The sequence below is a fragment of the Actinokineospora sp. NPDC051303 genome (assembly GCF_055586285.1).
On sequence record NZ_JBVJIN010000011.1, the window covers coordinates 55,471 to 111,075 of the forward strand.

57 protein-coding genes (2 of these 57 cut by a window edge) are annotated in these 55,605 nt (G+C 71.2%); 22 read left to right on the forward strand and 35 right to left on the reverse strand.

All coding sequences use genetic code 11. From position 1 onward, the window contains the following. Nucleotides 1-117, forward strand: the 3' end of a protein-coding gene (locus ACZ6SD_RS11290; protein ID WP_465316797.1) for a class I SAM-dependent methyltransferase. It extends 570 nt beyond the left edge of the window; the window shows 117 of its 687 coding nt (coding positions 571-687); its start codon lies beyond the left edge, outside the window; the stop codon is at nt 115-117. A gap of 288 nt (nt 118-405) precedes the next feature. Here ACZ6SD_RS11290 and ACZ6SD_RS11295 read toward each other — a convergent pair whose 3' ends face one another. The 5 genes from ACZ6SD_RS11295 to proC all read right to left on the reverse strand — a co-directional run bounded on the left by ACZ6SD_RS11295 (nt 406) and on the right by proC (nt 4,037). Continuing rightward, nucleotides 406-1,377, reverse strand: coding sequence for a lysophospholipid acyltransferase family protein (locus ACZ6SD_RS11295; protein ID WP_465316798.1), 972 nt, complete (start codon nt 1,375-1,377; stop codon nt 406-408). 27 nt (nt 1,378-1,404) lie between these two features. Then, on the reverse strand, nt 1,405-2,430 hold the full coding sequence (locus tag ACZ6SD_RS11300; protein WP_465316799.1) for an NAD-dependent epimerase/dehydratase family protein: 1,026 nt from the start codon (nt 2,428-2,430) through the stop codon (nt 1,405-1,407). A 188-nt stretch (nt 2,431-2,618) separates the two neighbouring features. Next, nucleotides 2,619-2,720 carry a 30S ribosomal protein bS22 gene (locus tag ACZ6SD_RS11305; protein WP_018684825.1) on the reverse strand — a complete coding sequence of 34 codons (102 nt, stop codon included), beginning with the start codon at nt 2,718-2,720 and terminating at the stop codon, nt 2,619-2,621. A gap of 140 nt (nt 2,721-2,860) precedes the next feature. After that, the gene (locus ACZ6SD_RS11310; RefSeq protein WP_465316800.1) at nt 2,861-3,079 is read right to left on the reverse strand and encodes a helix-turn-helix domain-containing protein; all 219 of its coding nucleotides are present in this window, start codon (nt 3,077-3,079) and stop codon (nt 2,861-2,863) included. A 127-nt stretch (nt 3,080-3,206) separates the two neighbouring features. Further along, complete coding sequence (gene proC / locus ACZ6SD_RS11315) at nt 3,207-4,037, reverse strand: pyrroline-5-carboxylate reductase (RefSeq protein ID WP_465316801.1); 831 nt, start codon at nt 4,035-4,037, stop codon at nt 3,207-3,209. Nucleotides 4,038-4,119: 82 nt separating this feature from the next. On the opposite strand from proC, the gene ACZ6SD_RS11320 reads away from it, so the two are divergent. Next, nucleotides 4,120-6,687 (forward strand): P-loop NTPase fold protein, encoded by a 2,568-nt coding sequence (locus ACZ6SD_RS11320; protein ID WP_465316802.1) that lies wholly within the window; start codon nt 4,120-4,122, stop codon nt 6,685-6,687. A 3-nt stretch (nt 6,688-6,690) separates the two neighbouring features. Here ACZ6SD_RS11320 and ACZ6SD_RS11325 read toward each other — a convergent pair whose 3' ends face one another. The 14 genes from ACZ6SD_RS11325 to ACZ6SD_RS11390 form a co-directional block, all read right to left on the reverse strand. After that, the gene (locus tag ACZ6SD_RS11325; RefSeq protein WP_465316803.1) at nt 6,691-6,921 is read right to left on the reverse strand and encodes a hypothetical protein; all 231 of its coding nucleotides are present in this window, start codon (nt 6,919-6,921) and stop codon (nt 6,691-6,693) included. After that, a complete protein-coding gene (locus ACZ6SD_RS11330; protein ID WP_465316804.1) occupies nt 6,918-7,775 on the reverse strand; it encodes a thioesterase family protein in 858 nt (285 codons plus the stop codon). Before ACZ6SD_RS11330 ends, ACZ6SD_RS11325 begins: the two co-directional genes overlap by 4 nt. 61 nt (nt 7,776-7,836) lie before the next feature. After that, nucleotides 7,837-8,763 carry a proline dehydrogenase family protein gene (locus ACZ6SD_RS11335; RefSeq protein WP_465316805.1) on the reverse strand — a complete coding sequence of 309 codons (927 nt, stop codon included), beginning with the start codon at nt 8,761-8,763 and terminating at the stop codon, nt 7,837-7,839. 52 nt (nt 8,764-8,815) lie between these two features. Next, nucleotides 8,816-9,619: a sugar phosphate isomerase/epimerase family protein gene (locus ACZ6SD_RS11340; RefSeq protein WP_465316806.1), complete on the reverse strand. Its 804-nt coding sequence runs from the start codon at nt 9,617-9,619 to the stop codon at nt 8,816-8,818. Next, nucleotides 9,616-11,166, reverse strand: a complete 1,551-nt coding sequence (locus ACZ6SD_RS11345) for a hypothetical protein (RefSeq protein ID WP_465316807.1) — start codon at nt 11,164-11,166, stop codon at nt 9,616-9,618. Before ACZ6SD_RS11345 ends, ACZ6SD_RS11340 begins: the two co-directional genes overlap by 4 nt. 102 nt (nt 11,167-11,268) lie before the next feature. Then, nucleotides 11,269-12,222 carry a Ppx/GppA family phosphatase gene (locus ACZ6SD_RS11350; protein WP_465316808.1) on the reverse strand — a complete coding sequence of 318 codons (954 nt, stop codon included), beginning with the start codon at nt 12,220-12,222 and terminating at the stop codon, nt 11,269-11,271. 24 nt (nt 12,223-12,246) lie between these two features. Beyond that, a complete protein-coding gene (locus ACZ6SD_RS11355; RefSeq protein ID WP_285501317.1) occupies nt 12,247-12,936 on the reverse strand; it encodes a response regulator transcription factor in 690 nt (229 codons plus the stop codon). Then, nucleotides 12,933-14,153, reverse strand: a complete 1,221-nt coding sequence (locus ACZ6SD_RS11360; protein WP_465316809.1) for a sensor histidine kinase — start codon at nt 14,151-14,153, stop codon at nt 12,933-12,935. Before ACZ6SD_RS11360 ends, ACZ6SD_RS11355 begins: the two co-directional genes overlap by 4 nt. A 473-nt stretch (nt 14,154-14,626) precedes the next feature. Beyond that, the gene (locus ACZ6SD_RS11365) at nt 14,627-15,373 is read right to left on the reverse strand and encodes a phosphoglyceromutase (protein WP_465316810.1); all 747 of its coding nucleotides are present in this window, start codon (nt 15,371-15,373) and stop codon (nt 14,627-14,629) included. 503 nt (nt 15,374-15,876) lie between these two features. Then, nucleotides 15,877-16,791, reverse strand: a complete 915-nt coding sequence (locus ACZ6SD_RS11370) for a DUF4349 domain-containing protein (protein WP_465316811.1) — start codon at nt 16,789-16,791, stop codon at nt 15,877-15,879. A gap of 72 nt (nt 16,792-16,863) precedes the next feature. Then, the gene (locus ACZ6SD_RS11375; protein WP_465316812.1) at nt 16,864-17,391 is read right to left on the reverse strand and encodes a type III secretion system chaperone family protein; all 528 of its coding nucleotides are present in this window, start codon (nt 17,389-17,391) and stop codon (nt 16,864-16,866) included. Continuing rightward, the gene (gene mshA / locus ACZ6SD_RS11380) at nt 17,388-18,683 is read right to left on the reverse strand and encodes a D-inositol-3-phosphate glycosyltransferase (protein ID WP_465316813.1); all 1,296 of its coding nucleotides are present in this window, start codon (nt 18,681-18,683) and stop codon (nt 17,388-17,390) included. Before mshA ends, ACZ6SD_RS11375 begins: the two co-directional genes overlap by 4 nt. A gap of 2 nt (nt 18,684-18,685) precedes the next feature. Beyond that, nucleotides 18,686-19,507, reverse strand: coding sequence for an alpha/beta fold hydrolase (locus ACZ6SD_RS11385; protein WP_465316905.1), 822 nt, complete (start codon nt 19,505-19,507; stop codon nt 18,686-18,688). Then, the gene (locus ACZ6SD_RS11390) at nt 19,504-20,691 is read right to left on the reverse strand and encodes a L,D-transpeptidase (protein ID WP_465316814.1); all 1,188 of its coding nucleotides are present in this window, start codon (nt 20,689-20,691) and stop codon (nt 19,504-19,506) included. The genes ACZ6SD_RS11385 and ACZ6SD_RS11390 overlap by 4 nt, the downstream gene beginning before the upstream one ends. Before the next feature lie 144 nt (nt 20,692-20,835). Here ACZ6SD_RS11390 and ACZ6SD_RS11395 point away from each other — a divergent pair, with 144 nt between their 5' ends. Next, complete coding sequence (locus ACZ6SD_RS11395; RefSeq protein WP_465316815.1) at nt 20,836-21,582, forward strand: SDR family NAD(P)-dependent oxidoreductase; 747 nt, start codon at nt 20,836-20,838, stop codon at nt 21,580-21,582. Here the strand turns inward: ACZ6SD_RS11395 and ACZ6SD_RS11400 are convergent. Continuing rightward, nucleotides 21,563-22,657: a UDP-N-acetylmuramate dehydrogenase gene (locus ACZ6SD_RS11400; protein WP_465316816.1), complete on the reverse strand. Its 1,095-nt coding sequence runs from the start codon at nt 22,655-22,657 to the stop codon at nt 21,563-21,565. The genes ACZ6SD_RS11395 and ACZ6SD_RS11400 overlap by 20 nt on opposite strands. Nucleotides 22,658-22,682: 25 nt before the next feature. Here ACZ6SD_RS11400 and ACZ6SD_RS11405 point away from each other — a divergent pair, with 25 nt between their 5' ends. From ACZ6SD_RS11405 to ACZ6SD_RS11425, 5 genes are all read left to right on the forward strand, one after another. Continuing rightward, on the forward strand, nt 22,683-23,186 hold the full coding sequence (locus ACZ6SD_RS11405) for a DUF2505 domain-containing protein (protein WP_465316817.1): 504 nt from the start codon (nt 22,683-22,685) through the stop codon (nt 23,184-23,186). Nucleotides 23,187-23,612: 426 nt separating this feature from the next. Further along, entirely contained in the window at nt 23,613-24,425 is an 813-nt protein-coding gene (locus ACZ6SD_RS11410) for a class I SAM-dependent methyltransferase (protein ID WP_465316818.1), read from the forward strand. A gap of 80 nt (nt 24,426-24,505) precedes the next feature. Next, the gene (locus tag ACZ6SD_RS11415; protein ID WP_465316819.1) at nt 24,506-25,267 is read left to right on the forward strand and encodes a MerR family transcriptional regulator; all 762 of its coding nucleotides are present in this window, start codon (nt 24,506-24,508) and stop codon (nt 25,265-25,267) included. A gap of 1,594 nt (nt 25,268-26,861) precedes the next feature. Next, nucleotides 26,862-27,737, forward strand: a complete 876-nt coding sequence (purU, locus tag ACZ6SD_RS11420; protein WP_465316820.1) for a formyltetrahydrofolate deformylase — start codon at nt 26,862-26,864, stop codon at nt 27,735-27,737. 201 nt (nt 27,738-27,938) lie between these two features. Beyond that, nucleotides 27,939-28,799, forward strand: coding sequence for a GNAT family N-acetyltransferase (locus tag ACZ6SD_RS11425; RefSeq protein WP_465316821.1), 861 nt, complete (start codon nt 27,939-27,941; stop codon nt 28,797-28,799). Here ACZ6SD_RS11425 and ACZ6SD_RS11430 read toward each other — a convergent pair. Then, complete coding sequence (locus ACZ6SD_RS11430; RefSeq protein WP_465316822.1) at nt 28,796-29,809, reverse strand: NADP-dependent oxidoreductase; 1,014 nt, start codon at nt 29,807-29,809, stop codon at nt 28,796-28,798. The genes ACZ6SD_RS11425 and ACZ6SD_RS11430 overlap by 4 nt on opposite strands. Nucleotides 29,810-29,977: 168 nt before the next feature. Between ACZ6SD_RS11430 and ACZ6SD_RS11435 the strand changes: the two genes are divergently transcribed. Beyond that, nucleotides 29,978-31,177, forward strand: a complete 1,200-nt coding sequence (locus tag ACZ6SD_RS11435; protein WP_465316823.1) for an acyl-CoA dehydrogenase family protein — start codon at nt 29,978-29,980, stop codon at nt 31,175-31,177. Between the two features lie 2 nt (nt 31,178-31,179). On the opposite strand, the gene ACZ6SD_RS11440 is transcribed toward ACZ6SD_RS11435, so the two are convergent. Next, on the reverse strand, nt 31,180-31,620 hold the full coding sequence (locus ACZ6SD_RS11440) for an SRPBCC family protein (RefSeq protein WP_465316824.1): 441 nt from the start codon (nt 31,618-31,620) through the stop codon (nt 31,180-31,182). A 43-nt stretch (nt 31,621-31,663) separates the two neighbouring features. On the opposite strand from ACZ6SD_RS11440, the gene ACZ6SD_RS11445 reads away from it, so the two are divergent. Continuing rightward, nucleotides 31,664-32,791 (forward strand): LOG family protein, encoded by a 1,128-nt coding sequence (locus ACZ6SD_RS11445; RefSeq protein ID WP_465316825.1) that lies wholly within the window; start codon nt 31,664-31,666, stop codon nt 32,789-32,791. A 45-nt stretch (nt 32,792-32,836) separates the two neighbouring features. On the opposite strand, the gene ACZ6SD_RS11450 is transcribed toward ACZ6SD_RS11445, so the two are convergent. The 7 genes from ACZ6SD_RS11450 to ACZ6SD_RS11480 all read right to left on the reverse strand — a co-directional run bounded on the left by ACZ6SD_RS11450 (nt 32,837) and on the right by ACZ6SD_RS11480 (nt 36,854). Further along, a complete protein-coding gene (locus ACZ6SD_RS11450; protein ID WP_465316826.1) occupies nt 32,837-33,529 on the reverse strand; it encodes a response regulator in 693 nt (230 codons plus the stop codon). An 87-nt stretch (nt 33,530-33,616) separates the two neighbouring features. Further along, nucleotides 33,617-34,168 (reverse strand): YbaK/EbsC family protein, encoded by a 552-nt coding sequence (locus ACZ6SD_RS11455; RefSeq protein WP_465316827.1) that lies wholly within the window; start codon nt 34,166-34,168, stop codon nt 33,617-33,619. A 57-nt stretch (nt 34,169-34,225) separates the two neighbouring features. Next, nucleotides 34,226-34,519, reverse strand: a complete 294-nt coding sequence (locus tag ACZ6SD_RS11460) for a DUF2516 family protein (protein ID WP_465316828.1) — start codon at nt 34,517-34,519, stop codon at nt 34,226-34,228. An 85-nt stretch (nt 34,520-34,604) separates the two neighbouring features. After that, entirely contained in the window at nt 34,605-35,282 is a 678-nt protein-coding gene (locus tag ACZ6SD_RS11465; RefSeq protein WP_465316829.1) for a hypothetical protein, read from the reverse strand. Further along, a complete protein-coding gene (locus tag ACZ6SD_RS11470) occupies nt 35,260-35,739 on the reverse strand; it encodes a helix-turn-helix domain-containing protein (protein WP_465316830.1) in 480 nt (159 codons plus the stop codon). Before ACZ6SD_RS11470 ends, ACZ6SD_RS11465 begins: the two co-directional genes overlap by 23 nt. 89 nt (nt 35,740-35,828) lie before the next feature. Next, entirely contained in the window at nt 35,829-36,440 is a 612-nt protein-coding gene (locus ACZ6SD_RS11475; protein ID WP_465316831.1) for a P-loop nucleotide/nucleoside kinase family protein, read from the reverse strand. Between the two features lie 12 nt (nt 36,441-36,452). Then, nucleotides 36,453-36,854 (reverse strand): TFIIB-type zinc ribbon-containing protein, encoded by a 402-nt coding sequence (locus ACZ6SD_RS11480; RefSeq protein WP_465316832.1) that lies wholly within the window; start codon nt 36,852-36,854, stop codon nt 36,453-36,455. A 178-nt stretch (nt 36,855-37,032) separates the two neighbouring features. Here ACZ6SD_RS11480 and ACZ6SD_RS11485 point away from each other — a divergent pair, with 178 nt between their 5' ends. From ACZ6SD_RS11485 to ACZ6SD_RS11510, 6 genes are all read left to right on the forward strand, one after another. Beyond that, entirely contained in the window at nt 37,033-37,800 is a 768-nt protein-coding gene (locus ACZ6SD_RS11485) for a 3-hydroxybutyrate dehydrogenase (RefSeq protein ID WP_465316833.1), read from the forward strand. 23 nt (nt 37,801-37,823) lie between these two features. Next, nucleotides 37,824-39,179, forward strand: coding sequence for an MFS transporter (locus ACZ6SD_RS11490; RefSeq protein WP_465316834.1), 1,356 nt, complete (start codon nt 37,824-37,826; stop codon nt 39,177-39,179). 53 nt (nt 39,180-39,232) lie between these two features. Further along, the gene (locus ACZ6SD_RS11495) at nt 39,233-41,092 is read left to right on the forward strand and encodes a helix-turn-helix domain-containing protein (RefSeq protein ID WP_465316835.1); all 1,860 of its coding nucleotides are present in this window, start codon (nt 39,233-39,235) and stop codon (nt 41,090-41,092) included. Nucleotides 41,093-41,310: 218 nt separating this feature from the next. After that, complete coding sequence (locus tag ACZ6SD_RS11500) at nt 41,311-42,021, forward strand: phytanoyl-CoA dioxygenase family protein (protein ID WP_465316836.1); 711 nt, start codon at nt 41,311-41,313, stop codon at nt 42,019-42,021. 103 nt (nt 42,022-42,124) lie between these two features. Further along, complete coding sequence (locus tag ACZ6SD_RS11505; RefSeq protein ID WP_465316837.1) at nt 42,125-42,793, forward strand: DUF433 domain-containing protein; 669 nt, start codon at nt 42,125-42,127, stop codon at nt 42,791-42,793. Further along, nucleotides 42,747-43,205 carry a PIN-like domain-containing protein gene (locus tag ACZ6SD_RS11510; RefSeq protein WP_465316838.1) on the forward strand — a complete coding sequence of 153 codons (459 nt, stop codon included), beginning with the start codon at nt 42,747-42,749 and terminating at the stop codon, nt 43,203-43,205. Before ACZ6SD_RS11505 ends, ACZ6SD_RS11510 begins: the two co-directional genes overlap by 47 nt. 228 nt (nt 43,206-43,433) lie before the next feature. Here ACZ6SD_RS11510 and ACZ6SD_RS11515 read toward each other — a convergent pair whose 3' ends face one another. The 4 genes from ACZ6SD_RS11515 to ACZ6SD_RS11530 form a co-directional block, all read right to left on the reverse strand. Further along, nucleotides 43,434-45,719, reverse strand: a complete 2,286-nt coding sequence (locus ACZ6SD_RS11515) for an FtsX-like permease family protein (protein ID WP_465316839.1) — start codon at nt 45,717-45,719, stop codon at nt 43,434-43,436. Then, on the reverse strand, nt 45,716-46,396 hold the full coding sequence (locus tag ACZ6SD_RS11520; protein ID WP_465316840.1) for an ABC transporter ATP-binding protein: 681 nt from the start codon (nt 46,394-46,396) through the stop codon (nt 45,716-45,718). The genes ACZ6SD_RS11515 and ACZ6SD_RS11520 overlap by 4 nt, the downstream gene beginning before the upstream one ends. Then, nucleotides 46,393-46,917 carry a PadR family transcriptional regulator gene (locus tag ACZ6SD_RS11525; RefSeq protein ID WP_465316841.1) on the reverse strand — a complete coding sequence of 175 codons (525 nt, stop codon included), beginning with the start codon at nt 46,915-46,917 and terminating at the stop codon, nt 46,393-46,395. The genes ACZ6SD_RS11520 and ACZ6SD_RS11525 overlap by 4 nt, the downstream gene beginning before the upstream one ends. Nucleotides 46,918-46,979: 62 nt before the next feature. Beyond that, nucleotides 46,980-47,348 (reverse strand): VOC family protein, encoded by a 369-nt coding sequence (locus ACZ6SD_RS11530; RefSeq protein WP_465316842.1) that lies wholly within the window; start codon nt 47,346-47,348, stop codon nt 46,980-46,982. A gap of 86 nt (nt 47,349-47,434) precedes the next feature. On the opposite strand from ACZ6SD_RS11530, the gene ACZ6SD_RS11535 reads away from it, so the two are divergent. Next, complete coding sequence (locus ACZ6SD_RS11535; protein ID WP_465316843.1) at nt 47,435-47,920, forward strand: CGNR zinc finger domain-containing protein; 486 nt, start codon at nt 47,435-47,437, stop codon at nt 47,918-47,920. Here the strand turns inward: ACZ6SD_RS11535 and ACZ6SD_RS11540 are convergent. Then, nucleotides 47,910-49,118 (reverse strand): DUF445 domain-containing protein, encoded by a 1,209-nt coding sequence (locus ACZ6SD_RS11540; protein ID WP_465316906.1) that lies wholly within the window; start codon nt 49,116-49,118, stop codon nt 47,910-47,912. The genes ACZ6SD_RS11535 and ACZ6SD_RS11540 overlap by 11 nt on opposite strands. 146 nt (nt 49,119-49,264) lie before the next feature. On the opposite strand from ACZ6SD_RS11540, the gene ACZ6SD_RS11545 reads away from it, so the two are divergent. The 4 genes from ACZ6SD_RS11545 (at nt 49,265) to ACZ6SD_RS11560 (ending at nt 53,513) form a co-directional block, all read left to right on the forward strand. Further along, nucleotides 49,265-50,371, forward strand: coding sequence for a pyridoxal phosphate-dependent aminotransferase (locus ACZ6SD_RS11545; RefSeq protein ID WP_465316907.1), 1,107 nt, complete (start codon nt 49,265-49,267; stop codon nt 50,369-50,371). 84 nt (nt 50,372-50,455) lie between these two features. Then, a complete protein-coding gene (locus tag ACZ6SD_RS11550) occupies nt 50,456-51,028 on the forward strand; it encodes an RNA polymerase sigma factor (RefSeq protein ID WP_465316844.1) in 573 nt (190 codons plus the stop codon). After that, nucleotides 51,025-51,423 (forward strand): hypothetical protein, encoded by a 399-nt coding sequence (locus tag ACZ6SD_RS11555; protein WP_465316845.1) that lies wholly within the window; start codon nt 51,025-51,027, stop codon nt 51,421-51,423. The genes ACZ6SD_RS11550 and ACZ6SD_RS11555 overlap by 4 nt, the downstream gene beginning before the upstream one ends. Further along, complete coding sequence (locus tag ACZ6SD_RS11560; protein WP_465316846.1) at nt 51,411-53,513, forward strand: CHAT domain-containing protein; 2,103 nt, start codon at nt 51,411-51,413, stop codon at nt 53,511-53,513. The genes ACZ6SD_RS11555 and ACZ6SD_RS11560 overlap by 13 nt, the downstream gene beginning before the upstream one ends. 9 nt (nt 53,514-53,522) lie before the next feature. Here the strand turns inward: ACZ6SD_RS11560 and ACZ6SD_RS11565 are convergent, their stop codons facing one another. Further along, on the reverse strand, nt 53,523-54,593 hold the full coding sequence (locus ACZ6SD_RS11565) for a S8 family peptidase (RefSeq protein ID WP_465316847.1): 1,071 nt from the start codon (nt 54,591-54,593) through the stop codon (nt 53,523-53,525). A 242-nt stretch (nt 54,594-54,835) separates the two neighbouring features. Here ACZ6SD_RS11565 and ACZ6SD_RS11570 point away from each other — a divergent pair, with 242 nt between their 5' ends. Beyond that, a protein-coding gene (locus ACZ6SD_RS11570; RefSeq protein WP_465316848.1) for a hypothetical protein crosses the window boundary here: on the forward strand, nt 54,836-55,605 show its 5' portion. 139 nt of this gene lie beyond the right edge of the window; the window shows 770 of its 909 coding nt (coding positions 1-770); it begins with the start codon at nt 54,836-54,838; its stop codon lies off the right edge, out of view.

The window sequence follows — 55,605 nt, forward strand, 5'->3', positions numbered from 1 at the left end:
GACTGGCACAACCAACGCACCGTCGCAGAACTAATAGCCCAAGCAGGCTGGCGCGACGTAGAGTGGCTGAACCTCACCTTCGGCGTAGTAGCCCTACACCGAGCCACCAACCCCTGACCCACCACCACCCCACGCACCAGACGGGGTGGAACAGATGGGGTGGACCAGATAGGGGTGGAGCGAACAGGACCCCCACCGAAACGAAACCGACGCCCGCCCAGTGCTCGATGGGGTGGAGTGGTTTCTTTGGGGGTGAAGGAAGATCCCTAAACTCGCCGTGGTCGTGGGGCCGAAGGCTCCCCACCCGTCTTTCCCACGACGGGATCTTCCTTCGTAGGGGCCCCAAAGAAACCACTCCACCCCATCGAGCAGACCCCCGAAGCGAGAACCACGGAAGCCGAGAGATCACCCCAAAAACGGATTCCCCCGCTGATTCAACATCCGATACAGCGTCTGCTGAATCGTCTCCCGCACCTGGTCAGTCAGGTTGAACACCAGCATCGGATCTTCCTCAGCCGCAGGCCCAAACCCCTCCGTGCCAATCGGCTCCCCAAACCGAATATGCCACTTCGACGGAAGCGGAACCACCCCCAACGGCCCCAACAACGGAAACGTCGGCGTAATCGGAAAGTACGGCAGCCCCAACAACCGCGCCACCGCCTTCAAATCCCCGATCTTGGGATAAATCTCTTCCGCCCCCACAATCGAGCACGGAATAATCGGCACCCCAGTACGCAAAGCGGCGGACACAAACCCACCCCGACCAAACCGCTGCAACTTGTACCGGTCGGCGAACGGCTTCCCAACCCCCTTGAAACCTTCCGGCCACACCCCCACCAACTCCCCCGAGCGCAGCAGCCGCTCCGCGTCCGGATTGCAGGCCAGCGTCTGCCCGGACTTGCGCGCGAGCGCGCCGAGCAGCGGGACCTGGAACACCAGGTCGGCGCCCAGCATCCGCAGGTAGCGCTGGTCGGGGTGGTTGTCGTGGACGGCGACGGCGGTCATCAGCGCGTCGATCGGCAGGGTGCCGGAGTGGTTGCTGACGATCAGGGCCCCGCCGTCGACCGGCAGGTTTGCCACGCCGCTGACTTCGACGCGGAACCAGTTGCGGTAGAGCGCGCGCAGGGGTGGGAGCAGCAGGGTCTCGGTGAGGTCCTGGTCGAAGCCGAACTGGTCGACGGTGTAGTCGCCGGTGAATCTGCGGCGGGCGAAGGCGAGGGCGTCGGCGACGGCTCGGCGGAGGGTGGACGGCTCGGTCGGCGTGGGGGCGGGCCGCAGCGGGGTCGGTTCGACGGGTGGGCGGTCGGGGTGCGGCAGGGGTGGGAGCTGCCTGCGGCGCTCCGTCCGCTGGAGGGGGATGACTCTGGCTTCCCGCATACCTGCCGCCACCTTCTTACCGATACGTCACCGGGTGCCGAGCACGCGGTGTTCGAGGCCATCGAACAGTTCTGGACTGATCACCGGACGCAGGGCGTTGCCGTGCACGTAGTCGTCGAACGCCTGCCGGGTCGTCCAGCGGGGGGTGAAGCCGAACACCGTGCGCAGCCGGGTGGTGTCCACGACCCGGCCGTAGTTGAGGTACCGGACGTGGTCCGGGGAGAAGTCGACCAGGCGGGCGCCGCGCAGGATGCGGCCCGCCGCGGGGATCGCCGAGCGCAGCACGGGCAGCGGGATGCGGCCCGCGCGGCGGATGGCCTGCGAGAGCATCAGCACGCCGTCGCCGCCCGCGTTGAACACCCCGGGGGCGCCGCGCACCGCGGCCTGTTCCAGGACGGCCAGCGCGTCCTCGGAGTGCAGGAGCTGGATGCGGGCGTCGTAGCCCAGCACGGTGGGCACGACCGGCAGCGCGAAGTAGCGGGTGAGGACGGTGTCGACGCGGGGGCCGATGAGGTTCGTGAGCCGGATCAGGGTGACGTCGACGTCGGGGCGCCTGCGGCTGAAGCCGCGCACGTAGGACTCGACTTCGACGGCGTCCTTGGCGTAGCCGCTGGAGGAGATGTCCTTGGGGGCGTCGTCCTCGGTGAACACCGCTGGTGAGCGGGCGCCTGCCCCGTAGACCGCCGCCGTCGACTTGACCACCAGCTTGCGCACCGACGGGGCGCGCTGGCAGGCGGCCAGCAGCTGCATGGTGCCGATGACGTTCATTTCCTTGATCGGCGTGCGGCGTGACGGGCCGGGCGGGTTCGCCGTCAGGGAGGCGTGCACGACGGTGTCGACTTCGGCCGCGGTGATCACCTTGGCGATCAGCGGGTTGCGGATGTCGGCGCGGACGAACTCCGCGCGGCCCAGCCTGCGGACGACGTCGCGGTGCGGCGCGGTGGTGTCGACGCCGAGCACACGGTCGATGTCCGGGTTCGCCGCGAGCCGGGCGGCCAGGTTGCCGCCGAGGTAGCCGCCGACACCGGTGACCAAGACGACTTTGGGTGTCACGGGTTTCCCTGGGGAGTTGGCGTTGGAAACCCGACACTACTCGGCCGCGGAGATCGATCGGAACGCGGCAACGGACTCTTAACGCAGGTCACACGGGTTGTTGGGGTAAACCACCCGATCCGGCTCACCCACGGCCAGCGCCCGCCCCCGATGCGGGTGCGGGCGCGGGCCGTGGGCGAGGGAAGAAGCTACTTCTTGAGCTTGCGACGCTGGACGCGAGTCTTGCGCAGCAGCTTGCGGTGCTTCTTCTTCGACATGCGCTTGCGGCGCTTCTTGATGACCGAGCCCATAAGGATCCCTAGCTCTCGACGGTGAGTCGTTCCGGTGTCCGGCGCTCCGGTGCGGCGACGTCACGGACGCGCGCCAAGACACCAGGCACAACGGCTGACCAGAGTACCCGCTCGTCCGCGCGCGCCTGCCGGCGGCCTGGTCAGCCCGCGTCGAAGTAGGCGTTCTGCAGATAGTCGTGCACGGCCTTCTCGGGCACCCGGAAGGACTTGCCTACCCGCACCGCAGGTAGTTCGCCGCTGTGCACGAGCCGGTAGACGGTCATCTTCGAGACTCGCATCAGGGTCGCCACCTCGGCCACCGTCAGGAACTGCACCTGGGAGAGCCCGGGCGGGTCTGGGTCGCGCTTGTTCGCAGGCATGGCTCACCGCGTCCTTAAACACGCGTCGCGCCGCCGGCTTCCCCACCGACGGATTCGACACGCACGTGCTCTATCGAGAGTAGCGGGACAGGTGTGACTGATGCGACGTCACAGTCGCCGAATCGCCTCAACGCGGCTCGTGCGCCGCCCCCAGTTCCCGGGAGCGGTCCCGGGCGGCCTCGATGGCGGCGATCAGCGCGGCCCGCACGCCGTGTTTCTCCAGCTCACGGATAGCGCTGATGGTCGTGCCCGCGGGCGAGGTGACGGCCTCGCGGAGGATGACGGGGTGCTCGCCGGTCTGGGCGAGCATGGCGGCCGCGCCGACAGCGGACTGGATGATCAGCGCCTCGGCGACCGCCCGCGGCAGGCCGAGCAGGATACCCGCGTCGATCATGGCCTCGACCAGGAAGAAGAAGTACGCCGGGCCGGACCCGGACAGCGCGGTCACCGCGTCCTGCTGCGCCTCGGGCACCCGCACGACCTTCCCGACCGTGGACAGCATCTCCTCCACCGTCGCCAGGTGCTCGGCCTCGGCGTGCCTGCCCGGCGAGATCGCGCTCATGGCCTCGCCGACCAGCATCGGCGTGTTCGGCATGACCCGCACGACCGGCACCCCGGCGGGCAGCCGCCGCTCGAACAGCGACGTCGGCAGTCCCGCGCACAGCGACACGACCAGGGTCTCGGCGTCGATGACGGGGGCGAGTTCGTCCAGCAGCGGCTCGATGTCCTGCGGCTTCACCGCGACGACCAACACGTCGGCGGTCTTGGCCGCGGTGGGCACGTCGGTGGCGCGGATGCCGTAGGCGCTGGTCAGCTGCGCGGACCGCTCCGGGTAGCGCTCGGTGAACAGCAGCTCGTCCGCCTGCCTGCCGCCGTTCAGCAGCCCGGACAGCAGCGCCTCGCCGATCTTGCCCGCGCCGAGCACGGCGATCGTGGGACGCCCTTTCTCGTCAGTCATGTCCGTCAGGCTAACCACTGGGTCCGAGGGGGTCCCGCCCAATAACGTGGTGCGGCACATCCCGACCTTGTGAGGTGGCCCGGTGAGTTGGCAGGACGATCTGCGCGCGCTCGACACGGAGTTGGCGCGCGGCGACATCACCGCCGCGGCCTATCGCGAACGGCGGGACCAGATCCTGGGCAGCGCGACGAGTTCGCAGACGCCGGTCCCCACGCTCCAGCCCGGCGGCGCGTACGGCGGCACCCCGCAGCAGGTCTGGCCACCGCTGTCCTGGGATGCCACGGCGACGCAGGCACCGCCGTGGACGAGCGGGGAGTGGCCGGAGTCGTCGTCGGGTTGGGGTCAGGCGGAGCCGGTCGAGCTGGACAACCTGGAGTCGCTGGAGTCCTACGCCGAGTCGGCGAGCGCGAAGCTCAGCCCGGAGGAGCTGGAGACCGAGCTGCTGGCCGAGGTAATCGAGGGGGCGCTGCGGCTCCCGGAGATCACCACCGGCTTGGCCCGCGCGGGCCTGGACGCCGAGATCCTGGTGGAAGCGGTGCACGCCGAGCGCGCCGCGATCCTGAGCCGGGCAGCGGCCGAGCGGGACCGGCTGGTCCGGGCGCGCAGCGCCGCGGCCAACGCGGACAACCCGCGCCCCGGCGCCGTGTCGAACCGGACCGTGTCCATCGGCATGATCGTTTTGGGGTTGATTCTGCTCGTCCCGGTCTGGCTGGCGACCGGGCTCGGGGACGGCGTGCACGCGGTCTGGCAGGTGCTCGCCTGGGTCTTCGCCGGGCTCTCCGGGCTGTTCGGGCTGGTCCTGCTGATCGTCGCGGCCATGGACCTGACCGGGAAGCTGGGGTCCTCGACGGTGCCGCAGCGGCGAGCGGCCGAGCAGGTCGAGGCCGCGCGGGCGGAGTGGCTGAAAACGGTGCTGGACGACGGGGTGCTGCCCGTCATGCGCCGCGTCCTCAACGCGCACCTGGCCCCGATCCGCCGGACCAGCCTAGAGCTGACCCCGGAGTCGGCTCCGGGCCTCGGCGGCGACCGGGCGGCGTCGATGGCCCAGGTCACCGGGTCGGTGCGGCGGTTCCTGGACGCGGCCCGGCGTTCGCGCAGCGGGTCGATCGGGCTGGCTGGCCCACGCGGGGTCGGCAAGACCACGCTGATCGACTTCTTCGCGGGCCGGGTCGGGCCGGACACCGGTCCGCTCAAGATCGTCGTGTCCGCGCCGGTGCAGTACGAGGCGCGGGAGTTCGTGCTGCACCTGTTCGCGAAGGTGTGCCACGCGGTCATCGCCCGCGAAGGCGAGCGCGTCGCGCTGGGCGAGGTCCGGGTGAGCAGGCGCGGCCGGGCGGGCCGGTTCGCGATCCTGACGGTGCTTTCCGCCGCGCTGGCGGTGGCCGCCGCGCTGCCGCTGGTCGGGCCGGGTGGCGTGTTCGGCAGGCCGATGTGGGACAAGATCCGCGCGTACGACCTCTGGCTGATTCCGTCAGCGGTGTTCGTCCTCGCCGCGCTGGTCTCGCTCGGGATGCTGCTGTGGACGCTCGCGCCGAGCGTCGGCCGGGCGGTGGTCGCGGCGCTGCGCTGGCTCGCCGGTCTCGGGCGGACGGTCCGCGACCAGCCGGTGGCGCTGGCCGCGCGGGCGCGGGACCAGCTCGTGCAGATCCGCTACCTGCAAACCCACACCAGCGGCTGGTCGGGCAAGTTCACCGTGGGCACGGCCGAGGGGAACTGGAACAAGACCGCGCAGCTCGCCGAGCACCCGCTGACCTACCCGGAGATCATCGACGCGTTCGAGCGGTTCCTGGCCGCGACCGTCCGCGCGTACCCCGGCGACCCGGCGGTCGTGATCGCCATCGATGAGCTGGACAAGATCGAGTCGGCCGAGGCGGCGCAGCGGTTCATCAACGAGATCAAGGGCATCTTCGCCGCGCCGCGCACCCAGTTCATCGTGTCGGTGTCCAGCGACGCCCTGGCCGCGTTCGAGCGGCGCGGGCTGCCCGTGCGCGACGCGTTCGACAGCGCGTTCCAGGAGATCGTCCCGGTGAACAACCTGGACCTGGCCGACACGAGCCTGCTGCTGCGGAGCTGGGTCCTCGGCCTGCCCGAGCCGTTCGTGCGGCTGGCGCACTGCCTCGCGGGCGGCCTGCCGCGCGACGTGCGCCGGGTGGCCAGGGCGATGGTCGCGGTCGCGGTGGACGCGGCCGAGCCGCCGGTGCTGGACACCGTCTGCGCCCGCCTGGTCGGCGACGACATGGACCGCAAGGCGCACGCCATCCAGATCGCCCTCGGCCAGCTCGACCCCGAGGACGATCCGACCGACTTCCTGCGCGTCATCCGCACCCTGCGCCCGACCGCAGCCAGTGTCCACGGGGTGGTGGCCCAGCTTGGCCAGATCCGGCAGGCCGACCACTCGGCCGCGTTCATCCGCCTCGTCCGGCAGACCGGGACCTACCTCTACCACTGCGCGACGGTCCTGGAGGTGTTCACCCGCGAAACCGACGAATACCTGGAATCGGCCCCGGACGGTGTCACCGCCGCCCAGATCGCGTCCTTCGAGCTGCTGGCCACCGCGAAGCAGTCGCTGGCCGTGCACCCCCGGCTGGCCTGGGTGCAGATCGATGAGTTCCGCGAGGTGTGGGGCCTGGCCCAGTCCCCACCGCTCTAGCATCTAGCAGTCGGCGCCCGCGATGAGGTGGACGAGGGTTTCCACCGCGGGCGCGACGTCGGGGGCCGCGGTGCAGGTGACCACGCGCGGCTCGTCAACGGCCAGCACGATCCCCCAGGTGATCCCGGCCGCCGCGACCAGCGCCGCGACGATGACGGCGAGCAGGCGCCGCGCGCGGCGGCGGTCCGGCGGGGGCTCGTCCCCCGCCGGGCGCAGCCACTCCGGGATGCTCATCCGATCGCGGACAGGGCCAGCTGCCGGGCCTGGCAAACCAGCCTGCCGGTCGAGTCGACCACGGTGGCGTCCGCGTCGAACCACATGCCGTGGACCGCCTTGGACTCGACCTGGATGCGCAGCCAGCCCGGCGCGGGCCGGGAGCGCAGGTGCGCGGTGAGCTGGACCGTGGGCGACCAGCCGAGCCTGCCCAGGTTGAACGTCACCGGCATCGAGATGTCCCCGGCGACCAAGGCGAACAGCGCGTCCGCCGGTTCGCCGCGCGGGCGGGCCCACAGCCGCAGCCGCAGCGGGTCGCCGACGTGGCCGTGCAGGAAGCCCGCGCCGTTGGGGTCGAGCCGGACGTCGCAGGACTCGCTGAGCCGGAACACCGCGGCCGAGGGCATCGCGGCCAAATCGATCGCGTTGCCCGGCGGTTCGGCGGGCTGGTTGGGCAGGTCGGCCCAGGCGGCGCGTTCCCTGGGGAGCCTGCCGGTGGTGACCACGCCCTCGACGCAGCTGTGCCCGCTCTGCTCCAGGTGCACGGACACGACTGTCGTGCGGCGCCCGGACTTGCGCACGTCGGTGCGCAGCAGCACCGGTCCCACGCCGGGCGGGCGCAGGAACTGCGCGCTCACCGACAGCGGGTCGATCAGGGGCGCCCCCGCCCCGTTGTGCGTGGCGACCCCGGCCTTGGCCAGCAACGCCATCAGGAATCCCCCGTGCGGACGCCCCCCGACGGTCCAGGCGGCCGGGAGGTCGGCGGCGAAGGTGCCGTCCCCCAGCGGTCGCACCCTGACGGCCGCGGCGAACGCCCCACCCGCGGGCGCCGGGCCGCCCGCCCGAACGTCGCCGTGCCCAGCAGCACTACTCATGGGCGATAGCCTGCCACGCCAGGCCGGACGATTTTACGCTGCGCCACGGATCAACGACCGTTCACGACCGGGACATCACGGCGCGGAGGAAGAACATCGTGTTCGCGGGACGCTCGGCCATTCTGCGCATCAGATACCCGTACCACTCTCCGCCATACGGCACATAGACCCGGACAGTATTGCCCAACCGCGCCAATCTGAGTTGTTCTTCCGGCCGAATCCCGAAGAGCATCTGATATTCGAAGCCGCCGGGTTCGCGGCCGTTGGCCCGGGCGCGCTCGCCGATGATCCGGATCAGGCGCGGGTCGTGGGTGGCGAACATGGGGTAGCCCGCGCCCGCGAGCAGCGCGTTGACGCAGCGGACGTAGCTCTTGTCGACCTCGGCGGTGTCCGGGTAGGCCACCGTCTCGGGCTCGGCGTAGGCCCCTTTGCACAGCCGCACGCGGGAGCCCTCGGTGGCGAGCCGGGTGGCGTCGTCCAGGGTGCGGCGCAGGTAGGACTGGAGCACGGCGCCCACCCACGGCCAGGTCCGCCGCAGCTCGCCGAGCACGCGCAGGGTCGAGTCGGTGGTGGTGTGGTCCTCCATGTCGAGGGTGACCGTGGTGCCCGCCGCCGCGGCGGCCCGGCAGATGCGGGCGGCGTTGTCGAGCGCCAGGTTCTCGTCAAGCAGCTGACCGACGGCGGAGAGCTTCACGCTTACCTCGGCGCGGTCAGCGAGGTTCTCCGCGCTCAGACAGTTCAAGAGTTCGACGTAGGCGTCGACGGTGTGCGCGGCGTGGGTGGCGTCAGTGGTGTCCTCGCCGAGGTAGTCGAGGGTGACGGCGAGGCCGGAGTCGACCAGTCGCCGGGTCACGGCGACGGCGTCGGCGGTGGTCTCGCCCGCGACGAAGCGGCTGACCACGTCCCGGCTGACCGGAGCGGTGGCCACCAGGGAACGGATCTTGTCGTTCCGGGCCGCGGCCAAGATCATCGAGCGCAACGGGTTCACGCGGCAGACTTTACGGCCCGGACGCCGGTCGCCAGCCAGGCATCCGGTCGTCCTACCTTCCGGGCGCGCTCAGGTGCCAGCGGGCGAACAGCAGCGCCTCGGCCAGTTCCTTGGCCCGCTCGCCCGGACCCTTCGCCCGCCGCGTGTTGATCTCCAGCACCACCTGCCCGGCGAACCCGCGCGCGGCCAGCGACTCGCACAGCCGCGCGCACGGCTGGTCGCCGCGCCCGGGGACCAGGTGCTCGTCCTTGGGCAGGCCGGTGCCATCGGCGAGGTGCACGTGCGCGAGGCCGTCGCCCATCCGCTCGGCCAGCGCCATCGCGTCGACGTGCGCGGCCGCGGTGTGCGACAGGTCGAGGGTGTAGTGCCGGTGCCCGACGTCGGTCGGGTCGATCGAGGGCCGAAACGCCGACATCTCCACCGACCGGGCCCCCAGGCCGCGCCGCACCGGGAACATGTTCTCCACCGCCACGGCCACGCCGCTGCCGTCCTCAAGCTCCGCGACCAGGTCGGCGAAGCCGTCGGCGTAGCGGCGCTGCCAGCGAAACGGCGGGTGCACCACGACGGTGGGCGCCCCGAGGTCCTGGGCGACCTCGACCGAGCGGCGCAGCCGGGTCTCCGGGTCCGGCGACCACACCCGCTGGGTGATGAGCAGGCACGGCGCGTGCACGGCCAGCACCGGCGTGCCGGTCTCCCGCGCGCGGCGGCGCAGGCCGCTCACGTTCTGGCTGAGCGGATCGGCCCAGACCATCACCTCGACGCCGTCGTAGCCGAGTTCGGCCGCCAGCGCGAAGGCGGTGGCCGCGCTCTGCGGCCACACAGACGCGGTGGACAGGCCGACCGGGATCGCGGTCAACGTCCCAGGAGGAGCAGGACGGCCGGGGACACCGTCGCGACCAGGCCGACCAGCACCGCGAGCACCGTGGTCTGCAGGTCTTCCGCGCGGCGGATCTTGCGGACGAGCAGCACCAGCCCGACGATCACGGCCAGCGCGCCGACCAGCGCCGCCGCGGGCAGCACCCGCCACAGCCAGTTGAACAGCAGCCAGACCACCGCGCCGCCGACCACGCCGAGGGCGAGCTGCCCGGCCATGATCAGCCACTCGCGGCCGGGCGAGGTCTCGTCGTCCAGGTCATCGAGACCCCGGTCGCGCTCGTCATCGAGGTCGCGCTCGTCGTCATCGTCCAAGCCGTCTAGGTCGCCCAGGTCGGCGCTGTCGTCATCGGCGTCCCGGTCGCGGCCGCCGCCCGGGAACTCGTCGTGGGCCTGGTAGTCGGTGAACCGGGTGGCGGCCTTCTCATCGAAGCCCTCGTGCTCCTCCAGGAACTCCGGCGGCGCGCCCTGCGGGTCGATCTCGGTTTGGGACGCGTCGCCGGGGAAGTCCGCTGGCCGCCGAGGCGGGAAGCCCGGTTTGGGCAGCGCCTGCGAGGGCTGCGGCTTGGGCAGCGCCTGCGACGGCTGCGGGCCGATCGGCGGCCGGGGAAGCTGCTGGGACGGCTGCGGCCCCATCGGCGGCTTCTGCAGCGGCTGCGGCCCCACGGGCGGCTTGGGCAGCTGTTGCGACGGCTGCGGGCTCACCGGCGGCTTCTGGAGCTGCTGGGACGGCTGCGGGCCCACGGGCGGCTTCTGCAGCGGCTGCGAGGGCTGCGGGCCGACCGGCGGCTTGGGCAGCGCTTGCGACGGCTGCGGCTGCCCTGGCCGCCGGGACGTGCCCGGCGCGCGGCGGGGCAGCAGAGGCGCGCGGCCCGCGGGACCCGGACCGAGACCCGCCGGGGGCTCGGCCGGGTCGGGACCGTCCTCGGGAACCCGGGGCAGCTGCTCGGTGTGCGGGTCCGGCGCGTCGAGCCGGGCGTTGACCGGCGGGCGCTGCGGCCGCGCGGGCTCCCGGACCGGCGGCTCGGCCGCCCGCCGCCGCGACGGCGCGGGCAGCGGCTGCGAATGCGACCCGGGCCGCTCCCCCGGCGCGGGCTGCGCCGGGTGCTGCTGGGTGCGCTCGACCGGGGGCAGCGGCTGCGCGGCCCGCTGCGGGCGCTCGACGGGAGCCGCCGAGCGCTGGCCGCGCTCGGCGTCCGCCTCCCGCGGCGACAGCGGCGGCGGCGCCGGATGCTGCTGGGTCAGCTCAGCGGGCGACGGCGGCGGCAGCGGCTGCTGCGGCTTGGGCTGCGGACCGCGGACCTGCCGGTGCGACGCGCGCTCGTGCGGCTCCTGGTCGTCGCGGATCGGCAGCATCGTGCCGCTGTCGGACAGGACCCGCTCGATGATCGCCTGCGGCGCGGTGTCCGAGGCGTCGTCGGGCCGCCTGCGCCGTCGCCGGGGCGCGCTCTCGCCCGCGTTGCCGCCGTACTTGGCCAGCAACTCCGCCACGGTGCGCTGGGTGCGCTCCGAACCGCCTTCTTGACTCATCCACTCCACCGTGCCCCGTGCAGCCCGATCCGTCCAGTTGCCGCACGCTCCGCGGGCGGCACCGGCGTAGACGTTCGGGTGCGGGCGCCACCGTCGTTGACGTCAATCCGAGGAGACAGTGTGGTCCTCACCGTTCGTCTGGTCCAGCCGCCTAAGGATGACGCCCTCGCGCAGCGCCCACGGACCGATTTCCAACTCCGGCAGTGACAACGCTCGCATAGTGGCCTGCGCCACCAGCGCGCCCGCCACCAGCTGGTGCGCCCGGCTGGGGCTGACACCCTCCAGTTCGGCCAGGTCGGTCGCGGACATCCGGGAGATGAACGCGATCAACTGGCGCAGCCCGTCCTCGGTGAGGACCCGGCGCACCCTCGGTCCGGCCGACGACGGCGCCGCCCCGGTCAGCCTGGCCAGGCTCCGGAACGTCTTGGAGGTGGCCACCACCCGGTCCGGCACGCCGAACTTCGCGATCTTCTTCGCCACCGGGGCCAGCTCGTCGGCCAGCCACTCGACGGTCTTGTCGATCTGGTCGCGGCTCGGCGGGTCGCTGGTGAACCGGGTGCGGGTCAGCCTGCCCGCGCCCAACGGGAGCGACCAGGCGAAATCGGGGTCCTCATCGATACCGGCCGCGATCTCCAGCGAGCCGCCGCCGATGTCGAGGACCAGCAGGTTCCCCGCCGACCAGCCGTACCAGCGGCGGGCCGCGAGGAAGGTGTAGCGGGCCTCGTCCTCACCGGATAAGACCCGCAGGTTGACCCCGGTCTCCTTCGCGACCCGACGCAGCACCGCCGCCGAGTTGCTCGCCTCCCGCACCGCCGAGGTCGCGAAGGCCATCAGGTCTTCGCAGCCCAGCCGCACCGAGGACGCCTTGGCCGCGGCCACGGTGCGCACCAGCTCGTCGGCGCCCGCCTTGGACAGCTGCCCCGAGGCGTTGATCCGCTCGGCCAGCCGCAGCACGGTCTTCTCCGACCGCGCGGGCGTGGGGTGCGCGCCACGACGCGCGTCCACCACAAGCAGGTGGACGGTGTTGGAGCCGACGTCTAGCACACCGAGGCGCACGGCTAGAACCGTACAGGCACTCGATCAGGACTCGAACTTGTAACCCAGGCCGCGCACGGTCACCAGGTGCCGAGGCGAGGCCGGGTCGGGCTCGATCTTCGAGCGCAGCCGCTTGACGTGCACGTCCAGGGTCTTGGTGTCGCCCACGTAGTCCGCCCCCCACACCCGGTCGATCAACTGGCCGCGGGTCAGCACCCGGCCCACGTTGCGCAGCAGGTACTCCAGCAGGTCGAACTCCTTGAGCGGCAGCGGGATGTCGGTGCCGTCCACGGTCACCACGTGCCGTTCCACGTCCATCCGGACCGGGCCAGCGGCCAGGACCTGCGGCAGCAGCTCGCCGTCGCCGCCAGCCTCGCCGCCGCGGCGCAGCACCGCGCGCACCCGGGCGATCAGCTCACGCGCGGAGTAGGGCTTGGTCACGTAGTCGTCGGCGCCGAGTTCGAGGCCGACCACCTTGTCGATCTCGCTGTCACGGGCGGTCACCATGATCACCGGCACGGCCGAGCGCTGACGGAGGGCCTTGCAGACGTCGGTGCCGCTCATGCCGGGCAGCATCAGGTCGAGCAGCACGATGTCGGCGCCGTTGCGGTCGAACTCCTCCAGCGCCTGCTGGCCGGTCGCGGCCACCGCGGCGGTGAAGCCCTCCTTGCGCAGCAGGAAGGCAAGCGGGTCGGCGAAGGACTCCTCGTCCTCGACGATCAGCACTCTCGTCATGCCATTCCTCCGTGATCGGTACCGGCGCCGTCGGCTTTCGACGGAGCACTCACGCGGCCGCCCACCCTGCTGAGCTCCACGCTGTTCTGGGGGTCGGCGACCGCGTTGACGTGCGCGGGGATGCGCAGCGTGAACGTCGAGCCGAGGCCGGGCTTGCTCCACAGCTTCACCTGGCCGCCGTGGTTGGCCGCGACGTGCTTGACGATGGCCAGGCCGAGGCCGGTGCCGCCGGTGGCGCGGGAACGGGCCTTGTCGACGCGGTAGAACCGCTCGAACACCCGCTGCTGCTCCTCCTCGGCGATGCCGATGCCGCGGTCGGTCACCGCGATCTCGACAAACCCGTCCACGAGCTGGCGGCTCACCGACACCGGGCTGCCCGGCGACGAGTAAGCCAGGGCGTTCTCCAGCAGGTTCGACAAGGCCGTGACCAGCAGCGTCCGGTCGCCCTCGACAAACAGGTCGCTGTCCTCGTCGGTGGTCACCTCGATGCCGGTGGACTCCATGACCAACCGGGCCCGGCCCATCGCCTCGCGCACCACAGCGTCGACGCTGACGGTGTTCATCTCCGGCAGCCGCTCGGCCCCCTGGAGGCGGGACAACGCGATCAGCTCGGTGACCAGCGTCCCCAGCCGGTTGCCCTCATGCAGGATCTTGGTGGTGAACCGGCGCACCTCGACCGGGTCGTCCGCCGCGTCGAGAACGGCCTCGGCCAGCAGCGCCATCGCGCCCACCGGGGTCTTGAGCTCATGGCTGACGTTGGCCACGAAATCGCGCCGAGTGGCCTCAAGGCGCACCGCGTCGGACTGGTCGTCCGCGTCGACCACGGTGAAACCCTCACCCAGCGGCCGGACCTCGCCCAACACCGCCTCCGGCGACCGCCCCCCGCGCGACTCCAGCGGCGAAAGATCGATCTCGATGGGCTCGCCGGTCTCCAAAACGACCTCGGCGGCCTTGCGGGCACGGTCGTCAACGCGGTGGTCGCGCACCAGGCCAAGAGTCTCGGCGCGCGGATTGTGGATCACCACATCGCCGAAGCGGTTGAGCACGACCACTCCGGTGTGCGAGGAGTGGACGAGACGTTGGACCAGCTCGGCGACGGTGGGGCCGGGCGGCCTGCGGCCAGTTCCGCTGCTCCGGGACCGTCCGGAGAGGAAACCGACATACAGGCCGATCAGCAGGGTGCCGAGCGACAGCGCGAAACAGACCGGGGCGGCCACAGGAGGGATCGTAAACAGGCCGGTGGTCGTTTTGACCAGCCTCGAAACCGCTTTGGTGACCGTGCCGACACCATTAGGCCGCCTTGTTCTCGCAGTGGCCAGCCCTTGTTCACTCGTTCGTGTCCTACTGCGGGGTAGATCACGCCGAAATGCGGAAGGCCACCTTCGCGAAGGTGGCCTCGATGGATGCGTTTGCTCGGGTGGGGCTGGTTCCGGGGGTTGCTCGATGGGGCGGAGTGGTTTCTTCGGGGCCCCTACGAAGGAAGATCGCCGTGTGAAAGACGGGTGGGAAGCCTTCGGCCTCACACGCGCGGAGCCAGCTTAGCGATCTTCCTTCTCCCCCGAAGAAACCACTCCACCCCATCGAGCACCTGGCGGGCGTGGGTGCGGTTGGCAGGTGGGTGGGTCTGCCGACAGACACCGGCACCCACGCCCGAAGGAGTGCGGGGTGATCGTTTGGACCCTGGTTGGTGTTAGCGGCCCTGGTTGGCGACTGCGCTGATGGCGGCTGCGGCTGCTGCTGGGTCGAGGTATTGGCCGCCCAGGGTGAGGGGCTTGAGGGAGTCGTCCAGGTCGTAGCGGAGGGGGATGCCGGTGGGGATGTTCAGGCCTGCGATGGCCTCGTCGGAGATGCCCTCCAGGTGCTTAACCAGGGCTCGGAGGGAGTTGCCGTGGGCGGCGATGAGGACCGTTTTGCCCGCTTGGAGGTCGGGGACGATCTCGGTCTCCCAGTAGGGGACCAGGCGGACCACCACGTCCTTGAGGCACTCGGTGAGGGGGGCCGCGTCGCCCAGGGGGGCGTAGCGGGGGTCGGTGTCCTGGCTGAACTCGCTGCCCTTTTCGATGGGTGGGGGCGGCGTGTCGTAGGAGCGGCGCCAGAGCATGAACTGCTCTTCGCCGTACTGGGCCAGGGTCTCCTTCTTGTTCTTGCCCTGGAGGGCGCCGTAGTGGCGCTCGTTGAGGCGCCAGTCGCGCTTAACCGGGATCCAGTGGCGGTCCGCCGAGTCGAGGGCGAGGTTGGCGGTGGTGATCGCGCGGCGCTGCAAGGAGGTGTGCACGACGTCCGGGAGGAGACCGGCTTCGCGCATCAGGACGCCGCCGCGGACCGCCTCGGCCACACCCTTGTCGGAGAGGGCGACGTCGACCCAGCCGGTGAACAGGTTCTGTGCGTTCCAGACGCTCTCGCCGTGGCGGAGCAGCACCAAGGTTCCGATGGCCATGGGCGGAAGCCTGCCAGACCGGGGAACAGGGCCGCGAAAACCTGCCCGCCGGGCCCTTGACAACCACTGAACCGGGGTGCGGACAGCCGAACCCCGCCGTTCGGCCGCCAAAGTTCGGCCGGATGGACGCAGATCGGTCAACTACACTAGTGGATGTAACCCATTTGGGGGATGTTCAGGCCAGAAAACCGGTGAGTAATGACACATAGTTGTCGGATCACAGATTTTCGTCACCGGAAAGTTACCTACAGACGGCGACATCCACGAATGGGTCACACTGTGGCCTTGTGCGGCCGTCCCGCTTCTGCCAAGTTGACCTAAGCCTCACCGGATCAGCTCCCACGCACTCCCTGGTCCGGGGGGCGACCCGCGCGGCTCGACTCCCCTGCCGAGCCGCACAACCCGCCGGGTCCCAGGTGCCCCCCGCCTGGTCGACCCACGCGGGCAGCCGCGGGGCGGTTCGATATCGCGACTCCCCCCTCGCGCGAACCGCCCCGCGACTCTCACCCCGCTTCGGGCGCGACCGCCGGGGTCGCGACAGCCGGGGTGCGGCGGCGCCGCTTGATCCGCCACACGACGTACGCGGGCACGCCGAGGGCCACCGCGAAGGGCAGCACCGCGCCGACGATCCGCAGCACCAGGTTCCCCGCGTCCAGGAACGCGCCCCAGCCAGCGGCCAGCGCGTCGAGGAAGTCGTCCTCGTCCTTGGCGACCGGCGCGGCGGGGCTGCCGACCTTCGCGATCCGCAGCGTCACCGTGGACATCGCCACGCTGCCCGCCAGCCCCTCGCGCCGCTTGAGCAGCGAGTCCAGGTCGGCTTCGCGGCGGGTCACCTCGCCTTCCAGCTCCACGATCTCGGAGATCCTGGTCGCGCGGTCCAGCAGCGCCCGGACCCGGTTGAGGCTGGCCCGCTGGGTCTCGATCCGGCTCTCCACGTCGATGAGCTGCTCGGTGACGTCCTCCGCGGTCTGGTTGCGGGACCGCACCTCGCCTACCGAGCCGTCGGTCAGCCGCTGGAGGACGGCGTCGAGCTTGTCCGAGGGCACGTGCAGGGTCAGCGTCGCGCTGTGCTCACCGATCTGCTCCTGGCCCGCGTAGCCGCCCGCGGCGATGGCCTCGCCGCGCGCGGTGTCCGCGGCCTCGCCCACCCGAGGCGCGGCGATCTCCAGCGTGGCCGTGCGCACCAGCTTGCGGTTGACGCCGGGCTGGCCCACCTGCTGGTCCTGGCGCGCGGCCTCGCCGCGGCTCCCGCCCTTACCGGCGGAGTCACCGGCGCCCGCGGGGGCCTGCGGGGCCACCGCCGCCCGCTCAGGTGCCGCGCCCGAGGTGGACGACATCTCCGAGGAGTCCACAGCGCACGCCGCCCCGCCGCCCACCGCGGCCAACACCAACGCCAACCCGGCTAACCGACCTCGCATAGTCCCCTCCAACGCTCGCTCTTGTCTTCCCCTCAGACGGGAAAGCGCGGGCGCCGCGTTGCGGGGCGCGGGTCACGAGTCGGACTCGTCCATGCGCGCGGCGCGCTGGGCGGGCTGGAGCAGGTGCTCGAACGCCTTGAGGTTGGCCAGCGGCTCACCGCGCGAGGTGCGCCAGTCCCACTCGCGGCGGATCGCGGTGGCGAAGCCGATCTCCAGCAGGGTGTTGAAGTCGCCGTCCGCGGCTTCGAGGACCTGCCCGAGCAGCCGGTCCAGCTCGTCGGGGGTCACCGAGCCGTGCCCGACTCGGCCGACGAGATAGATGTCACCCAGCCTGTCGACCGTGTAGTGCACGCCGTAGAGGCGCGCGTTGCGGCGCAGCAGGAAGCGGTAGACGTCCTCGTGCGCCTCGTCCGGCTTGCGGCAGACGAACGCCTCGACAACCAGGGCGTGGTTGCCGACGATCAGCCAGCAGTTGGTCTGCTGCTTCTTCGTGCCGGGCAGCGTGACATGGAAGCGGCCCGCCTGCGGGTGCTCGTACGCCAGCTCCCGCTCATCGAGCGTCGCCTTGATGACCTGATCGAGTGATTCCAGTGAACTCACGACGCCACTTCAGCACGCAGCAGCGAGTAGCGCAGCATGTGGCCCGCCTCGACGTAGCCCGCGATGAGCGCGTCGGTCGTGCGGTCCCAGGAGAAGTTCCTGGCATGGCGCACCGCGCCCGCGGCCAACTCGGCGCGCAAGGGGGCGCTGGTGGCGAGCCTGCCGAGCGTGTCGGCCCAGTCGCCGATGGCGTGGCCGTCGACCAGCAGCCCGGAGACCCGGTCGGCGACGGCCACCGGGAGCCCGCCCACGGCCGCGGCCACCACCGGCGTGCCGCACGCCTGCGCCTCCAGGGCGACCAGGCCGAAGCTCTCGTTGTGGCTGGGCACGGCGACCACGTCGGCCGCCCGGTACACCGTGGCCAGGGCGTCGCCGGACTGCGGCGGCAGGAACCGCACGACGTCGGCGATGCCCAGCGCCACCGCCAGGTCCTGCAGGGCGGCGGGCTGGTCGAGGCCGGAGCCGGACGGGCCGCCCGCGACCAGCACGATCAGCCGGTCGCGCGGCACGGTCCCCCGGGCCAGCAGTTCCGCGGTGGCGCGCAGCAGCACGTCCGGGGCCTTGAGCGGCTGGATGCGGCCCACGAAGGCCAGCACCACCGCGTTCTCGGGCAGCCCCAGCCGGGCGCGGGCGGCCCGCCGGTCGCCGGGGCGAAAGCGGTCGAGGTCGACGCCGGGGGCGATGGCGCGGACCTTGGCCGGGGCGGCGCCGTAGAGGTCGACCAGCTCAGCGGCCTCGACGTCGGTGTTGGCGATGAGCTGGTCGGCCTCGTCCACGACCTGCTGCTCGCCGATGACCCGGATGCGCGGCTCGGGGGTGTCGCCCTCGGCGAGCGCGGCGTTCTTGACCTTGGCCAGGGTGTGCGCGGTGTGCACCAGCGGCACCCCCCAGCGCTCCCGGGCCAGCCAGCCGACCTGGCCGGAGAGCCAGTAGTGCGAGTGGATGAGGTCGTAGTGGCCGGGGTCGTGCCTGGCCTCGGCGCGCAGGACACCGGCGGTGAACGCGCAGAGCTGGCCGGGCAGCTCAGCGCGCTCCAGGCCCTCGAACGGGCCCGCGGTGACGTGCCGGACCAGCACCCCGGGGGCCAGTTCGGCGACCGGGGGCAGGTCGGAGGACGTGGCCCGGGTGAAGACCTCGACGGCGATGCCGCGCCGCGCCATCCGGGTGGTCGTCTCGGTGATGTAGACGTTCATCCCGCCCGCGTCGCCGGTGCCGGGTTGCTCCAGCGGGGACGTGTGGACCGAGAGGACGGCTATCCGACGTGGCCGGCGTAGCTGCGTGGGAGTAACCACGTTCACCCCTTCCGGCCCACCGCCGCTTCGCGGAGGGCGCGGTTGAACTCGTCGACGCGTTCGGCGAAAGGCAGATGCCCCACCCGCTGGAACCAACGCGCCGTCGCACCGGGAATCTTCCCGAGCGCGTACGCCGCGGCGGCCGGGTCGACCACCCGGTCCTCGGTCCCGTGCGCGACCAGCGTGGGCACGGTGATGCCCGCCAGCGTGTCCGCGCTGCCGGTGTCCCGCGTGAACAGCGCTTTTCGGACCGGCGGCGGCACGCTCAGCGTCGCGCCGACCCGCCGTTGAGTGTCCTCGCCGGACGCGGGCTCGGCCGTCATCCCGGCTGTGAGAGTCACGACACTCGGCAGCGCCACAGCCGGGTCCTCGGAAAGCACGCCGGGGATGGCGTCGCGCATGAGCGGGCCGATGACGCCGCCGGGGCGGTTCTTGCCGATCTCGGTGAGCGCGCCGACCAGGACGATGCCCGCGAGGCCTGCGCAGCCGCGTTCCCGCACGTAGTCGGTGATCACCAGGCCGCCGTAAGACCAGCCGACGACCGTCGCGGGCGACCCTGCCAGGCGCAGGACAGCGGCCAGGTCCTCCGCCCACACCGCCGGGTTGTCGTAACCGTCCTTCGGTATGTCGGAACTACCGTGGCCGCGTAGGTCCACCGCGAGCAGGCAGTGCTCCCGCAGCAGATCCGGGTCGTGGAACTGGTTGGCCCAGACCGCGCCGGACTGGGCCCAGCCGTGCACGAACACGATCGGCGGCTTCGCCGGGTCGCCCGCGACCCGCACGGCCAGCGCCGCGCCGCCCGCGCCGACGACCCCGGCGATCACCGCAGCGCCGACATGGACTGCCACTGGCCCCACGGGATCAGCCAGTCGAACACGTCCGAGGTGGTGGGCATGTTCGCCTTCGAGCCGCTGACCTCGATCGGATCGCCGATCAGGGCGCTGTCGAAGTAGGCCTTCGCGTCGGCCTCGAACAGGTTCACGCAGCCGTGCGAGGAGTTGACCTTGCCGATGTTGGCGTGGTTCTCCTCGTTCTCGTGGATGAACTCGCCGTGGTTGGAGAACCGCACGGCCCACTTCTTCTTGACGTTGGTGTAGCCGTAGCGCGGGTTGGAGAAGTCGCCGATCGGGTCCTTCTGCATGACGATCATCGTGCCGTTGGGCGTGTTCAGGTTCGGGTCGGCGTCCTTGCCGTTGCTGGCCGGGTAGCTGGCGAACAGCTTGCCGTCGCGGTAGACGTCCATCCGGTGGTCCGGCGTGTGGATCTTCACGACCTGGTTGCGGCCGATGGTGAACTTCGTGCTCAGGTCGGCCTTGCCGTACGCGCCGCCGCCGTAGGCCAGGCCGTAGAGCTTCGCGGTGACCGTCACCTTCGTTCCGGCGGGCCAGTACTCCTTCGGCCGCCAGTCCACCTGCTGGTCGTTGAGCCAGGCCCACGAGCCCTCGACCGGGGTCGAGGTCTGCACGGTCAGCGCCTTCTCCACCGCGGCCTTGTCGCCGACCTTGCCCTCGGGGAACTTCACGCTGATCGGCATGGCGACGCCGACCTCGGCGTTGTCGGCCGGGTTGATCGTCGCGCGCGGGGTCTTCGCGGGCTTGAGGGTGGTGAAACCGCCCTTCAGTTCGACCTTCTTGCCGTCGGAGCCGGTGGCCGTAGCGGTGTAGGTGTACTGCTTGCCGTAGCCGAGGACCTCTTCGGACGTCCAGGTCAGCTTGTCGGGGGACACCGTGCCCTTGATGCCCTTGCCCTCGGCGTTGACCAACTCGACCGTGTCGAGGGCGCCCTCGGCCACGCTGATCGTCACCGGCTGGGTCGGCGGCACGTCCACGGCGTTCGCGGCCGGGGTCGCGGTCAGCTTCGCCTTCGGCGGGGCCTCCTGCTGCTGGGTCTCCCCACCGCCACCGGACGCCCCGGGCTGCTCCGAGGTGCACCCGGCGAGCAGCGCGAGAACCAGGAGCAGGGCCCCGATCAGGCCGGTGGTCCTGGTCGTCGTAGCCGGTCGCCTCACCACGCACCTCCGAAATCGAACACGGTCGAGTCACCCCATAGAGGAAGACGCCCGAGCGGCGGTGGGGTGCTCCCGCACGGGGTGTGACAGTGCTCATAACCCCGCGCGCGCCGATTGGTTGCACCCGCGGGGAGGATCGGGCCCGTGAACAACCCCATTGCAGTAGTGACCGGCGCGAGCGCGGGCATCGGCGCGGCGACCGCCCGCCACCTGGCGGCAGCGGGATTCGACGTCGTGTTGGGCGCCCGGCGGCTCGACCGCCTGCGCGAGGTCGCGGCCCCGATCGGCGGCGTCGCGCTCGAACTCGACGTCACCGACCCCGCCTCGGTCGAGGCGTTCACCGCCCAGGTCCCAGCGTGCCACGTTCTGGTGAACAACGCCGGTGGCGCGAAGGGCCTCGACCGGGTCGCCGACGCCGACGAGGAGCGCTGGCGGTGGATGTGGGAGGCGAACGTGCTGGGCACCCTGCGGGTGACCAAGGCGCTGCTGCCCAAGCTCGCGGCCTCCGGGAACGGCCATGTGGTGACGATCACCTCGATCGCCGCGCACGAGATCTACGACGGCGGCTCCGGCTACACCGCGGCCAAGCACGCGCAGTCGGCGCTGCACAAGACGCTGCGCGGCGAGCACCTGGGCGAGCCGGTGCGGTTCACCGAGGTGCTGCCGGGCATGGTCGAGACGGAGTTCTCGGTGACCCGCTTCGACGGCGACGCGGAGAAGGCCGCCAAGGTCTACGACGGCCTGGTCCCGCTCACCGCGGACGACGTGGCCGAGGTGATCGCGTTCGCGGTGACCAGGGCGCCGCACGTGAACCTCGACCAGATCGTCATGAAGCCGCGCGCGCAGGCGTCGGCCACCCGCGCGCACCGGGTCAGCTCAGCGAGCAGTTGACCAGCACCGGCTCCAGGTGCAGGTCGACGCCGAACGCGGCGCGCACGCCGTCGCGGACCTCCAGGGCCAGCGCCAGGAGGTCCGCGGTGGTCGCGTCGCCCCGGTTGGTCAGCGCCAGGGTGTGCTTCGAGGACAGCGCGACCCGCCCGCCCGCGCCCGCGTGGCCCTTGGCGAACCCGGCGCGCTCGATGAGCCAGGCCGCTGACAGTTTCGACGCGCCCAGCCCGGCCGGGTAGCGCGGGATCGTCACGTCGGGCCCGACCGCGGCCACGATCCGGGCGAGCACCGCGTCGAGGTCGTCGTCACCGACGATCGGGTTGGTGAAGAACGAGCCCGCGCTCCAGGTGTCGTGGTCGACCGCGTCGAGCACCATGCCCTTGCCCCGGCGCAGTTCCAGCACCGCCTCCCGGGCAGCGGCGACCGGCACCCGCGCGTCCTGGCGGACTCCCAGGGCGCGGGCGAGTTCGGTGTAGCGGACGGGGGCGGACAGGCCGTCGTCGACCAGCTCGAAGCGGGCGCGCAGGACGACGGCGCGGTCGGTGCCCTTGAGGACGCTGGTCCGGTACCCCAGGCCCAGTTCGGCGGCGGTGAGGGTGCGGATCTCACCGGTGGGCCGGTCGTAGAGGTCGACCGAGACGAGCACCTGGGCGACCTCGACGCCATAGGCGCCGACGTTCTGCACCGGGGTCGCGCCGACCAGGCCGGGGATGCCGGAGAGGCATTCGAGGCCGCCGAGCCCGGCTTCGACGGTGCCCGCGACCACGGTGTCCCAGTCCTCGCCCGCCTCGACAGTGAGCTGGACCCGGCCAGGGGCGGTGCAGTCGATCTTGCTGCCCCGGTTGGCGACCAGCACGACGGTGCCGTCGAACCCCAGATCGCCGACGACGAGGTTGGACCCGCCGCCAAGCACCAGCAGCGGCTCCCCGTCCTGGTCGGTGGCCCGGACGGCGTCGACCACCTCGGCGGCCGTCCCCGCCGCGACGAATCTGGCGGCTGGTCCGCCGAGCCGCAGGGTCGTGTATCCGCTGAGGGGGACTCCGGTGCGGACGTCGGCGCCGAGGGGGAGGCTGGTCACGGGCACAAACGGTAACCTCCAGCCCATGCCCAGCCGCATCGAGCACCGCGCCGAGTTCACCGCACCCGCGTCCCGGGTGCACGCGGCCCTGGTGAACCGTGCCTTCCTCGACGAACGCCTCCGGGTGCTCGGCGGCAAGGGCGCCGAGCTCACCGCCTACGAAACCACTGGTGACGGCGTCACCTACAGCCTCCGCCAGGGTCTGGAAGCGTCCCGCCTCCCCTCCGTGGTCCGCACAGTCGCCAAGGGCGACCTAGTGGTCGAGCGAACCGAAACCTGGCGCCCCGACGGCCCCCGCTTCGAGGGCGCCACCACAGCCGCCGTCGCGGGCCTACCCGGCGAGATCAAGGGCCGTTTTCGCCTCACCGACACCCCCACCGGCAGCGAGTGGCGCACGGACGCGGAAGTGAAGGTCAAAATCCCCCTGATCGGCGGAAAGATCGAGTCGGTGATCGCGGAACAGGTGCGCAAACTCCTGGCCAGCGAGGCCGAGTTCGCCGCCACCTGGCTGGCCGACCACCCCGAATGACGGCCTCCGCGTGACCACTCCCCACCCGACCGCGAACCGCCGAACCACCCCTCACCCCCACTTCCCTGCCCGCGGCTCAACACCGCAGCACCCAACCCACCCCGCGGCCGTCGCCAGCCGAACCATCAGCGGTGCGATCCCTCCCCGCTCAGTCTCACCTGCCGGCATGACGACCGCCCGCCTCGCGGCCATCGCCCTCCACACCACCAACCAGGTGACCACCCACCAATCAGCCCCACCAGCCGACACGTCGACCGCCCGCCTCGCGGGCCCCCGGTCCGCGACCGCCTATCTCCCGTTCGCCACCCGGCCGGGCACTGGCTCCGCGGCCAGGCCGGTTGGCTGTTCCCTGGTCGCTGGTGGGGCGGGTGTCGGGCGTTCGGTGGGTGGCCGGGCGGGTGCTTTGTGCCGGGTGGGTTGCCGCTGATGGCTCGTGTTCCTCGGTTGGCCGCCGGCCGGGCCAGGGCGCTGGGCGCTCCGACGCGGGGCACGACCAACCCGAACCGGTTGCGGCGGGTGGATCGGTGGATGGTCGGCTCGCCTGTTGTCCGTGAGGTGTTGTCGGGGGTTGATCCGCTGGTGGTCGACCTCGGGTACGGGGCGACACCGGTCACGACGGTTGAGATGGCGGCCCGGTTGCGGGCGGTGTGCTCGGATGTGCGGGTTCTGGGGTTGGAGATCGACCCGGAGCGGGTGGCGGCGGCCAAGCCGTGGGCCGACCCGCCGCGGCTGGAGTTCCGCCGGGGCGGTTTCGAGTTGGCGGGCGCGCGGCCGGTGTTGGTGCGCGCGTTCAATGTGCTGCGCCAGTACACCGAGGCCGAGTCGGCGTCGTCGTGGGCGACGATGCTCGACCGGCTGGCTCCGGGCGGTCTGCTGGTCGAGGGCACCTGCGACGAGATCGGCAGGCGCTGCGCCTGGGTGACCCTGGACGCGACCGGCCCTAGGACGTTCACCGTGGCCTGTCTGCCTTCCGGTGTCGAGCGACCGTCCGATGTGGCCGAGCGCCTCCCCAAGGCCCTCATCCACCGCAACGTCCCCGGCGAACGGGTCCACGACTTCCTGTCGGCGCTCGACGCGTGCTGGGCGACGGCGGCGCCGTTCGCGGCCTTCGGCCCCCGGGCCCGGTGGGTGGAGTCGGCGCGGCTGCTCGCCGAGGGCGGTTGGCCGGTGCTGGACACCCGCAAACGCTGGCGGCTCGGTGAGCTCACGCTGGATTGGTCGGCTGTGGCGCCGAGATAACTCGCCTTGACTTTGCCGTTACGTCAACTTCTACCGTTGTCTTCGGGCCGGAAAGACCGGCCCGGAGGAGACGGAGACCGATGGCCTGGTCGATCGCACAGGTGGCCCGCATGTCGAAGGTGACGTCGCGGACGCTGCGCCACTACGACGAGATTGGCCTGCTGCCACCGGCCAGAGTCGGCGACAACGGCTACCGGTACTACGAGCAGGAGCAACTGCTGCGCCTGCAGCAGATCCTGGTGCTGCGCGAACTGGGTCTTGGCCTGGACGCGATCGCCGAGATCGTCAACCAGGGCCGCGACCGGGTCGAGGCCCTGCGCATGCACCACCGCTGGCTGCTGGCCGAACGCGACCGCCTGGACCGCTTGGCGCGCACGGTCTCCCGAACCATCTCCGACGTGCAAGGGGGAGAGAAAGTGACCACCAAATCGGCCGCACACTGGTTCGAGGGCTTCGACTCGGCCAAACAGGAGCAACTGCAGCAGGAAGCCCGCGACCGCTGGGGCGCGGAACACGTCGACGCGGCGAACAAGAAGTTCACCGGCACCCCGCAGGAGTGGTGGCAGACCGAAGGCCAAACCTGGCTCAAGTCCCTGAACACCCTGATCGCCCACATCGACGCGGGCCGCCTCCCCACCGACCCGGCGGTCCAGGAGACGATCGACGGCCACTACCAGTGGATCCAGGGCGCCTGGGTGCCCAACCGCGAGTCCTACACCGGCCTGGCCAACCTGTACGCCGACGACCCGCGCTTCCGCGCGAACTTCGACAAGACCGACCCCCGCCTGGCGGAATACCTCCGAGCGGCCATGACCGAGTACGCTCGCACCCGCCTGTCCTAGGCGTACCTGGTCATGAGGTTTGATCACTTAACGCGGCCGATAGGCGGCACCCATCGAGTGCGGTGACCGCGTCCGGTTGTAGTGATCAAGCCAGGGCACCGGTCCGTGGCATGCGGTTGAACCGCCCCATGCTGCCGTTCCGCCGAGGACGATGCGGCTGGATGGTCGTGTGGCGGCCGCCGACCGCGGCGTGGAGGTCGTGGGCCCAGGCCTCGTGCCAAGCGGGGCTTGGGCCACGACCATGGGCCCGCCAGCCGCTTGCGGGTAGGACCTTGCCGATTTTCTTCACGTCCAGACACACCAGATCACCCCATGCCGGATCTACGGGGCGGCGGCGGTGTGCCGGGTGGCGCTGACGCGCTGCCCGGCACCGGGTCGCACTCGAACCGCCGAAGCACGCCGACGGCGAACGCAGCGTGGCGCAGTAATGCTGCGCCACACAGCACGATGCGGCCACCCGGTGCGACGCCGCCGTTCCACCACGGTCCATGCGGCGCGATGCGGCCGCACCGGTGCGATGCCCTGTACCGACGCGGCCCATACGGCGCAATGCCGTGACCCACCACGGCACCGCAGCCCCGGCACGGCGCAACGCGGCCGAACACGGGGCGCCGAGCTGGTGGGGCGCGCCGCCACCGCCAAGCCGTGGGCGCCGCCCTGGTGTGGGAGTGCCGCCACGGCCAAGCCGTGGGTGCCGCGCAGTGGTGCGAGGTGTGCCGTGGTGTCGCGCAGCGGGTGCGGTGGGGCGCGATGCAGTGATCGAAACGCAGCACGATGCGGCCGCCCCGGTGCAAAGCCTCTGTACCGGGGCGGTCCATGCGGTGCGATGCGGTACCCCCTCCACGTCGTCGTAGCCCCCGACACGCACAGCGCGGCCGGACATGGTCCGAGCTGGTGGGGGCGCCCGCCACCGCCAAGCCGTGGCACCGCACTGGTGTGGCGGGCCGCACCGCCCCAGTGTGGGTGCCGCGCGGGACTGCGAAGTGTGTCGTGCGGCGGGCGCGGTGTGACGCGGTGCAGTAAGCGAAACGCAGCACGATGCGACCGCCTCAGTGCGAAGCCGCGTACTGACGCGGCCCATGCCGCGCGATGCCGTAACCCGCCACGGAGCCGTAGCCCCCGGCACAGCGCAACGCGGTCGGACACGGCGCCGAGCTGGTGCGGCGTGCCGCCACGGCCGAGCATGGGTGCCGAGTTGGGGGTGGCGTGCCGCCACCGCCAAGCGTGGGGTGTCGCGCTGGTGTGGGTGCCGCGCCGCCAGGTGGGTGCCGCGCAGTGGTGCGCCGTGCAGTGGTGGGGAGTGCAGTGGTGGGGAGTGTGTTGTGGTGTCGCGGGGCGGATGCGGTGTGTGCGGTGCGGGTGGCACTCGTGTGTGTTGGCAGTGTGGTTCAGGGCTGGGTGAGACCGGTGCGGGCGTTGGGGAGGAGCGGCGGGTCTGGAGTGGAGGGTTGAGGCGAGAGGCGGAGTGGGCGGGAGTGGCCAAGGTGGACGGATCTGACACGGCGAGGTGTCCCGGCCATGGGACGGGAGTCGGTGCGGTGGAGGGAGTGGCTGGGGTGGGGGTCGGGTGGACAGGGGCTGGGACAATTGGCGGGTGTCGTCGAATGAGCGTCGTTATGTGATCAGGTTGGGGTGTCCGGACCGGGCGGGGGTGGTGGCGAGGATTTCGGGGTTTCTGGCTGAGGCGGGCGGATGGATTGTCGAGGCCGCGTATCACACCGATCCTGATACGAACTGGTTCTTCACGCGGCAGGAGGTGCGGGCGGACTCGTTGCCCTTTGGGGTTGAGGAGTTGCGGAGACGGTTCGGGGACGTGGCTCGGGAACTCAGTGCCAAGTCGGATTGGACGGTGACCGACACCGGGCGGCGGCGGCGAGTGGCGATCTTGGTTTCCAAGGAGGGGCACTGCCTTTACGACCTGCTCGGGCGGGTGCACAGCGGTGAGTTGGACGTGGACATCACCGCCGTTGTCGGCAACCACGCCGATCTGGCCGCGATCACGCGGGCGCACGGCATCCCGTTCCACCATGTGCCGTTTCCCGCGGCCGACCCCGAGGGCAAGGCCGCCTCGTTCGCGCAGTTGCGGCAACTGGTGGACGCCGGGTCGCCGGATGCGATCGTGTTGGCGCGGTTCATGCAGGTGGTGCCTGCCGAGTTGTGCGCGGAGTGGGCCGGGCGGGCGCTGAACATCCACCACAGCTTCCTGCCCTCGTTCGTGGGCGCGCGTCCCTACCACCAGGCGCACCAGCGCGGGGTGAAGCTGATCGGGGCCACGTGCCATTACGTGACGGCCGAACTCGACCAGGGGCCGATCGTGGAGCAGGACGTGATTCGGGTGGACCACGGCGACTCGGTGGCCGACATGGTGCGCAAGGGGCGCGATATCGAGAAGGTCGTTCTCGCGCGGGGGCTGCGGGCGCATCTGGAGAGCCGGATCCTGCTGCACGGCAATAAGACGGTGGTGTTCTAGGTTTTTCGGGCGCTGGGCCGATTGGCGTGGCGGTTTCATGTCGGGCCTCCGGGGTGGTTGTGGTTTCACCGTATGCCGGGGCGGGGTGGGTGTCATTGACACGATGGCATGGGGATAGACGTTTGACGAGATTGGAAGAACGGAGTATGGGGGCGGGTAAATCGGTTGCCGTGAAAGGTGCTCTGCGCGAGCATTCGCGGTGTGAAGACTGGGGACCTGAACAACCTTCCGACCGTTCCGCCGCGACCGCTGTCCACTGCCGACCTGCCCGCCTGCCTGGCGTTGGCGGGCGACCGGGAGTGGCCCTACGAGGACCACAAGTGGGATTTCCTGCTGCGTGTCGGCCAGGGATTCGGCATTCCCGATCCGGCGGGCGGCCTGGCCGCGTGTGCGGTTCTGACCCGGTCTGGCAACCTGGCCGCCATCTCGATGGTGTTGGTGGCGGCCAGGTTCGCCCGCCGTGGCCTGGGCACGCGCCTCATGCGGCATGTGATCGGCGAGGCGGGCGACGCGACGGTCACCCTCTATGCGACGCCGTTCGGGAAACCCCTGTACGAGAAGTTGGGATTCCAGGCGTCTACCGAGGTTCAGGCAAGCGTCGGGGTTCTTCGCACTGAGCGGTCGGGTCTTACGCGCGTGGCCAGCGCGGCAGACCTGGGCCCGATCCTCGAATTGGACCGCGCCGTGTTCGGTGTGGACCGCGCCAATGTCCTCTCGGGACTGTTCGGCTTCGCCGACCATGTCCGGGTGATCGAGCGCGGTAATCGGATCGTCGGTTACGCGAGCGCTTGGCGCCCGGGAACGGGACTGGACAACCGGATCATCGGACCTCTTATCGCCGAGAACGACCACGACGCGAAGGCTCTTATCGCCGATCTCGCGGGAGACGTCGATAAGCCAGTCCGCGTCGATGTGGACGACAGCCGCGCGGAACTGGCCGCCTGGGTCGCCGAGCGCGGTCTGTCGCCGATGTTCCGCGCCACCGCGATGACCCTCGGCGGTCGCCCGCTGCCGGGCGACCGCCGTCGGCTTGTCCTGCCGTTCATGCAGGCCCTGGGTTAGCCGAGAGTCACGAGCATCTTGCCGGTGTTGCCGCCGTCGAGCATGGTCATGAACGCCTCCGGAGCGTTGCGCAGGCCCTTGACCACGGTCTCGGTGTACTGGAGCTTGCCCTCGCGGATCCAGGCGCCGACCTCCCGCACGAAGTCGTCGCGCAGGTCGGAGTGGTCACGCACGAGCATGCCGCGCAACGTGATCCGCTTGCCGATGAGCTGGAGAAGGTTGCGCGGCGCGGGCACCGGCTCGGTGGCGTTGTAGAGGGAGATCATCCCGCAGACGGCGACGCGGCCGTGGTTGTTCATGACCTCGATGGCGGCCTCCAGGTGGTCGCCGCCGACGTTGTCGAAGTACACGTCGATGCCTTCTGGCGCCGCGGCGGCGAGTTGCTCGACCACCGGGGCGTCCTTGTAGTTGAACGCGGCGTCGAAGCCGAGCTGGTCGGTGAGGTACCGCACCTTCACGTCGCTGCCCGCGCTACCGATGACCCTCTTAGCGCCACGAAGCCGCGCTATCTGCCCCACGACAGCACCGACAGCCCCCGCGGCCGCCGAGACGAACACGGTGTCGCCCTCACGGAACTCGGCGACGTCCAACAGGCCCGCGTAAGCGGTGAGACCGGGCATGCCCAGCACGCCGAGGTAGGCGCCAAGAGGCGCGAGATCCGGGTCGACCTTGACCGTTTCGTCGGCGCTGAGCACCGCGTACTCGCGCCAGCCCAGGTTGTGCAGCACGAAGTCACCCGGCTTGAGCGCGTCCACGGTGGACTGGACGACCTCGCCGACCGCGCCGCCCTCCAGCGCGGCGCCGAGGGCGAACGGGGCGACGTAGGACTTCACGTCGTTCATCCGGCCGCGCATGTACGGGTCGACGCTCATCACGTGGTTGCGCACCACGATCTGGCCCGGCTCCGGCTCGGGCACCGGCGCCTCGACAATGGCGAAGTGTTCCGGCCCTGGCCTGCCGATCGGCCGGGCGGCGAGGTGGATCTCCAGTGCGGTCGACGGACTTGTCATGCTGATGGCACTCCCTGATTGGTGGATACGGCCCGCTGGATGCAACACGGGTGGTGATAACGGTGTTCCCATTCGGGTGTGATCTCACTAGGTCACCCACCTGTCACGGTGAGTTGTGGCATGGTAAATCTGCTGACGCCAGGTGGAACGCCGCCGGAAGGACTCCCGATGACCAGCAGCCCCGGACTCCTCGCGACGCCGGACTCCGACGAACTCGTTCACCGGGCCGCATCTCTCGTGCCTCTCCTGCGCAGCAACGCCCAGCGCTGCGCCGAGGCGCGGCGGGTGCCCGCCGAGAACCTGGAAGCTCTGCGCGAGGCTGGCCTGTTCCGTCTGATGCTCCCCCGTCACTTCGGCGGCTACGAGTCGACCATGCGCACCAAGATGGCGGTCCTCGCCGAGGTCGCCCGCGGCTGCGCCTCCACGGCGTGGGTGGCCACGCTGTACTACGACGCGACGTTCCTGCTTTCCCTGTTCCCGGACAGCGTGCAGGACGAGGTCTTCGCCGACCCGGCCACACTGCACTCCGCGACGCTCGTGCCCACCGGCCGCGCGGTGCGGGTCGCGGGCGGTTACCTCGTCTCGGGGCGCTGGCCGTTCAACAGCGGCTGCCTCGACGCCACCTACGCCGTCCAGCCCGGCATGATCGAGAACAGCGACGGGCCCGCCGAGATGGCCCACTTCGTCATCCCCTACACCGAACTCACGGTCGAGGACGACTGGCATGTCAGCGGGATGGCGGGCACCGGCAGCAACACGGTGACCGGCGAGAACATCTTCGTGCCGACCGAGCGCGCCGCGCTGGCGTCGCGGGTGATGTTCGGCGCGCACCTGAGCGAGCGCAACGCCCACTCCGCGCTGTACCGGGTGCCGTTGGTCCCGTACGTGCTGACGAGCTGCCCGCCCGCGTTCCTCGGCCTGGCCGCGGCGGCGTACGAGCTGTTCATGGCCCGGCTGCCGGAGCGGGGCCCCATCGCCTACACCGGTTACACGCACTTCCGGGACGCTCCGATCACCCACCACCAAGTGGCCGGGGCGAAGCTCACTATGGAAGCGGCGGACCATCTCGCTTACCAGGCGGCCGATCTAGTCGACCAACGGGCGCGTACCGGCACGCCGTACGGGCCGCAGGACAAGCCCCGAGTGTGGGGCCTGGTGTCTTACGCGACCAAGTTGTACATGGAGGCCATCGAGACCCTGCGGCTCGCGAGCGGGGCGACCGCGATCAACGAGGCGATGCCGATCCAGCTGGTGGCCCGCAACGCGCAGGCGCTGGCCACGCACGCGCTGATGCTGCCGACCACGGGAGTCGAGCACTACGGGCGGGCGCTGTGCGGCCTTGAGCCCAGCACGCCGCTGCTGGCCTGAGCTCAGGCGTCGAGTTCCCTGGCCAGGTTGGCCAGCAGCTCGTCGTGGATGCGGCGCAGGCCCGCGGGGGCGAAGGCGCGCTCGAAGAAGCCGCCGATGCCGTTCGCGCCTTCCCAGGTGGTGGCCATCCGAACCGTGGAGGTCTCGCCGGAGCCATCGATGGTCCAGGTGGTGACCAGGGTGGAGTTGCGGTCGGCCTCGACCAGGGTGCCCGGCTGCGGCTCGGTGACGTCGATGAGGCAGTCGCGGACGCGCTTGCTGGTGGCCTGGAGCTTCCAGTGCACGACGGTGCCCGCGCCCGTCCCGCCTGCCTGGACCTCGTACTCGCTGTAGTGCGCGGTGAGGATCTTCGACCGGACGCCCGCGTAGTCGGCGACAGCGGCGCGCACCCGCTCGACCGGGGCGGTGAAGGTGCGCTCGGCGAGGGCCTGTACCTGGTTCATCATTCTCCGTACGTCGGCTGTCGGGCGTCCGTAGGCTACCGGCGTGCGGATCGAGATCACCGACCTGGACACCCTGCGGCGACACCGGGCGGACGGCCGCGACCTGCGCGGGGTGACGCTGACCCGGCTCGATCTGACCGATCCGGATGTCGACGCCCTGCTCCGCACGCCGATGGACGGGGCCCTGCTGCTGGGCTGCGCGCTGCGGCCCGAGACGCAGCGGCGGGCGCACGCGGCGGGGGCGCTGCTGTTCCCGATCGTGCCGGGCCTGCCCTACGAGGTTTACCGGTCGCACCTCTACACGTGCGCGGAGTTGTTCGACGGCTTCGATCCCGACCGCCCGGAGACTTACGCGAACACGCCGGACGCGCGCATTTACCGGCACACCCGAGAGCAGGGCTTTCCGCCGGACCCTCTGCACGCGTTGGCCGAGCGGCTGCACGACCACGGCATCTCCGAGGCGCTGCACGACGTGCTTACCGGCAAGCCGATAGCGGTGATGGGTGGACATGCTCTTACCCGCGACTCGGCCGGCTACCGCAAGGCCGTTGAACTCGGTGTCGCGCTGGGTAGTAGTGGCTTCACCGTCCTCACCGGCGGCGGGCCAGGGGCGATGGAAGCCGTGCCGCTGGGCGTGCGCCTGTCCGATCACTCCACTGTGGACGAAGCGCTGGCCGCGCTCGCCGTCGCGCCGAGGTTCGCCAGCGGTGCGACGGTGGACGCGGTGGAGATCGGACGGTGGCTGGCGGCCGGGCTCGCGTTGGCCCTGCCGACTGGGGACCGGCCGCGCACGATCGGAATCCCCACCTGGTTCTACGGGCATGAGCCGCCCAATCCGTTCTGCGAGCTGCACGCCAAGTACTTCGCGAACTCGGTACGCGAAGAGGGTCTGCTCACAGTCGCTACCGGCGGCATCATCTACACGCCCGGCAGTGCCGGGACAGTGCAAGAGATCTTTCAGGACTACACGCAGAACCACTACGGCTCGGTCGGCCCGGCAGCGCCGATGATCTTCCTCGGCTCCCGGTTCTGGACCGAGGAGGTGCCCGCGGCGCCGCTGGTGCGCAAGATGGCGCGCGGGCGGGCGGCTGAGCCGTGGATCCTGGTCACCGACGACGCCGACGAGGCGGTGGCCCTGCTGAGCGCCTACGCGACAGCCGAATCACCCTGACCTGGTTCGGACTCGCCGTGGGGAGAGACCTGCCTGCTTGGTGAGTCAGTCGAGCAGGCCCGCGCGCTGGGCCAGGACGGCGGCGGTGACCCGGTTCGCGCAGCCGGTCGCGGCCAGGATCTCCGAGACGTAGCCGCGCACGGTCGAGTCGGACAGGCGCAACTCCGCGGCGATCTCGTTGTTGCTGCGGCCCATGCCCACCAGCCGCAGCACGTCGCGCAGTCGCGCGGACAGGCGGGCGACCTCGGCCGCGGCGCCGATCCGGTCCAGGTGGTGGGTGGCGAGGTGGCCCATCAGGTCGCTGGTGAGCGACGGGTCGAGCACGGCGCCGCCGCGGGCGGCGACCCGCACCGCCCGAACCAGCTCCGCGGGCTCGACGTGCTTGAGCAGGAACCCCTTCGCGCCCAACTGGAGCGCGGTGGCCACGGCCTGGTCGGCGTGAAAGGTGGTCAGCACCACGACAGCGGGCATCGACGGGTGTCGGCGCAGCTCGCGCAGGGTGTCGATGCCGTCCATGCGCGGCATGCGCAGGTCGAGCAGGAGCACATCGATGTCCTCGGTGCGGACCAGTTCCAGCGCCTCGCCGCCGTGCGCGCCCTCGCCGACGACCAGCACATCGCCAGCCGAGGCGAGGATCTTCGCGACGAAGGAGCGGGCCATCGGCTCGTCGTCCACCACGCCGACGCGGATCGTGGTCGGTTCCGCGGCCGTGCCCGCGACCTCGAAGTCCGTGTTCACGCCCGTATGCAAGCACAGGGCGACTAACCGGGACAGGGGAAAAGTGCTCAACCCGACGATCGTAGGGTCCGCATCCCCTCTTTCGGCCTACTCCGAAACCACGCGGGCCAGGTCGTCGACCACCTCGGCCGAGGGCAGCCCGGCCAGCAGGTCTCCGGGCACCAGCAGCTTGCTGCCGCGGATGCCGCTGCCGATCACCAGTTCGGGCGCCCGCGCCACCGCGGCGTCGATGAGCAGCGGCCAGTCCGCGGGCAGGCCGATGGGGGTGATGCCGCCGTACGCCATGCCGGTCTGCTCTACCGCGCGGTCCATAGGCGCGAACGACGCCTTGCGTACGTCGAGCCGCCTGCGGACGACACCGTTGACGTCGGCCCGGGTAGTGGCCAGTACCAGGCAGGCGGCAAGCCGCTCCGTGCCGCCGCGCTTGCCCAAGACGACTACGCAGTTAGCGGATGCGTCCAACGGTGAGTTGTAGTGCGCGCAGAACGCGGCGGTGTCGGCGAGATCCGGGTCGATCTCGGCGACCCCGACCCGCTCGGCGGCCAGCCCGGCGAGCGCCTTGGCGACCGGGTCGGCGAGCAGCTCGGGGTGGTCCAGAGCGGGCAGGACGGTGAGGCTTCCGGCGATGGTCCAGATCACACAACCGAGAGTAGCGAGAAAGCGGGACAGTCCTCGGTCAGGTCTGGATAAGACCGATCACCAGCGCTGACCGCGCTGCACCTCGATCAGCTTCGGTCGCACGTCGACTATGTAGACCAGGGCGGCGACAAGGCCCGCCATCCAAAAGATCCAGCCGGTGCCCGCGAAACTGAACAGCAACAGCACCGCCGCCGAGCCAGCGGTGATGCCCAGCCAGGCGGGCTTGGTCAGCCGGTCGGCCGCCGAATAGGCGTCCGGCCGCTGCAGCAGCGCATGGATGAACGCGAAGACACCGACGGGCACAGCCGCCCAGTCGATGACCGTCAAAATCCAGATCGCGGTCTGCGGCACGTCTCCTAGCCTACGTGCGCACCGGGCGTATTCACCACAAGGCCCCACACGCTCGCGTCGAGTGTGCGGGGTCTTGTGGGTCGGGCTACTTGGTGGTCGGCTTGGTGGCGGGCTTGCGCGTGACGGCCGTCGTGCGCGCGGCGGGCTTGCGGGCCGGGGCGGTCTTGTTCGCGACCTTGCGCGCCGCGCTGCGCGTCTCGTGGGCGATGTCCTCGCCCGCCTCTTCGACGGCCTCGGACACGTCGGCCGCGACGCTCTCCACGGTGTGGGCGGTCTTCTCGCCAACCGAGCGGGTCTTGCGCGTCACCCGGGCCAAGAGGTCCTCGGCAAGCAGTCGGGCGTCGCCCGCGACCCCGCCGACACGCGCCTGGGCGGCCTCGATGGCCTCCTCCAGCTGCTCGACGGCCTTCTTGACCTGCGGCTGCGACCGCAGCTTGCCGAGCGTGTCCTCGCCCTGGTCGGCCAGCTTCTGGTACAGCCGCAGCGCAGCGGCGGAGTACTCGTTGGCGAGCTTGCGCAGCTCGGCCGGGTCGAGCTTCTCGCGCAGCCCACCGACCTCGTGCGGCAGGTCCGCCACGGCGGTCTTGGTGCTCTCGGCGCCCGTCTTCGCGCGGTTTACCGCGTCCAGGACAGCCTTGGCGGCCAGGTCGCCCGCGCCGAGCGCGGCGAGCAGCGGCGTGCGCGCCTGCTCCAGTGCGGTGTTCACCACCTGCGCGGCCTGCTCGCCCGCCTTGCGGACGTCATCGCTCTTGGGCAGTGTCATCGTGTTCACTCCTCGAAGTCTCGATGTCCACAGTGGACTCGTCCACCGTGGGCTCTGCTGTGGACTCTGCTGCCGCGGACTGCCGGTTCTCGCGCCGGAACGACTCGTAGACGTCCAGCAGCACCTGCTTCTGCCGCTCGGTCAGCCCGTCGTCGGCCCGCACGGCGTCGGTCACCGGCCCCCCGACGGGATGGTCGAGAATGCCCGCCTGCACGTAGAGGGCCTCCGCGGAGATCGCCAGCCCCCTGGCGATCTGCTGCAAGATCTCGGCGCTCGGTTTGCGCAGTCCGCGTTCGATCTGGCTCAGGTAAGGGTTGGACACACCGGCGAGCCGGGACAGCTGGCGCAGCGAGATCTTCGCGGTGTTGCGCTGCGCCTTGATGTACTCGCCGATGTCGCGGCCGAGGTCGGCGACCTTGTCGATCGCCCGGGCCTCGCCGTTGTCAGCCTGGTCCATCCCGCAACCGCCTCCTCGTGCCACCAACGACGGTACGCCGCCGTGCTAGCAGTTGCAAGCAGAGAGTTTGCGCAGGTGCTCCGGTTCCGTCACAGCCGGGCGAGAATCCAGTCCACGACGGCGGCGGTGGTCTCCTCGACGGTGGCCGACGTGGTGTCCAGCAGGTCCATCGGCGGATCGGTGAGCGCGGCGTTGGCCTTGACCCAGCCGTTGAACTTGAGCATGTCGGCGATCCGGTCCTCGTCGTCCCACTCGCGCCAGGCGGGGCGGGCGCGCAGGCGGGCGGCCAAGACGTCGTCGTCGGCCACGAGGGCGAGGTAGTGGATCTCGGAGAACAGCGCGCGCTCGGGCCTGCGCTCGAACTGCGGGGGCGCGACGGTGCCGCACAGCACCGTGGGGCGGCCGTTCTGGTTCAGCATCGCGGCGAGGCGCAGCCAGGTCTGCCGGAAAGCGCCGAAGTCGTCGTACGGGTCGCGCAGCGCGCCGATCCACAGCACGTCTTGCTCCAAGACGACCGCACGGCCGTCGAGCAGGGGGCTCAACCGGCGGCACACGGTGGACTTGCCGGTACCGCTGGGGCCGGTCAGCGCGAACATCGGGAGCCGGTGGAACGGCTCCCGATGCCCGCATCGCGCGCAGACCAGGACAGCACCGTCGACCCGAGGCGCGTCGGCCCACTCACCGCAGGCCACGCAGATCATCGGGTTCAACGGTCAGTCGAAGAGGTCTTCGAGGAAGCTCTTACGGCGTTTCTTGTGGTGGCCGCCGTGCCCGTACCCGTGCGGCGAGTCGCGGTACCCGCCCACGTGGCCGTAGCCGGGGGGCGAGTCGCGGTACCCGGGCGGGGAGTCGCGGTGCGCCCCGTAGCCCGCGGGCGGGTACGGCGCGGCGGCGGGCGGGTACGGCGCGGCAGGTGGATAGCCCGCGGCGGGCGGCGGCGCGCCCTGGTACGGCGGCGGTGGAGCCGCTGCCGCGTAGTGGCGCTGCTCGGCCGACGCGATCTGCTCAAGCTCACCACGGTCGAGGAAGATTCCCCGACACCCTTCGCACTGGTCGATGTGCACACCAAGCCGGTCGACCGTGCGCATGACGTTTTGACACTTCGGACAAATCACTCCACAAGACTACGCAGATGTCGATGCGCATGTCCGCATAGCCGCGCCGAATCCGCCGGACGGCGGGGACCAGCGCCTTCCCGTGGCCGATCATGGTCACCGCCCATACAACCCTCGCGGCGGTTGTATGGGCCAGGCACATGGCTACCGCGTTCCGACCTGCCTACCGTCGTCGTCTATGACGAGTGGCCCGCATCACAATCTGGATCTGGCAGGTCGGGCAGCCCTGGTCACCGGGGGCGCGAGCGGCATCGGGCGCGCCTGCGTCCGGGCGCTGGCGGCCGCCGGGGCCAAGGTGCACGTGGTCGACCGCGCCGGTCCGGCCGCCGAACGGGTCGCGGCGGCGGTCGGCGGGGTGGCGCACGTGGTCGACCTGGCCGACGCCCGCGCGATCGACGGCCTGCCCACCGAGGTGGACATCCTGGTCAACAACGCCGGGCTCCAGCACGTCGCCGCGCTGCACGAGTTCCCGCCAGAGCGGTTCGCGCTGATCCAGCAGGTCATGGTCACCGCGCCGTTCCTGCTGATCCGCCGGGTCCTGCCGCACATGCGCGCACGCGGCTGGGGCCGGATCGTCAACGTCTCCAGCGTCCACGGGGTGCGCGCGAGCGCCTACAAGGCGGCGTATGTGGCGGCCAAGCACGGGCTGGAGGGGCTGTCGAAGGTAGCCGCCGTGGAGGGCGCGCCCTATGGCGTGACCAGCAACTGCGTCAGCCCGGGATACGTGCGGACCCCGCTGGTGGAGAGCCAGATCGAGGACCAGGCCCGCGCGCACGGCGTTCCCGCCGCCGAGGTCGTCGCGCGGGTGCTGCTCGACCGGGCGCCGATCAAGCGCCTGATCGAGCCGGAGGACGTCGCCGGACTCGTGGTGTGGCTGTGCGGCGCGCACGCGGCCCACCTGACCGGGGCGTCGATCCCGGTCGACGGCGGCTGGACAGCCAACTGAATCCCCTCTTACACGGAAATGCGGTGACTCCCTTGTCAGCGGACACGGCAACGAAGCCCAAGTCGTTCGTGCGGATCGTCGGGGCGAGCCTGATCGGCACGACCATCGAGTGGTACGACTTCTTTCTCTACACCGCGGCGGCGGCGCTGGTGTTCAACACGCTGTTCTTCCCGAGCAGCGACCCGCTTACCGGAACCCTCTTAGCGTTCCTCACCTATGCGATCGGGTTCCTAGCCCGTCCGATCGGCGGGCTTGTATTCGGGCACTTCGGCGACAAGGTGGGCCGCAAGAAGCTGCTCGTGCTGAGCCTGCTGCTGATGGGCGGATCGACGTTCGCGATGGGCCTGCTGCCCACCTACGCCGCGATCGGGGTGTGGGCGCCGATCATGCTGACCCTGCTGCGGCTGGTCCAGGGCTTCGCGCTGGGCGGCGAGTGGGGCGGCGCGGTGCTGATCGTGTCCGAGCACGGCGACGACCGGCGGCGCGGGTTCTGGGCCTCCTGGCCGCAGTGCGGGGCGCCGGGCGGCAACCTGCTCGCCACCGGCGTGCTGGCGATCCTGTCCGCGGCGCAGACAGAGGAGGCTTTCCTGTCTTACGGTTGGCGTATCCCGTTTCTGATTTCCGGCGTGCTGGTAGTCATCGGGTTGTGGATCCGGCTGACGGTGGCCGAGTCGCCGGTGTTCCTCGCGGCTCAGGCCAAGGCCGAGGTCACCCGCGAGCACATGCCGGTGGTCGAGGTGTTCCGAACCAGTTGGCGGCAGGTGCTCATCACTATCGGCGCGCGGATGGCCGAGAACGTCTCTTACTACGTGATTACCGCGTTCATCTTGGTCTATGTGACCAAGGGCCTCTTAATGGACAGGGGTGTCGGGCTCAACGCGGTGCTCGTCGGCTCGGTAGTGCACTTCGTGAGCATCCCGCTGTGGGGAGCGCTGTCCGACCGGATCGGCCGCAGGCCGGTGTATCTGTTCGGCGCGGTTGGCATGGCGGTGTGGAGTTTCGCGTTCTTCCTGCTGCTCGACACGAAGTCGCCCGCAGTGATCATCTTGGCGGCGACGGTCGGCCTGGTCCTGCACGGTGCGATGTACGGGCCGCAGGCGGCGTTCTTCTCCGAGCAGTACGAGACGCGCGTCCGCTACACCGGGTTGTCGGTCGGGAGCCAACTGTCCTCGATCGCGGCGGGCGCGGTCGCGCCTCTTATCGCGGTAGCGCTGTTCCAGGCGACCAAGAGCACAGTGCCGGTGTCGCTGTACGTGGTCGCGATGTGCCTGATCACCACGATCGCGGTGCTCGCGGCCCGGGAGACCCGGGGCGCCTCGCTCGGCGACCGGCGGGCCGACCTCCCAGCGGCGCGGCCCCCGGCCGAGCCGGTCCACTGACCCGACCCCTGGGGCCACCCGGCGTGGCCCCAGGGCTTCCTCCAGGTGCGACGATGACCGTTGTGAGGGCGCTGGAAGCCGTGCGCGACCTGCTCGACCTGCTCGCCGATGGCGCGAGCGTGGAGCGGTTGACCCGGGTCGCCCGCGAATCCGGACTGGACGGCGACGACCTGGCGCTGGTGCGGCGGGCCACCGAGGACGCCCTGCGCATCCGGCACACCGTCGCCGAGCACAAGCGGCGCGAGGCCGAACTGGCCGCGCTGTTCGACACCGCGAGCGACCTGGCCGGGCTGCGCGACACCGACGCGGTGCTGCGCTCCATCGTGCGCCGCGCGCGGCTGCTGCTCGGCGTGGACGTATCCTATTTGACGCTCAACGACGAGCACGCGCACAAGACGTACATGCGGGTGACCGACGGGTCGGTGTCCGCGCTGTTCCAGCAGGTCACCCTGGGCATGGGCGAGGGGCTGGGCGGACTGGTGGCGCAGACGGCGCGGCCGTACGCGACCCGTGACTACTTCGCCGACAACCGCTTCCGGCACACCACCCCGATCGACTCCTCCGTGCACGACGAGGGGCTGACCGCGATCCTGGGGGTGCCGCTGGCGTTGGGCAGCAAGGTGATCGGAGTGCTGTTCGCCGCCGACCGCGCCCGCCGCGACTTCTCCCCCGACGAGGTGGCGCTGCTGTCGTCGCTGGCCGACCACGCCGCGATCGCCATCGACAACGCGCATCTGCTCGACGAGACGCGCCAGACCCTCGCGGACCTCAACCGCGCCAACGCGACCATCAGCGCGCACAACGCGGCCATGCGCCGCGCCGAGGACGCCCACGACAAGCTGATGGATTTGGTGCTGCGCGGCGGAGACCTGCCCGATGTGGCCGCCGCGGTCGCCGAGGTGCTGCGCGGCGGAATCGCGGTCCACGACGCGGACGGGATCGAACTGGCCCGGGTGGGCGCGGGCGCGGGCCGCCCGTCGGAGGAAGCCGTTGCGGCTTCTCGCTCCTCAGGTAGAGCTATGTCCACACAAGACACTTGGGTTTGCGCGGTGCAGGCAGGACAAGAGCTGCTGGGAAGTCTGCTGCTTACCGGCCGCGCGTCACTGGACGACGCGGACCGCAGGCTGTTTGAACGCGCGGGCGTGGTGACCGCGCTGCTGCTCATGCTCCGCCGATCGGTCGCGCGGGCCGAGGACGAGGTGCGCGGCGAGTTGCTGGCCGATCTGCTGACCGCGCCCGACCGCAACCCGGCGGCGCTGATCGCCCGCGGGCGCAGGCTGGGCGTCGACCTGACCGAGCCGCACGCGGTGCTGGTGGCGACCGCGGACCAGGCGCCCCGGCGGCGGCTGGCGATAGCGGCCGGTCGGCACGCCGCGTTGGTGGGGGTGCACGCGGAACAGGTTGTGCTGCTGGCTCGCACGGACGACCCGAGCGCGTTGGCCGCGCGGATAGCCGCCGAACTTTCGTCTACAGTGGATTGTCCGGTCACGGTAGGAGCGGCCGGTCCAGTGTCCGGTGTGGACGCTGTGGTCGCTGCACACGCCGAAGCGGCCCGGTGCGCGCGGTCACTGGTGGCCCTAGGGCGGTCCGGGCAGGGCGCCGCGCTGGCGGACCTCGGCTTCGTGGGGCTGCTGCTGGGCGATCCGACCGACCTCGACGGGTACGTGCGCGCCACCCTGGGACCGGTCCTGGACTACGACAACCGGCGCGGCACCGAACTGCTGCGCACCGTTGAGACGTACTTCACTTGCGGGGCGAACCTGACCCGGGCCAAGGACGTGCTGCACGTTCACGTGAACACGGTCGTGCAGCGAATCGAGCGCATCGGGTCGCTGCTGGGCTCCGACTGGCAGACACCGGAGCGGGCGCTGGAGATCCAGCTCGCGCTGCGGCTGCACCGGCTCTCCCGGTAAGAGCTTGCGCGGAAAGGAATCCAGCCACTGTCCGATATGGTCAGTCCGGCGGACGGCCGGATGTCGCGAAGGACACCGCGACGCGGGTGGTCGTGGCTGCGCCATTCGGGCGAGTCCGCCGCTTACCAGCAGTGCTCCGAGTGGCTCATCGGGCGATTCTGGGGCATCAACAGGTGAATATGGTGGCGTCACGGCCATCGCTGGGTTACACCTGGATAGTGCACGAGGTTCTCGACGAGCTGGGCGTCCGCTCGGATCTGCTCGCCCCCCAACAGCTGAGCGATCTCGACGAACTCGGCTACTGCCGCTTCGACGGCTTCCTCACCGGCGACCAGGTCGACGCCGCGCTGGGAGAGATCGAGGCGCTGCTGCGGGTCGGCGGCAGGCAGGGCGGCACACTACACCTCAAGGGGCTGCTGGAGGCGGGCAAGATGTTCGACCCGCTGTGGCTGCGCCCGACCCTGCTGGCCGCGGTCCGGCACCTGCTCGGGCCGGAGTTCCGCATCAGCGAGATGCACTACCGCGCGGGCAAACCCGACCACGGCGGCCAAGCCCTGCACATGGACACCCCGGAACGGGCCGAGCCGGGCCGCTGGCAAGTGTGCAACGCCATCGTCGCCCTCACCGCCTTCACCCCGGAAAACGGCGCCACCCGCGTCGTCCCCGGCTCGCACCTCGACTACGGGTTCGTCCCGCCCAAGGGCCACGAGGACCACCCCGACCAGGCGCTCCTGCTCGGCCCCGCGGGCACGGCGTGGCTGTTCAACTCCCACCTGTGGCACTCCGGCACGGTGAACCGCTCCCGCGCCACCCGCCACGCCGTCCTCACCGGCTTCCACCGCCGCGGCGGCGGCATGGCACTGCTCGACCGCCAACCATCGGACACGACCATCGAACGACTCGGCAGCGCGGCATACCTGCTGATGTGAACAGGGCCTGTGGATAACTCCGAACACGTGGTCGAGAATCGTGCCATGGTGTGCGTGTCACCCCGATCCACCAGCGGCGATACCCATCGAACAAGGAGACAGCATGGCCCTCGACACCCGGTTCTCACGACCTTTGCTGAGCATGACCGACGCGGCACGGCACCTCGGCATCCCGCAGCGGACCTTCCATAGGTGGGCACGCGGATACGAACGTGCGGGCCCCCTGCTCCACCTGCCAGACCCTGCCACACCCCGGCAGGCCGCGGTGCCGTTCATCGCCATGGCAGAGGCCTGGGTGTTGGAAGGCCTACGGAAGGCGGGTGTGCGGCCTCAGCGCATCCGCCCGGCGCTCGAACGCCTGCAGCGCGAGTTCGGACGAGAACACGTGCTGGTCTCCCCCGCGCTTGTCACCGACGGAATCTCAGTCCTGTGGGATTTCTCCCGTACCGAGGAGGGCACCGGCCTCATCGAAGGGAGAATGGGACAGACCGTGTTGCGCGAGATCGTGCAGGACTACCTGCAGTACGTGGCGTTCGCCGACGACGGCTATCCATCGGCCCTGACCCTCAAGCCATTCGAGCCGTCAAAGGTCGTCATGGACCCTTACCGGTCATCAGGTCAGCCAGTGTTCGCCGGATCAGGCGCCAAAGTGTCGAACGTGGCGGCGATGCTGAAGGCAGGTGAAGAACCTGAAGTCGTCGCAGAGGAACACGGAGTCGACATCGATGCCGTCCGGGCCGCCGCCCGCGTCCTCTTGGGCCGAGCCGCTTGAGTTCTACTGCGACGAGAACGCTGTCACACGGACGGTCCGCCGATTGCTCGTCGATCTCGGCTACCAGGTGCACACACCCCCTGAGGTGTTCGGCACTCGCGCGGACTCGCTCGGCGCCGAGGATACGGAATGGCTAGCCAAGATCACAGGAAGTGGCTGGGTGGTACTCAATCGTGATGCGCGTATCATGCAACGCACCGCGGAATTGGAGGCATACATCGCGGCGAAAGTACACATGTTCTACCTGCCGGGCGAAGCGACGAGAGACGACCTCAAACACCTGATTGAAACCAACCTTCGAGATATTCTGACATTTTCTTCGGAGCGGAAGCCGGGAGTTTGGCGGGTGACCAGACCAGGCGTTGTCCCGTTTGTCCGCCATCGCAAGAGCCGCGAACGAAAGGAGAAATAGTTCCGGAAGCGACATGAATCGTTGGGCGGGGCTCGGGCGCACGGTTTTGCCGCCGTTCACCGTATAACGCGCTCGCAGGGGCGGAAGTCACCCCTGGGTGTCAGCGGTGGCGTCGCGCTCTCGGTCGGGGCGCGGTCGCGTGAGGTGCGATGGGGGTGTGGGTTGGTGACTCGGTCATGCCAAGAGCCTGGGGCCGACCCCCGTCGGCCCCAGGCTTCTAGCGGTCGGTTATTCGGTGCGTAGGGCGTCGAGGCGGGTGGCGCTGCGTAGGAAGGGGAGGGTCAGCAGGGACACGAGCAAACCCAGGACGGCCGCCGCCGCCGTCATGATCGCCACGCCGGGCCAGTCGACTCGGAGGGGGTCGGCGGACAGGTTGGTGATCAGGGTGGCCAGGCCGATGCCCGCGGGGACCGCCACCGCGACGCCGAGGGCGATGGGGATGGCGATCTGCCAGAGCAGCGACCTCGCCAGCGCGCCGGTGGGCACGCCGCTCGCGGCGAGGATGGCCAAGGGGCGCCTACGTTCGCGGATGTGTTCCAGGGCCAGGACCAGCAGGCTGATGCCCGCCAGCAGCAGGGTGAACACCGACCCGATCAGCAGGCCGCCGCGGATGGACAGGTAGGTCTGCTGGTCCTTGGTGAGCGGTGCGGCGTATTCGGTGTAGGTCGTCGCCTGCCACCGCAGCGGTTGGAGGGCGGTGCGGACGAGGTCCGCGGCCTGGGGGACGGACCGGTCGAGTTGGACTCGGATGTCCTTGGCGGTCGGGGGCAGGTCGGGGAGAGCGCCGGGGGTGACGAGCAGACCGCCGACGTCGAAGCGCTCGACGGTGGCGGGTGGGAGCCGCCGGGTGGTGGTCGGATACCGCCACTCGGCCAGCACTCGGGGTTCGACGTTCTCGCCGTAGTCGACCACGCGCAGCGTGCGGCCGGGAAGGAAGCCGTCCGCCTCCGGTGTCGCCTGGTGCGAGCTGAACACTTGGCCGTCGACGCAATCGGTGATCCCGTAGACGGCTCGGATCGTGTCGCAGTCGGCGATCCCGAGGGAGGAGCCGCTTTGCCCGCCGTCGAACTCGACGGTGACGGTCTCGACAGACCTCGACGCCGTGACGCCCTCGGCGTTCTTGAGGATGCGTTCGGCCTCGTCCGCGACCTCCGGCTCGGCGTAAACAGTCATGATCGAGTCGGACGGCGCGCGCTGGTCGTCGGGCACGCCGAAGGCCGACGCCTGGGTCAGCAGCAGGGCCTGCAGGGCGATCGCACCCGCGAGGACCACCGCCACCCCGCCCACGACCCGGGCGGACGTGCCGCTGTCGAGCTGAAGCCTGCGGATCGCCAGCTGCCAGGACGACGGGCCGCCGCGCAGACGGCTTACCGAGCGCTCCACCACGTACGGCAGCAGGACGGGCACGCCCACCAGGATCAGCGTCGCGCCCGCCGCGACGCTGTACGACCACAGCTGGCTGTTGGCGCTCACCCCGCCGTGCCAGACCAACAGCGCCACGCCGAGCGCGACCACCGCGACCCGCCACACGACGCGCCTGCGGACCGGCATGCCGCGCCGGACGACGCCGAGCGGCTCGACAATCGTGCGGCGCATCGCGAACTGCGCGGTCAGCACCGCCAAGACCGGAATGGACAGGAACACGAGCACCGCGAGCCACCAGCTCGGCACGATGTCGGACGAGTGCGCGCTGACGCCCATCAACCGCACGCCGTCCGCCAGTTCCCGGCCGAGCAGGAACAGCCCAACCCCCAGCACCAGCCCGGCGAGCGCGCTCACCAGGGTCTCGGCGGCGGCGATCCGGCGCACCTGCCCGGTGTCCGAGCCGACCAACCGCAACGCGGAGAGCCGCCGGTCGCGTTCCGCGCCCGCGATCCGGGTGCTGGACGCGACGAAGATGAAGACCGGCACCAGCAGCGCGACCGTGCCCAGCAGCACGAGCAGCAGCAACCCCGGGTCCATGACCCCGGCACCGGTCGCGGGAGAACCGAAGGCGTAGGCCTTCGTCGGGGCGTCCCGGCCCGCGGGTCCGGCCCCGGTGTACAGCAGCAGCGTGGTCGGCTCCAGCACCACCGCGTCGCTCAGGGTGGCCACGATCCGCTGCGGGAACCGCTCACGCAGCAGCGCGTTGGCCGGGTCGCTGAGCTGTTCGGCCAGGGCGGGCGAGACGTACATCTCGTCCTCGCCGGGCAGCGCCGCGACCCCGGGCGGTTTCGGCGATGTCGGGCCGTCACCGAGGAGGTAGACGACCTCGATGCGCTCGCCGTTGAACTCCGAGCTGGTCTGCGCGTAGTAGGTCGGCGCGACACCCTCCACGGCCGTCTCGACGGGGACTTTCGCGTATCTGCGCTGGTCGCGGGAGTCGAGCACGGAATCGACCGACGAGGCGAGCAGCAGCACGGCCACCGCGATGCCCACGCCGGTCGCGCTGAGCACGAACCGCGCCAACGAGGTCCGACCGCCCCCGACGGCCAGTCGGACCCCGATGGCGAGGTCGTTGAGCCAGGCCCTCACTGGACCAGCTCCACCTGGCGGGTCTTCCCGTCCCGCACCACGACCTCGCGGTCGGAGTACGCGGCCACCCGGGGTTCGTGGGTGACCAGGACGATGGCCGCGCCGGTCTCCTTCGCGGTGCTTACCAGCAGCCGCATTACCTGCTCGCCGTTGAGCGAGTCGAGAGCGCCCGTCGGCTCGTCGGCGAAGACGACCTTGGGGCTGGTGACCAGGGCGCGGGCGACCGCCACCCGCTGCCCCTGGCCGCCGGAGACCTCGCCGGGGCGCTGGTCGGCGACGCCGTCGACCTCCAGCCTGCCCAGCCACTCTCGGGCCGTGGTTTCCGCAGCCTTGCGCCGGACTCCGCTCAACCGCAGCGGCAGCGCCACGTTCTCCAGGCAGGTCAGTTCGGGCACAAGCTGGCCGAACTGAAAAACGAAGCCGAACTCGCCGCGCCGCAGGGCGCTGCGCTCGCGGTCGGACATCGCCGACAGGTCCCGTCCCTGGAACACCACCGCGCCCGATTCCGGTGTGATGATGCCCGCGAGGCAGTGCAGCAGCGTCGACTTGCCCGAGCCCGACGGCCCCATGACCGCGACGATCTCGCCGCGACGGACGCTCATACTCGCGCCGTCGAGAGCGGGAGTCGCACCGAAGCTCTTACGCAAGTCAGTGCCGCTCAGCAGGACGTCGGTCATGACGTCACCTGCTTACCGAGTTCCGACAGACGTGCCGTGGTCAGCTCCAGCCAGCGCAGGTCGGCTTCGAGGTGGAACAGCGCGTGGTCGCAGATGAGCTGGTCGGCGAGGTCGCCGTCGCGTTTGCGCGCGGTCAGCTCGCGCATCGCCTTGAGGTGCGCGACACGCTGGGCGTCGAGCACGTCTTCCGCGCTGCGGCCGGACATAAGCGCGAGCACGACCTTGGTGTAGAGCGCGCTCTGCAGATAGATCCGCGGGCTCTCGGGCGTCACGAGCCACGCCGTGACGTCGGTGACCCCGGCGTCGGTGATCGCATAGCGCTTGCGTTCTGGGCCGCCGCCGGGTTCGACACCGCTTTCCTCCACCAATCCGTTGCGCAAGAGCCGCGAGAGTGTCGAGTAGACCTGCCCGTAGGCGAGTGGCCGGTCGTGCCCGAAGTGCTCGTCGTAGACGCGTTTGAGGTCGTAGCCATGCCTCGGGCCGGTCTCCAGCAGCCCGAGCAGAGCGTGTCCGATTGACATGCCTCGAACTGTACAGCATGTGTATACACATCGCGAATAGCCTGTTGAGCTGGCCGAATACCTCAGCAGGCGCAGAGGCAGAACGGGTGCCCGGCCGGGTCGGCGTAGACCCGGAACGTTTCCGGCTTGTCGTCAAGCAGACGGGCGCCGAGGCCGATGGCGCGCTCATGCGCGGCCTCCAGGTCGGCCACCGCGAGGTCGAGGTGCAGCATCTGCGGCCGCTCGGCGGCGGGCCAGGTCGGCGGCAGGTAGTCCGCGGCCCGCTGGAAGTCGATGCGGCCGCTGTCGCCCTTGATCGAGGCCCAGGAGTTGTCCTCGGCGGGCTCCGGGTCCTCCGGCCACTCCAGCAGGCTCGCGTAGAAGCGGGACAGGGCGAGCGGGTCGGGGCAGTCGAGCACGATCGCGCCCAAGGTCGGCACAGCGTTGGTCATGTCGCTCCTTCGATCGAGTAACCAGTGATTCGAGTATGCAAGTTACGATCCGCCGCGACAACCGGTATCCGACCTACAGTGGTGTCGTGAGCACTGTCGAAGTGAGCACGACGCACGACGTGGAGCTGGTTCTCGACTTCCTCAACACGATCGACTTCGAGAAACGCGCCGACGTGCTCGACGACCCCCTGCTGTGGCGCGCCTGGCAAGCCGAACGCCGCCTCGTCCCCGCCGACGACCTCGCCCGGGTCCGCGCCGTGCGCGCGGGACTGCGCGCCGCGGTGGGCGGGCCCCCGGCGCCGCCGCCGCCCCCGGTTTCGATCACGGTCGAGCTGGTGAACGGCGCGCCGAGACTGGTGTCCGCCGACGTCACCGGGGCCGTCCTGGCCGCGGCGGCCCGGCTCGCCGTGCTGGACGAGTGGGGCCGGATGAAAATCTGCCCGGCCGACGAGTGCCAGTGGGCGTTCTTCGACCGCTCCCGCAACCGGTCACGGACATGGTGCTCGATGCGGGTGTGCGGCAACCGGGAGAAGGCGCGGGCCTGGCGGGAGCGCGCGAAGCTCAGCTCATGAGCTGCGCGGCGGTGTAGATCAGCAGCCCGGCGAGCGCGCCGACCACGGTGCCGTTGATCCGGATGAACTGCAGGTCCCGGCCAACCTGCAACTCGATCTTGCGCGCGGTCTCGTCCGCGTCCCAGCGCGCGACGGTGTCGGTGATCAGCGTGGTGATCTCGGCGCGGTAGTTCAGCACGACGTAGGCCGCCGCGCCCTCGACCCAGCTGTCCGCCTTCGCGCGCAGGGACTCGTCCGAGCGCAGCCGCTCGCCAAGGGTCATCAGCCCCGCGCGCACCCGCGTGCGCAGCTCGCTGGACGGGTCTTCCGCGGAGTCGAGCAGCATCTTCTTCGCCGTCGCCCACGCCGAGCCGATCAGGTTCTGCACCTCCGGGTGCTCCAGCACCTGGTGCTTGACCTGCTCGGCGCGCGCCATGACCTTCGGGTCGTCGCGCAGGTCTCCGGCGAACTCGCCGAGGAACTTGTCCAGCGCGAGCCGCATCGGGTGGTTCACGTCGGTCTTGACGTTCCACGCGAACGACAGCACCTCGCCGTAGACCTTGTCGGCGACAAGAGCGTCCAGGAACTTCGGCGACCACGACGGCGACCGCCCGGACACGACCCCCATGACCTGGGTGTAGTTGTCCTTGACCCACTCGTAGGCCCGGTCGCACATGAGGTCGACCAGCTTGTGGTGCGAGCCGTCCTCGATCACCCGGCCGAGCAGCTTGCCCAGCGGCGGGCCCCACGGCACGTCCACGATCCGCGACACCACGGCCTGCTCCATGACGGCCTGCACGTCCTCGTCGCGCAGGACGGTGACCGCGCCGCGCATGACCGTGGCCAGCTCGGAGGTGACCCGCTCGGCGTTCTCCCGCTCGGCCAGCCACCCGCCCAGCCGGGCCGCGACGCCGACCCGGCGAAGACGGTCGCGGACAACGTTCTCGGACAGGAAGTTCGTGCCGACGAAGTCGCCCAGGCTGTTGCCGAGCACGTCCTTCTTGTTCGGGATGATCGCGGTGTGCGGGATCGGCAGGCCAAGCGGACGGCGGAACAGCGCGGTCACCGCGAACCAGTCGGCCAGCGCGCCGACCATGCCCGCCTCCGCGGCGGCCTTGACGTAGCCGACCCAGCCCGGCGCGCCGGACGACTGCCAGATCGTCGTCAGCACGAAGATGACCGTCGCGCCGCCGAGGAAGCCCAGCGCGACCAGCTTCATCTTGCGCAGGGCGCGCCGCTTCGCCGCCTCGCCGGGAACCGGTGTCAGTTGCTCCACGGTGCCATTCTCCGTGAGGATGCTGTCCCGTGCCCCGAACCTCCCTGGTGCCGCGTCTGCGGCCGTTCACCTCGACGATCTTCGCGGAGATGACCGCGCTGGCCGTGCGCACCGGAGCGGTGAATCTCGGCCAGGGCTTCCCGGACACCGACGGCCCGCCCGGAATGCTTGCCGCGGCGCAGGAAGCGATCGGATCGGGGATCAACCAGTACCCGCCGGGCCCCGGCCGCCCGGAGCTGCGCGCGGCCATCGCGGAGAGCCGCGCCCGGTACGGGACCGCGTTCGATCCGGACACCGAGATCCTGGTCACCGTGGGCGCCACCGAGGCCATCGCGGCGTCGCTGCTGGCGTTGGTGGAGACCGGTGACGAGGTGATCCTGTTCGAGCCGTACTACGACTCTTACGCCGCGTCGGTGGCCATGGCCGGGGCTACCCGCAAGGTCGTCTCGCTCGCCGAGGAACCGTCAGGCCGCTTCGGCCTCGGCGTCGACGCGCTGCGCGCCGCGATCACGCCGCGCACCCGGGTCATCCTGGTCAACACCCCGCACAACCCCACCGGCACCGTCCTGACCCGCGCCGAGCTCGACGCCGTCGCGGCGGTCTGCGTCGAGCACGACCTGGTCGCCATCACCGACGAGGTCTACGAAGACCTGCTGTTCGACGGCCGCGCCCACGTCCCGCTGGGGTCGCTGCCGGGCATGGCCGAGCGGACGCTGACCATCTCCAGCGCGGGCAAGAGCTTCAACTGCACCGGCTGGAAGATCGGCTGGGTCTGCGGCCCGGCCGACCTGGTGGCCGCGGTGCGCGCGGCCAAGCAGTTCCTGACGTTCGTGGGCGGCGCGCCGTTCCAGCCCGCGGTGGCCCACGCCCTGCGCGCGGAGTCGGCGTGGGTGGCCGGGCTGCGCGACTCGCTGGCGGACAAGCGGACCCGGCTGTCGACGGGCCTGGCCGATGCGGGTTTCGGGGTGCGAGCGGCCGAGGGCACCTACTTCATCTGCGCCGACGTCCGCCCTCTCGGCTTCACCGACGGCCTCCAGTTCTGCCGTGACCTCCCGGAGCGGGCCGGGGTGGCCGCCGTGCCGGTCCAGGTCTTCACCGACGACCCCGACCGCTGGCGCCACCTCGTCCGCTTCGCCTTCTGCAAGCGCGACGACGTCCTCGACGAGGCCATCGCCCGCCTGCGCGGACTCGCCTGAGATCACTCCTTCGAGCGGCACGCGGAGCCCGATCTCCCACGCCTCCGTCTGACCGGCCGGAGGGGGACGAGCGAGGGAGGGCACATGTCGGTCGAGTCCGCGGCGGAACTGATCCGCCGGGCTGTCGACGGCGACCAGGACGCCTGGCGAGCGCTGGTGGACCGCTATTCGGACATGGTGTGGCGGGTCGCGCGAGCGCACCGGCTCGACCACGCCGACGCCGCCGACGTCAGCCAGAACACGTGGGTGGCGCTGGCCGAGCACATCACCGAGCTGCGCGCGCCGGAGCGGGTGGCCGCCTGGCTGTCCACGACGGCGCGCCGGGAGAGCCTACGCGTGCTCGCGCACCGCGGCCGCGAGGTGCGGGCCGCGGTGTGGCCGGACCACGCGGACACCGCGCAGGAGGACCGCTGGCCCGAGGCCACGGCGCTGCGCGGGGCGCGCGACGACACGCTGTGGCGGGCGTTCGCGGCGTTGCCGGGGCGCTGCCGGGAGCTGCTCGGCCTGCTGGCGTTCGCCCCGGAGCTGAGCTACGCGCAGCTCGGGCGGGCGCTGGGACTGGCCACCAGCAGCGTCGGCACCACCCGCGGCCGGTGCCTGGACGCGCTGCGCCGCAAGGTCACCGCGCTGGGCCTGCCGAGGGAGGCGGCGGGATGACCGACGCCGACCTGCTCGCCGACCTGGCCGACCTGCTGGATCGCCTCGACCCGCCGCCGCCCCGGGTGCGCGTGGCGGCCGTGCTCGCCGGGGCCTTTGTCGGCGTGGACTGGGACCTGCTCGACCTCGTCCCCCAGCCGTGCGCCGCGGTCCGCGGCGGCGGCGCGGTGTTTCGGCGCGGCGACGACGTGCTGATCGAACTCGGCGCCCGGGTCACCGGCCTGGTCTCGCCTCAGCTGGGCGTCGCGCACGCCGAGATCCACTCGCGGGAGGGCGCGCGGGTGCTGCCGGTGGACGAGGTGGGCTGCTTCTCCGGCGACCTGCCGTCCGGCCGCGTCCGGGTCGTGCTGCGCCGCCCCGGCGGGACGCCGCTGGTGTCGCCGTGGCTGCGGTGACCTGGGCGGCCCGGCACGCCGAGGCCGTCGACCTGCAAGATCGCGGCGAGCCGCTGCGGGCTCGGGCGGCGGCTTCGGCCGCGGTGGGCATCGCCGGTTCGGCCACGCAGCGGGCCGAGTCGCAGCTGGTCCTGGCGTGGGTGTCGCACCAGCTCGGTGACCGGGAGACCAGCGCCGGGCTGATCGCGCTTGCCCGTCCCGCGCTTACCGAAAAGTCGAGAGCGCGCGCCGACTGCCTTACCGGGCTCATCTTGTGCCAAGACGGTGAACACGAAGCTGCTCTACCGATTCTCGACACGGCTGTCGACGGTCTTGCCGAGGACCCGCACTGGCAGGCGAACGCTCTGGTGGGTCTGGGTGTCGCCGCCGCTTACCTGCGCCGGCTCACCGTCGCCGACGCGGCTCTATCCCGGGCGCACACCCTCTACACAGGACTCGGAGAGCACGAGCGGGCGGCCACCTGCAAGCACAACCAGGGGTTCGTCGCCGCCGAGTCCGGCGACCTGACCGCCGCGCTGGCCCACTACGCCGCCGCGGGCGTCGACGAGCGGCGCAGGCCGGAGGCGCTGGTGGACCGGGCGAGCGCGCTGCTGCGAGCCGGGCTCGTCCGGGAGGCGGGAGCCGATCTGGCCAAGGCGGGCGCGCTGCTCGGCGCGGCCGGTCGTGGCCCCGCGTTCGCCGAGGCGACGCTCGCCCACGGCCTGCGCGCCCTGCGGATGGGCGATCTCCGCGCGGCGCTCGGGTCGGCGCGCAGAGCGGCCGACCTGTTCGCCGGGCGGCCGTCCTGGCTGGCCGCGGCCCACGCGCTCGAACTGCGGACCCGGCTGGCCCTGGGCGAGCGCCCGGAGGGCGTGGCCGAAGCCGCGGCCGCCTGCGAACGCGCGGGGCGGCATGTCGAGGCCGCCGAGTTGCGCCTGGCGGCCGGTCTGCCGGAGCTGGTGCAGAACCGGCGGCACGCGGATATCCCCGCCCTGCGGGCGCTGGGCTGGCTGGCGCGGGCCCGGGTCGCGCCGACCCGGCGGGGCGTCCTGGCCGCGTGCCGCGCAGGCCTGCGGGGGCCGGTTCCCGAACCGGAACGCGCGGACCTGGCCGCGACCGGCCTGGGCGCGGCGGTCGAGAGCGGGCGGGCGCGGACGGTGTTCGGCTGGATCGAGAGACAACGCGCCACTTACCTGCCAGCGGACAGAAGCGAACGCCTATCCGCCGCGCTCGGCACGGCTACCGCACTCTGCTTCTTCGCACACGGCGGACAGTTAGGGGCGGTGTCGGTGTTGTCTGGGCGATGGCGACTGCACTACCTGGGCCCGGAAAGCCAAGTCCACGTCGCCGCCGAATCCCTGCGGCGGGCCGCCGCGCTGACCGCGACCGTCGACCGCTGCGGCGACACGGCCGCGCGCGCCGCCCGGCGACTCGACGCGATGCTGTTCGGCCCGCTCTCGGCCGTGGCGGGCGACCGGCCGCTGGTGATCGTTCCGACGCCCGGCCTGGAAAGCGTGCCGTGGGCCGCGCTGCCCGCCTGCGCCGGGCGACCGGTGGCGGTCACACCGTCGATGGCCTGCTGGCTCGACGCCCGAGCCGTCGAGCCGACCGACACTGCGCCGGTGTGGATCGCCGGGCCGGGGCTGGACCACGCCGAAGCGGAAGTGACCGCGCTGCACGGCGAGCACGGCGGCATCGTGCTCACCGGCTCCTCGGCAACCAAAGACGCGGTGCTGCGCGCGATAGACGGCGCGGACGTGGCGCACATCGCCGCGCACGGCAGGCACCATCCGGACGCGCCGCTGTTCTCCACCCTCGACCTGGCCGACGGCCCGCTCCACGGCCACGACCTGCGCCGCCTGGCCCGGCCGCCCCGGCTGACGGTCCTGTCGTCCTGCGAGTCCGGCCGCGCCATCGCCCTGCCCGCCGCGCTGCTCCAGCGCGGCGCCCGGGCGGTCGTCGCCAGCACCGTCCCGGTGCCGGACGCGGGCGCGGCTGCCCTGGTCAGCGCCCTGCACAAGCACCTCGCGGCCGGGGCAGACACCGCCACGGCCCTCGCCCGAGCCCAGTCGGCCCACGGTCACCTCGGCTTCGTCGCCATCGGCGCGTGAGCCGCGGTGTCAGCTCGCTCGGGTGTCCGCCGCCATCCCGGCCGCAGCGCGGGCCGCCACCACCGCGGCGGCCACCTGGGGCGCGGCGAAGGAGGTGCCGCTCCAGCGGGCCGCGCCGTACTCACGGGTGTCCCCGGTCAGCCGGACATGGCTGCTGACGATGTCCACACCGGGAGCCCAGCGGTCCACCCACGGACCGTGGTTGGAGAACGGGGCGCGCGAACCGTCCGGCGACAGCGCGCCTACCGCGGTCACGGTAGGCAGGGCGGCGGGCCAGAACGGGCGCGTGGTTCCGGTGTTGCCCGCGGCGGCGACCACGGTGGGCCAGTGGGCGAGTTCGCGGGCGAGGACCGGCGGACAGCGGTCGTCCGCGGTGTGGCACCCGGCAGTCAGCAGGAGGACGTCCACCGGGTCGGGGCGAACGGCCGCGAGGCGGCGCGCGCGGCGCAGAGTGGCGGCGACGGTCCGGTCGTCGGTCAAGCCCTGCGACGACAGGACCGGGAACTGGCGCAAAGTCGCGCCGGGGGCGTGCGCCAGGACCACGCCCGCGACGAAGGTGCCGTGGCCCGCCTGCCGGTCGGGCACGCGGTCGTGGTCGGCGTCGAGGACCTCCAGGTCCCACCGGCCGAACCACCGGCGGCCGACGAACCAGGGATGCGGGTCGATGCCGGTGTCGAGCATCAGGACCGTGACCGGCGGGTCCCAGCTCACCCGGGGCGGCTCGGGCGGCAGCGGCGCGGGCGCGGGCGCCGCGCCGGTCCCGTGCAGGATCGGGGCGCCGACCAGGACGGTGTGGACGTGGTTGGCCGAGACCGGCACCAGGTCAGCCACGTCCGCCGCGATCCGCACGCAGTCGGCCGCCGCCCCGGGCCGCAGGCGCAGGGTGGCGTGCTCGGCCGGGTCCACCGCCTCGATCCAGCGATCCAGCGCGCGGACGGCCCGGTCCAGGTCGTCACGGGGAACGAGCAGCTGACCGCGCCGGACCAGGCACTCCGCCGGGCCGCCGGGATCGTGCAGGACCAGGTCCGGGCTGCGGTCGGCGAGGTCCGCCAGGGCGTCCTGGGCGCGTTCAGTGTGCACTCGAACACGGTGTGCCCGAATCGGTGTACTCGCCCGCTAAGAACGGGCAATATCACCCAGTCCAGCGGTTTCCACTGTCGGTGATCATCCTCGGCGGTCGGCGCGCTCACGCGGCGCCGTCACCGTCTTTCCGGGTGGAACGCGCGCGGTTAGGGTGCAGAAGCACGACCGGGTACTGGATAGTGGCCTGGTCACACTGGCTGGTGGGAGTTCGACAACGTGACCGGATGGTGGGTGAGAACGTGACTCGGTCCTCGGACGCGTCGCGCGCCCTGCTCCGGCTCGCCGTCGTGGCGGGGACACTGCTGGCCGCCTGGGTCGTGGGAGTCCTGCTCGCGGGCTCGGCCAGCGCCCAGACCTCCGAGCCAACCACCCCCCAGCCCGAGGCCGAGACCAGCGGCCTGTTCGGCCTCTTCGACGCCGCGCTGCCCGGGCTCACCAGCCCGGTGATGCCGCTGACCAACGGAATCATGGACACCGTCACCGACGTGACCGAGGACGTCCTCGACACCGTCGGCCCGGTGCTGCACCTACCGACCCCCGAGCCGATCCGCCTGCCGCCGATCTCGCTGCCGAAGCCGCCCGTGCCGCCGCTCCCGACGCCGGACTGGTCGTTGCCCGACTGGTCGGCGCCCGAGTGGCCCCGGCCGGACTGGCCCGCGGCGGACTGGCCGCGGCCGGACGCGTCGGTCCCCGCGGCGCCGCTTCCGCAGGTGGTCGACCTGCCCGAGACCGTTCCCGCCGCGAAGATCGCGCCCGAACCGGTCGCCACGCCAGAGCCCGCGCCGGTCGCGGCGACGCCGCCGGTCGCGGTGGTACCGGTGGTCGAGGAGCCTGCCGTCGTGGCGCACCGGCCCGCGCCGCGCGTCCAGCCGCGGCAGGACGCCGCGACGGTCGTCGCCGACGGCCCCAAAGCCGAACCGGTCGACGCGCCCGCCGCTCCGCGCACGCCGCCCGCGCCGGTCGCGCCCGCCGCGCCCGGACCCACCGCGTCGGCCGCCAGCGACGGCGG

Bases quoted from the DNA above. Each gene is read 5' to 3' on its own strand.
- ACZ6SD_RS11295 (WP_465316798.1), bottom strand. From the start codon at position 1,377: ATGCGGGAAGCCAGAGTCATCCCCCTCCAGCGGACGGAGCGCCGCAGG.
- ACZ6SD_RS11305 (WP_018684825.1), bottom strand. From the start codon at position 2,720: ATGGGCTCGGTCATCAAGAAGCGCCGCAAGCGCATGTCGAAGAAGAAG.
- ACZ6SD_RS11310 (WP_465316800.1), bottom strand. From the start codon at position 3,079: ATGCCTGCGAACAAGCGCGACCCAGACCCGCCCGGGCTCTCCCAGGTG.
- proC (WP_465316801.1), bottom strand. From the start codon at position 4,037: ATGACTGACGAGAAAGGGCGTCCCACGATCGCCGTGCTCGGCGCGGGC.
- ACZ6SD_RS11325 (WP_465316803.1), bottom strand. From the start codon at position 6,921: ATGAGCATCCCGGAGTGGCTGCGCCCGGCGGGGGACGAGCCCCCGCCG.
- ACZ6SD_RS11330 (WP_465316804.1), bottom strand. From the start codon at position 7,775: ATGAGTAGTGCTGCTGGGCACGGCGACGTTCGGGCGGGCGGCCCGGCG.
- ACZ6SD_RS11345 (WP_465316807.1), bottom strand. From the start codon at position 11,166: ATGAGTCAAGAAGGCGGTTCGGAGCGCACCCAGCGCACCGTGGCGGAG.
- ACZ6SD_RS11355 (WP_285501317.1), bottom strand. From the start codon at position 12,936: ATGACGAGAGTGCTGATCGTCGAGGACGAGGAGTCCTTCGCCGACCCG.
- ACZ6SD_RS11365 (WP_465316810.1), bottom strand. From the start codon at position 15,373: ATGGCCATCGGAACCTTGGTGCTGCTCCGCCACGGCGAGAGCGTCTGG.
- ACZ6SD_RS11370 (WP_465316811.1), bottom strand. From the start codon at position 16,791: ATGCGAGGTCGGTTAGCCGGGTTGGCGTTGGTGTTGGCCGCGGTGGGC.
- ACZ6SD_RS11405 (WP_465316817.1), top strand. From the start codon at position 22,683: ATGCCCAGCCGCATCGAGCACCGCGCCGAGTTCACCGCACCCGCGTCC.
- ACZ6SD_RS11410 (WP_465316818.1), top strand. From the start codon at position 23,613: ATGGCTCGTGTTCCTCGGTTGGCCGCCGGCCGGGCCAGGGCGCTGGGC.
- ACZ6SD_RS11415 (WP_465316819.1), top strand. From the start codon at position 24,506: ATGGCCTGGTCGATCGCACAGGTGGCCCGCATGTCGAAGGTGACGTCG.
- ACZ6SD_RS11430 (WP_465316822.1), bottom strand. From the start codon at position 29,809: ATGACAAGTCCGTCGACCGCACTGGAGATCCACCTCGCCGCCCGGCCG.
- ACZ6SD_RS11435 (WP_465316823.1), top strand. From the start codon at position 29,978: ATGACCAGCAGCCCCGGACTCCTCGCGACGCCGGACTCCGACGAACTC.
- ACZ6SD_RS11440 (WP_465316824.1), bottom strand. From the start codon at position 31,620: ATGAACCAGGTACAGGCCCTCGCCGAGCGCACCTTCACCGCCCCGGTC.
- ACZ6SD_RS11465 (WP_465316829.1), bottom strand. From the start codon at position 35,282: ATGACACTGCCCAAGAGCGATGACGTCCGCAAGGCGGGCGAGCAGGCC.
- ACZ6SD_RS11470 (WP_465316830.1), bottom strand. From the start codon at position 35,739: ATGGACCAGGCTGACAACGGCGAGGCCCGGGCGATCGACAAGGTCGCC.
- ACZ6SD_RS11475 (WP_465316831.1), bottom strand. From the start codon at position 36,440: ATGATCTGCGTGGCCTGCGGTGAGTGGGCCGACGCGCCTCGGGTCGAC.
- ACZ6SD_RS11485 (WP_465316833.1), top strand. From the start codon at position 37,033: ATGACGAGTGGCCCGCATCACAATCTGGATCTGGCAGGTCGGGCAGCC.
- ACZ6SD_RS11495 (WP_465316835.1), top strand. From the start codon at position 39,233: ATGACCGTTGTGAGGGCGCTGGAAGCCGTGCGCGACCTGCTCGACCTG.
- ACZ6SD_RS11505 (WP_465316837.1), top strand. From the start codon at position 42,125: ATGGCCCTCGACACCCGGTTCTCACGACCTTTGCTGAGCATGACCGAC.
- ACZ6SD_RS11510 (WP_465316838.1), top strand. From the start codon at position 42,747: ATGCCGTCCGGGCCGCCGCCCGCGTCCTCTTGGGCCGAGCCGCTTGAG.
- ACZ6SD_RS11520 (WP_465316840.1), bottom strand. From the start codon at position 46,396: ATGACCGACGTCCTGCTGAGCGGCACTGACTTGCGTAAGAGCTTCGGT.
- ACZ6SD_RS11525 (WP_465316841.1), bottom strand. From the start codon at position 46,917: ATGTCAATCGGACACGCTCTGCTCGGGCTGCTGGAGACCGGCCCGAGG.
- ACZ6SD_RS11530 (WP_465316842.1), bottom strand. From the start codon at position 47,348: ATGACCAACGCTGTGCCGACCTTGGGCGCGATCGTGCTCGACTGCCCC.
- ACZ6SD_RS11540 (WP_465316906.1), bottom strand. From the start codon at position 49,118: ATGAAGCTGGTCGCGCTGGGCTTCCTCGGCGGCGCGACGGTCATCTTC.
- ACZ6SD_RS11545 (WP_465316907.1), top strand. From the start codon at position 49,265: ATGACCGCGCTGGCCGTGCGCACCGGAGCGGTGAATCTCGGCCAGGGC.
- ACZ6SD_RS11550 (WP_465316844.1), top strand. From the start codon at position 50,456: ATGTCGGTCGAGTCCGCGGCGGAACTGATCCGCCGGGCTGTCGACGGC.
- ACZ6SD_RS11555 (WP_465316845.1), top strand. From the start codon at position 51,025: ATGACCGACGCCGACCTGCTCGCCGACCTGGCCGACCTGCTGGATCGC.